Here is a 56375-nt window from a genome sequence, read left to right as displayed (position 1 = left end):
CGACCAGACGTTCTCGCCGCGACCCTCCGCCCTGCTGATCCGCGCCTGACGGGGCCGACCCGCGCCTCCTCGGGTCCCGACCCGCGCCTCCTGCGGTCGCGACCCGCGCCGCGCGGGGGCCCGACCCGCGCCTCCTCGGCTCGGGCGCCGTTACCGGACCGATGCGGGCGACGTCTTGACACGAGTTACTCCATACGATGTAGTAATCGAATCGCGGTCGGGCAGAGCAGCCCGGCGCCGACGCGACTGGAGCAAAGGAGCACCATGTCACGCACGTTCACCTCGGTCCGGGGGCGCAAGCGCGCACTGGCCGTCGCCGCCGCAGCGGTCGCCACGGCCCTGCTGGCCTCGGGTTGCTCGGGGGGCGCCGGCAGCGGCGACTCCGACACCATCAAGGTCGCGTACCAGAAGTTCGGGACGTTCACGCAGATGGACGCCCACATGAAGGAGACCGCGAAGACCTTCGAGGCGGCCAACCCCGGCATGAAGGTCGAGTTCGTGCCCATCGCGGCGCAGAACGACGACTACTTCACCAAGCTCGCGCTGATGAACCGGTCGGCGGCCACCGCGCCCGACGTCATGTACGAGGACACCTTCAAGGTCAAGAGCGACGCAGCCGCCGGCTACCTGCTGCCGCTCGACGAGTACACCGACGCGTGGGAGGACTGGGACGCGTTCTACGACAACGCCAAGGAGGCCGGCGTCGGCGAGGACGGCAAGACCTACGGCATCCCGATGGGCACCGACACCCGGGCGCTCTGGTACAACAAGGACCTCTTCGCGCAGGCCGGCCTGCCCGTGCCGTGGGAGCCGAAGACCTGGCAGGACGTGCTCGACGCGGCCGAGACGGTCAAGGCGAAGGTGCCCGACGTGGTCCCGCTCAACGTGTACTCGGGCAAGCCGCAGGGCGAGGGCGCGACCATGCAGGGCTTCGAGATGCTGCTGTACGGCACGCCGACCGGCACCCTGTACGACGACGAGACCGGCAAGTGGCTCACCGACTCGCAGGGCTTCGTCGACTCGCTCGGCTTCATCGAGGACGTCTACCAGGGCGGCATCGGACCGAAACCCGAGGAGGCGCTGGACACCAACATCGCCACCATCGTCGGTGGGGAATGGCTCCCGCAGGGCAAGCTCGCGATCGCCCTCGACGGATCGTGGATGAGCGGCACCTGGCTGGAGACCGGCACCAACCCGTGGCCCGAGTGGAACGACGTGATGGGCCAGGCGCCCATGCCCACCCAGGACGGTGCGAAGCCGGGTGCGACGAGCATGTCGGGCGGCTGGACGCTGGCCGTCGGCTCGAAGACCAAGAACCCCGACAAGGCGTTCGAGTTCATCGCCGACGCCCTCGACAAGGACGGTTCGCAGAGCTACGACATCGCCGCCAGCCAGATCGCGGTGCGCAGCGACGTCGCCGAGGACCCCGAGTACGTCGGCAGCAACCCGACCTTCGAGTTCTTCTCGTCGATCGTGCCGGTGACGCACTTCCGTCCGGCGACCACCGACTACAGCCGCATCTCGAACGAGATCACCGTCGCGATGGAGGCCGTCATGACGGGCCAGCAGAGCCCCGAGGAGGCGGCCGCCGCCTTCGACGACCAGCTGGTCGGCATCGTCGGTGAGGACCAGACGCAGAAGGCGGGGGACTAGCCACATGGCGACCATCGCCCCCACCCCGGTCGGCCGTGAGAGCGGCCGACCGGGGGCCTCCGGGCCCGGCCCCGGGCCCCACGGCGAGAAGCCGGGTCGCCGGGCGGGGGCGTCGAAGGCGCGCGCCCTGCGCACCGGCGCCCGCACCCTGCCGCTCGTCCCGGCCTTCGTCCTGCTGGCCCTGTTCCTGCTGGGGCCCGTCATCTCGAGCTTCTACGGCTCGTTCACCGACGCGTCGCTGACCGGCTACGCCGCCGGCGGCTCGGAGTTCATCGGGTTCCGCAACTACACCGAGCTGTTCGCCGACCCGGACTTCCCGAAGTCGGTGCTGCTGACGCTCGCCTTCGTCTTCTTCTCGGCCGTGGTGGGCCAGAACGTCGTCGGCCTGGGGCTCGCGCTACTGATGCGGAACGGCCACAAGGTCGTGCGCTCGATCGTCGGCACGTTCGTCATCGCCGCGTGGGTGCTGCCCGAGATCGTCGCGGCCTTCGCGGCGTACGCGTTCTTCAATGACGCGGGCACGCTCAACACGGTCCTGTCGTGGTTCGGCATCACGGGCGCCAACTGGCTCTACGCGATGCCGATGCTCTCGGTGATCCTCGCCAACATCTGGCGCGGCGCCGCGTTCTCGATGCTCGTCTACTCGGCGGCGGTGCAGGAGGTGCCCCCCGAGATCACCGAGTCGGCGGAGGTCGACGGCGCCACCGGTTGGCAACGCCTGGTCTTCATCACGCTGCCGGTCATCCGACGCAGCATCTCGACCAACCTCATGCTGACCACGTTGCAGACGCTCTCGGTCTTCACCCTGATCTACGTGATGACGGGCGGCGGACCCGGCGTGAACAGCACGACCCTGCCGATCCTGGCCTACCAGGAGGCCTTCCAGTTCTCGCAGCTCGGCTTCGGGACCGCCATCGCCACGATCATGCTGCTGGTCGGCGCGGTCTTCTCGATCATCTACATCAGGGCCCTCAAACCGGAGGTCGACTGACCATGGCCATGACCTCACCCAGCGGCCGCAGCATGAAGGCCGTCTCGAACGCCGTGCTGATCGTCATCGCGATCTGCTTCGCCGTCCCGCTCGCCTGGCTGCTGCTGGCATCGTTCGACCCGTCGGCCACGCTGTCGGCGAAGGTGCCGTCACAGTTCACGCTCGACAACTTCACCGCCGTGCTGACGCCCGAGATCTCGTTCGTCCCGCTCGCCAACAGCCTCATCGTGTCGGGCGGCTGCGCCCTGGTGACCGTCGTCGTGGCGATCCTCGCGGCGTACCCGCTCTCGCGGTACCGGATGCGCATCAACAAGCCGTTCCTCTACGGCATCCTCTTCGGCACCGGCCTGCCCATCACCGCGATGATGGTGCCCGTCTACAGCCTGTTCGTCTCGCTCAACCTGATCGACTCGATCGGCGGCACGGTGTTCTTCCTGGCCGCGACCAGCCTGCCGATGGCGATCTGGATGGCGAAGAACTTCATGGACTCGGTGCCGATCTCGCTCGAGGAGGCCGCGTGGACCGACGGGGCCTCGATGTTCTCGACCCTGACGCGCATCGTGGTGCCGCTCATGCGGCCGGGCATCGCCGTGGTGTTCATCTTCGTGTTCATCCAGGCGTGGGGGAACTTCTTCGTGCCGTTCGTGCTGCTGCTCAGCCCCGACAAGCAGCCGGCGGCCGTGAGCATCTTCAACTTCTTCGGGCAGTACGGCTCGGTGGCGTACGGCCAGCTGGCGGCGTTCTCGATCGTCTACTCGGTACCCGTCATCGCGTTGTACGTCCTCGTCTCGCGGACCCTCGGCGGCTCGAACGCGCTGGCCGGCGCCGTGAAGGGGTGAGGCGCCTCCCCACCAGTGCCCCCGCCGCCCTCCCGGTCCACAGAACGACCCGCCCCACCGTGCGCCCCGGCGCGCCCGTCAGGAGACTGATCCCATGCACGACAACACCGTCCTCGTCGAGGCCCGCATCGACCGCTTCGTCCGCGACCGCATCACCCCGGCGGTCTACCGTCGGGCCGTCCCGCTGACGATCACGGCCTGGGAGGCGCCGGGTGAGCCGGTCCCCTTCGCCGAGGCCGTCTCGCAGACGTTCGAGCCGTTCGCCGTCGGTTCGCCGTGGAGCAGGCCGTGGGGCACGACGTGGTTCCACGTCACGGGGACGGTCCCCGACGACCTCGGCACCGACCCGGCGACCGCCCTCGAACTCGTCGTCGACCTGGGCTTCAGCATCAGGCAGCCCGGGTTCCAGGCCGAGGGCCTCGTCTGGCGACCCGACGGCACGATCGTCAAGGCCATCGAGCCGTACAACGGCTACGTGCCCCTGACGGCGATCGGCGCGGGCGTCACCCCGGGCAGCACGATCGACGTCTACGTCGAGGCCGCGTCGAACCCCGACATCGGTGGCGACGACTTCCACGGCGAGACACCGCTCGGCGACCCCGAGACCGCGGGCGACGCCCCCATCTACGCCCTGCGCAGCATCGTGCTCGCCGAACGCGACGAGGTGGTCGCCGAACTCGACCGCGACGTCTGGACCCTCGTCGGGCTGATGCGCACCCTCGAGCTCACGTCACCTCGACGGCACGAGATCCTGCGGGCGCTCGACCGGATGTGCGACGTCGTCGACCACGCGGACGTCGCGGGGACCGCGGCAGCCGGGCGTGCCGCGCTCGCCGACGTGCTCGCGGCACCGGCGAACGCGAGCGCGCACCGGGTCGTCGCGACCGGCCACGCGCACATCGACTCGGCCTGGCTCTGGCCCGTCCGCGAGACCCAGCGCAAGGTCGCCCGCACCTTCTCGAACGTCGTCGCCCTGATGGACGACGACCCCGACTTCGTGTTCGCCGCCTCGAGCGCGCAGCAGTACGCCTGGTTGAAGGAGCGCTACCCCGAGCTGTTCGCACGGGTCGCGCAGAAGGTCGCCGAGGGCCGGTTCGTGCCGGTCGGCGGCATGTGGGTCGAGTCCGACACCAACATGCCCGGCGGCGAGGCACTGGCCCGGCAGTTCGTCGCGGGCAAGGGGTTCTTCCTCCGGGAGTTCGGCATCGACAACGACGAGGTGTGGCTGCCCGACTCGTTCGGCTACACCGGGGCGATGCCTCAGATCGCCCGAGCGGCCGGCGCCAGCTCGTTCTTCACGCAGAAGGAGTCCTGGAACGAGACGAACCGCATGCCGCACCACACCTTCCTGTGGGAGGGCATCGACGGCAGTCGCGTGTTCACGCACTTCCCGCCCGTCGACACGTACAACTCCGACCTCTCGCCGGCCGAGCTCGCCCACGCCGAGAGCGGCTACGCCGAGAAGGGGTTCTCGAACGTCTCGATCGTCCCGTTCGGCTGGGGTGACGGCGGTGGCGGCCCGACCCGCGAGATGATGGCGGCCGCGCGCCGGGCCGGCGACCTCGAGGGCTCGCCCCGCGTGACCGTCGGCACCCCCGCCTCCTTCTTCGCGCAGGCACGGGCCGAGCTGGCCGACCCGGCCGTGTGGTCGGGCGAGATGTACCTCGAGTTCCACCGCGGCACGTACACGTCGCAGGCCCGCACCAAGCAGGGCAACCGTCGCAGCGAACACCTGCTGCGCGAGGCCGAGCTGTGGAGCGCCACGGCGACCGTACGCGGACTGCTCGACTACCCCTACGACGAGCTCGAAGAGATCTGGCACGTCGTGCTGCTCCAGCAGTTCCACGACATCCTGCCCGGGTCGTCGATCGCGTGGGTGCACCACGAGGCCGAGCGGCACTACGCGCGGGTCGCCCAGCAGCTCGAGGCGATCATCGGCTCGGCCCAGCGGTCGCTGGCGGGGACGGGGTCGGCGACGACCACGTTCAACGCCGGGCCGGTCCCGTCGGCCGGGGTCGACGCCGCGGCCGGGTCGGCCGCGGGACGGGCCCAGGAGGCGGGGGTCGGGTCGGTGGCGCCGGTCGCCTCCGACGGCGGTTGGGTGCTCGACAACGGGTTCGTGCGTGCGGTGTTCGACGCTGACGGCCTGGTCGCCTCGCTCGTCGACGCCACGTCGGGACGCGACCTCGTCGCCCCGGGCGCACGGCTCGGGCTGCTGCAGCTCTTCCGCGACACCCCCAACCAGTGGGACGCCTGGGACGTCGACCAGGCGTACAAGAACGTCCGCACCGACCTGGTCGAGGCCGAGTCGGTCGTCGTCGACGGCGGCGCGCTCGTCGTCACCCGCCGCGTCGGCGACTCGACCATCGTGCAGCGCTGGTGGCTCGACGACGGCGAGGGCGAACTGCACGTGCAGACCGAGGTCGACTGGCACGAGCGGCAGAAGCTGCTCAAGCTGGCGTTCCCGCTCGACGTGCACGCCGACCGGGCGGCCTCCGAGGTGCAGTTCGGTCACGTGCAGCGCCCGACCCACCAGAACACGTCGTGGGACTTCGCCCGGTTCGAGACCGTCGCGCACCGCTGGGTGCACGTCGCCGAGCCCGGCTTCGGCGTGGCCGTGGCGAACGACGCCACCTACGGCCACGACATCACGCGGAGCACCCGCGACACGGCCGAGGGTGGCGACGGCGGCACGACGACGCTCGTGCGCCAGTCGCTGCTGCGGGCACCGACGTTCCCCGACCCGCACGCCGATCAGGGGCGGCACGTGCTGCGCTCGTCCGTGCGGGTCGCGCCCGACGTGCTCGACGCCGCGACCGCGGGCTACCGCATGAACCTGCCCGTCCGACGGGTCGAGGGGTCGTCGGGCGCCAGGGTCGCTCCGCTGGTGTCGTCGTCGTCGCCGGCCGTGCTGGTCGAGGCGGTCAAGCTGGCCGAGGACCGGTCGGGCGACCTGATCGTGCGGCTCTACGAGGCTCGCGGTGCTCGGGCGGCCACCGCCGTCACGGTCGACGCCGACAGCGGGTTCGGCGAGGCGTGGCGCACCGACCTCATCGAGCGCGAGTTGGCGTCGGGCACGGCCGGGGCCGGTCGGTGGGCGTCGGGCTCCGCGGTCGAGTTGACGCTGCGCCCGTTCGAGATCGTGACGCTGCGGGTGGCCCGGGCGTAGCGCAGCACCTGCGGGCACTGCACCGCGAGATGGTCACAGCGCCAGGTTTTCTCCTGGTGCTGTGACCATCTCGTGGCGGTGTGGCGGTGTGGCGGGCAGGGCCGTGGTGGCGGTCAGAGGGCGGCGGCGACGGCTGTGGCGGGTCCGCGGGCGCCGATCGTCGCGGCACCGACGGCCGCCACGGGGAACCCCGGCGGCAGCAGCTCGATGCGCGACGACAGCTCGAGCGAGGCGAGGAAGGGCGACCCCGCCGCCCACCGGTCGAGCACCCCGGCGACGTCGTCGAGCAGGGGTCGTCCCAGGTTGCTGAGGCCGCCGCCGATCACGACGGAGTCCACGTCGGTCGTCAGGACGAGGAGGCGCACCGCGGCCGCCACCCCCGCCGCGAGGTCGGCACGCACGCGGACGGCCTCGGGGTCGCCGGCGTCGGCCGCCGCGAACAGCGCCACGGCCGGGTACGCCCCCTCGGTCGGCCAGTGACGGGACACCGCGGCGCCGGCCGCGACGGTCTCGAGGCAACCGCGCTGCCCGCAGGGGCAGAGCTCGCCCCCGGGGTCGACGGGGACGTGACCGATCTCGCCCGAGACGCCCCGCGAGCCGCGCCAGAGTTCGCCGTCGACGACGAGGCCGGCAGCGAGGCCGGTGCCGAGGTTGAGGTAGCCGACGGACCCCGACAGCGACATGGCGAGGTACGCGCCGAGCGCGGCCGCGTTGACGTCGTTCTCGACCCGGACCGGGACCCCGAGCCGGGCGCTCAGCGTCGGCCCCACGGCGACGTCGTCGAAGCCGATGTTCACGGCGTGCCGCACGCGACCCGTCGTGCCGTCGACGAGGCCGGGGATGCCGACGCCGACCGACTCGAAGGCCTCGACGGCGACGCCGGAGCGGTCCGCCAACGAGGCGACCGCCGTGGCCGCGTTCGTCAGCACGGCATCGGGGCCGAACCCCGTGGGTAGGCGGAGGCGATGGACGGGGGCTCCGGACCCGTCGACGACGACCGCGTCGATCTTGGTACCGCCGATGTCGAGGCCGACCCTCACGGCCACTCCGTCGACCCGGCTGCGGACGGTCCCGCCGGCGCACCGCCGACGGCGCCGTGAGGCGCGGCGACGGACACGGTGGCGAGCGTGGACATGTTTGTTAGTAAAGCTTACGAACCTGGTCGCGGCAAGGGGGGCATGGCCCGTGGAACGCCGTGTTTCGGGTGTTGACCGCCGGTGTTTCGTGTGCGTAAACTCGCCGCCACGCACCTTGACACGTGTTTGTAAGGCCCATTTACTAACGGCACGCCACCATGGCGACGCCACCCGGCACCGCTGCCGACGGGCCCTCTCACCGGGTCCGAGGTCGGCGACGATGCCGAGACGAGAGGACGCGCCCGTGACCAGCACGACGATCACCCGGCAGCAGCAGCCGCCGGTCCGCGCCCACAACCGGTCCCTCCTCCTGCAGGCCCTGTACCGCGACGGCTCCATGAGTCGAGCCGACCTCGCGCGTCGCTCGGGTCTGACGCGCCCCACCGTCTCCGCCCTCGTCGCCGAACTCATCGACGACGGCATCGCCCGCGAGCTCGGCGTCCGCGACGACGCGCGCGTCGGAAAGCCGGCGACGCTCGTCGGCATCGAGTCGGACGCCTTCCACATCGTCACGGTCGACCTGTCGAGTGCCGAGCGTTTCGTCGGGGCCGTCGTCGACCTGCGGGGCGGGGTCGTCGAGCGCGCCGGGGTCGAACTCGACGGGGCCGTCGGCGAGGCCGCCGTGAGCCTGGTCGAGCGGCTCGTCGACGACCTCGCCTCGCGGACGACCCGCCGGCTGCTCGGGGTCGGCGTCGCGACTCCCGGCATCGTCGACCACGACGGCGTCGTGCGCACGGCCGTCCACCTCGGTTGGTACGACCTCCCGCTGCGGTCCCGACTGTCGGCCCGCACCGGTCTGCCCGTCCACGTGGGCAACGACTCCAACGCCGCGGCGATGGGCATCCGCACCTTCGGCGAGGAGGTCGGGAACGATGAGACCGGGCGGGGCGCGACCGGACCCGGCGCGACCGGACCGGCTGCAGCCGGGCAGAGCGGCGACGGGCGGTCTCCGGCGGGCCAGAGCCTCATCGTCGTCACGATCGACCACGGTGTCGGGGTCGGGCTGATCGTCGCCGGTGCGCTCGTCGAGGGCGACCAGTTCTCGGCCGGGGAGATCGGGCACGTGACGGTCGACGAGAACGGCGACGTGTGCGCGTGCGGTCGACGAGGCTGCCTCGAGGAGGCCATCGCCGCCCCGCAGCTGAGGGCGCGCCTCCGACAGCACGACGAGGGGTCGCGCGGCGCCGTCCTCCACGAGGCCGGTCGCGCGCTCGGCCTGGTGCTCGCCCCCATCGTCAGCGCGCTCAACATCGACGAGGTCGTGCTGTCGGGCCCGGCCGACCTGGTCGAGGGCGCGATGCTGCGCGCAGCCCGCGAGACCGTCCGGCAGCGCACGCTGTCCGCCGTCAGCAACGGCCTGACGATGCGGATCGCGGGCAGCGGCACCGACCTCGCCCTGCGAGGCGCCGCGTCGTTCGTGCTGCAGGCCGAACTGGGGCTGACGTGAGCCCGGCGTCGGCACGCCCGGCGTCGGCACGCCCGGTGCCCGGCTCGCCCGGTGCCCGGCTCGCCCGGGGCGACCGCCCCACCACAGACCTCGGGGGTCCACCCCCGGAGGCGGCGAGGGCCTCGGCCCGTGCCGCATTCCCGACCCGACGCTTGTGCGAGCGCGGGCCGGGACCACAGCGATGCGGCATCCCCGCTTCGAGAACGAGGAGATGAAATTGCGAATCCAACGCTACACGGCGGTCGGGGCCCTGGGCCTGGCCGCGGCACTCGCCCTGTCCGCCTGCTCGAGCTCGGGCACGGGCGGCAGCTCGTCCGACGAACCCCAGGCCGTGCCCACCACCAAGGGTGACGGCAAGACCCTGACGGTCTGGGTGATGACGGGCGACTACACGCCCGAGACCATCGATGCCGTCAACGAGGAGTTCACGAAGCAGACGGGCGCCGACGTCGACGTCCAGATCCAGCAGTGGGACGGCATCACCACCAAGATCAGCACGGCACTCGCCACGAGCACCCCACCCGACGTGCTCGACCTCGGCAACACGCAGGTCGCCAGCTACGCGGCCAACGGTGCACTCCTCGACCTGACGGCGTACCGCGACGACCTCGAGCAGGGTCAGACCTGGTTGACGGGCCTCGAGGAGCCCGCGACCGTCGACGACTCGCTCTACGCCGTGCCCGGCTTCGCCGGTGCCCGCGCCGTCATCTACAACAAGACGATGTGGGCCGAGGCCGGCGTGACCGAGGCGCCCACCACCTACGACGAGCTCACCGCCGACCTCGACAAGGTGAAGGCCGCGAACACGGCGTCCGACTTCTCGGCGTTCTACCTGCCCGGCCAGTACTGGTACGCGGGCATGCAGTTCGTCTGGGACGCCGGCGGAGAGATCGCCACGTCGAGCGACGGCACCTGGAAGGCGGGCCTGGCGAGCGACGAGGCGCAGCAGGGACTGGCCGACTTCACCGAGTTCCAGAACGCCTACTCGACGCCCGCCTCGCAGACCCTCGACACCGACGCGCCCGACCAGACGCAGGTCTTCGCGGACGGCAAGACGGCGACGATCCTGCACACCAACGGCTCGATCGACCTGATCCAGAAGGCCAACCCCGCCCTGACCGACGACGACTTCGGCACGTTCCCGATGCCGGGCAAGTCGGGCGAGACGCAGCCGGTCATGCTCGGCGGCTCGGACTGGGGAATCGCGGCCAAGAGCCAGAACTCCGACCTGGCCCTGCAGTGGACCAAGATCGCCACGAGCCCGGACATCCAGAGCGAGTGGGTCGTGGGCAACGACGGCTGGATCCCGAACAGCGAAGAGGGCATCGAGGCGGCCGGCAGCGTGGTGACGCCGATCCAGAAGGGCTTCTTCGACGCCGCGCTCAACTCGAAGGCCACCCCCGCCAGCGCGAACTGGGCGGCCCTCGAGGGCGACAAGAGCATCAACCAGCTCTTCTCCTCGGTGGTCTCGGGCTCGAAGTCGCCCGAGGCGGCCGCGAAGTCCTTCGACGAGGCCACCGACGAGGCGCTGAACGACTAGCACCGAGCCCTCGGCAGCACCCCGGGGGCGTCACGCGACCACCTGATCGCGTGACGCTCCCGCCCCCTCGACCCGCACCTCCTGGACTCGAACCGAAAGAGGAACCGTGGCCCTCTCGATCGCCCCCGGTCTCACCGAGACCCCGCCCGGCGCGGCACCCGACCAGATGGGCGGCCGGCGCCCGAAGGCCGAACGGAAGGCCCCGGTGCGCCCCGGCGGGAAGCGCCAGCTCGCCCCGCTCTGGCTGCTGTCGCCCGCGGGCATCGTGCTGCTCGCCGTGACCGTCGCGCCCATCGTGTTCCTGGTCTTCACGTCGTTCACCGACTACGACCAGCGCTCGCTCTTCACCGGCGCGTACGACTCGGTCGGCGTGCAGCAGTACGCGACCCTGCTGGCCGACACCGACTTCTGGTGGTCGCTCGTCCGCACGCTGGTCTTCACGGCCGCGATGGTCGGCGGCAGCGTCCTCATCGGCACGGGCGTCTCGCACCTGCTCACCCGGCTCGGCACGCCGATGCGCTACACGGTGACCGTCGTGCTGATCCTCGCCTGGGCGATGCCCAACGTGGCGTCGTCGATCGTCTGGAAGTGGCTGTTCCAGCCCGGCTACGGCGTCGTGAACTGGCTGTTGACCCGGACCGGCCTGGTGGGCGACATGACCAACGTCGACTGGTCGAACGACGCGGCCCTCGCCTACACGAGCATCTGGCTGCTGATCGTGTGGCAGGCGGTGCCCTTCATCGCGCTGACCATGTACGCCGCCGAGACGCAGATCCCGCTCGAGTACAAGGAGGCCGCGCGGCTCGACGGGGCGAGCGAGTGGCGCGTGTACCGGACCGTCACCCTGGTCTTCCTCAAGCCGACGCTGCTGCTGATCACGATCCTGTCGATCATCTGGGACTTCAACGTCTTCAACCAGATCTGGCTCGTCTCGGCCGGCGGCCCCGACGACGCCACCTCGACCCTCGGCGTCTTCACCTACGTCACCGCGTTCGTCGGCTTCGACATCGGGCAGGGCGCCGCCATCTCGGTGGTCACCACCCTGCTGCTCGTCGTGTTGACCGCGTTCTACGTCCGCAACCTCGTCCGATCCGGAGAAGACCTGTGACCACGACCGCACCCGCCGGCGTCGGCACCACGACGACCGAGACCGTCGCGCGCGACGAGAGAAGCAAGGAGGCGCGCTCGGGTCACGGCACCGGCCGCCCGTCGCCCGCCCGCCCGACCCGTCGCCGCCGGAAGCCCCGCGGGGTCAGCAACGCGATCGCGAACGTCTTCAGCCTCGTGTGGCTGTTCCCCGTCTACTGGATGGTCAACACGGCGTTCAAGCCGCGCCCCGAGGTGATGACGGCCACCCCGCTGTTCTGGCNGACCCGACCCGACCCGACCCGCCCCGACCCGACCCGGTCCGGCACCGACCGGATCAGCTGCCGCGCGGTGCCGACCCCCGGGCCCGACGTCCCTCGAGCACCCCGGCGAGCAGCACCACGGCCACGCCCACCACGGGCACGAGCAGCAGTCCGTACCGCAGCCCGGCCGAGTCCGCGACGAACCCGACGACGGGCGGCGACGCCAGGAACCCCAGCCGCAGCAGCCAGCTCACCAGCGTCAGCCCCGTGCCGGCCCGGAACCCGGGCAGGTTGTCCGCCGCGTGCATCGCCGCCGGGATCAGGGTCGCGACGCCGAACCCCGCCGCCGCGAAGCCGACGATCGTGCCGATCACCGACGGGAACGCCAGGGCGATGCCCATGCCCACCGCGACGAAGACGCCCCCGGCCCGGGCGACGGCCTTCTGGCCGAAGCGGTCGACCATGCCGTCGCCCAGCAGTCGTCCGACGAACTGGGCCCCCTGCAGCGAGACGAACCCGAGGGCGGCGACGGTCACGCCGGCCCCGAGCGACCCCAGGTAGAGCGCGGCCCACGTGCTGCCGGCGTCCTCGACGACGGCGCCCGACGACGCGATGACGACGAGGGCCAGCAGCACGCCCCACTTCGCGACGAACCCGGGCGAGACGCGGCGACCGTCACGAGCCGAGGAGGCGCGGGTCGCGTCGTCGACGGAGCCCGCCCCGGTGGTCGAGCCGGCCCGCGCTTCCTGCGCTCCGCCGTCGGGGGAGTCCGTCGCCACGGGTGCGGCCGCCGCCCCGGCGCCCGCGGTCACGTCGTCGCCGGGCAGGACCGCCGCGTCGGCCGTCTCGGACGGACCCTCGGCCGCCCCCTCGGCCGGTTCGGGCCCGGCGAGCAACAGCGGGTAGGCGACGAGCGCCACGACGGCGAAGATCAGCGCCGAGGCCCCGAGGTGCCAGACGATCGGGATGCCGAGTCCCGCCGCCGCCCCGCCCATCAGCCCGCCGAGGACGGCTCCGATGCTCCACACGGCGTGGAACGAGTTGAGGATCGACCGGCGGTAGCGGTACTGCACGCGCAGTCCGTGCGAGTTCTGCGAGACGTCCACGATGGCGTCGAGGGCACCGGCGAGCAGGAAGCCCGCGGCGAGCAGCCCACCGACCGGGGCGATGCCGGCCAGCAGGACGGCGACCCCGGTGACGACCGTGCCGACCACGGCCACCCGTGACGACCGAAGGCGGCGGATCAGCCACCCGGCGCCGAGCCCCGCGACGAGCGCGCCGACCGGCATCGCCGCGACCGCCAGGCCGAAGTCGGCGTTGGACAGCTCGAGGCCGTCCTTGATGGCGGGGTAGCGCGGGAGGAGGTTCGCGATCAGGGCGCCGTTGGTGAAGAAGAGCAGGGCGACGCCGAGTCGGGCGCGGCGGTCCTCGCGCGTCGGCACGGTGCGGGCCGGCGCCGCGGGAGAGGTCGTCGATGACGTCATGGTGTACGAACGTACACTAGGGCCGGGCGGCGGCGGACCGCTCGCGGGGACGCGCCGCCGAGGTGATCAGCGAGGCGCCCGCGACCACCACCAGCACGACGATCATCGCGCTGCGCAGGCCCACGTGCTCGCCGACGAAGCCGAGCAGCGGCGGCCCGACCAGGAACGCCACGTAGGCCATCGTCGCGACGGCTCCGACCGCCGTGGTCGGGTCGTCGCCGTCGGCCGCGGCCGAGACGGTCACCGGGAAGCCCAGGGCGGCACCCAGACCCCACAGCACGACGGCGACGCCCGCGACGACCACCGAGTCCGCGAAGACGACGAGGGCGATGCCGACCGCCGAGACCAGTGCGCTGGCGCGCAGCACCGTGGCGTGCCCGAAGCGGGCGAGCAGCGGTTCGCCGAGGAAGCGGCCGACCGTCATCGCCGCCGCGAACGCCGTGAAGACGACCGTGCCGGCGGTCGCCGAGACCCCGTGCCCGTCGACGAAGAGCAGCGGCAGCCAGTCGTTGGCCGACCCCTCGGCCAGGGCGAGCGCGAGCACGATCAGGCCGAGCAGCACGAGCCGGCGGTCGCGCCAGACCGCGAGCGACCCGGCGAGCCGGGCCCGCACCCCGGAGGCGCGCTCGGCCCGCTCGTCGGAGCGTCCGGTCGAGCGCGGCACGATCGGCACCGCCCAGGCCAGTGCGGCGCCACCCGCGAGCGCGACCCCGAGCAGGTGCCACTGGACGGGGACGTGCGTCGCCGTCAGCAGGATGCCGAGGCCGGCCCCCGCGACCGTGCCGAGGCTGAAGCAGCCGTGCAGCACGGGCAGCACCGAGCGGCCCGAGGCGGTCTCGATGGCGGCGCCCTCGATGTTGACGGCGATCTCGGCCAGGCCGACTCCCGCACCGACCAGGGCGAGGCCGACGAAGACGCCGGGGGTGATCGAGAGCGAGGCGGCCACGCCGACCAGGGCCACGCCGGCGACCAACGCGCTGCCGCCGATCGCCACGGCGCGGTGGGCTCCGTGCCGTCGCACGATCGGGGCGGACGACACGATGCCGCCCATCGACCCGATCGACAGGCCGAAGATGACGAGGCCCATCTCGCCCGTCGACGCCTGCAGCAGGTCGCGGATGGCCGGGGTCCGCACGACCCACGAGGCGAGCGAGACGCCGACGACCGCCATGAAGACGAACACCGCCGCCCGGCGTCGGGCGAGCTCGGGGCTGAACGGCGGTCGGTTGGTCATGGGTCCAGTGTGTACGTTCGTACGCTCGTCGTCTAGGGTGTCGTGCATGACCACCACCGACCACTTCGCCGGCGACCCGCGCACGAACCACGAGCGGATGCTCGCGGGCGACCTCTACATCGCGGACGACCCCGAGATCGCGGCGCAGCAGCAGCGGGCGATCACCTTGCAGGCGCGCTTCGCCGCGGTCTTCGCCGACGACGTCGACGCCGCGCAGGCCGTCGCGCGCGAGCTGTTCGGCAGCCTGCACGAGACGGCCCACGTCCGGCCGCCGGTGTACGTCGACTACGGCAGCTCCATCACCATCGGGGCCGGCACGTTCGTCAACTACGGCCTGACCGCGCTCGACGTGGCCCCGATCACGATCGGGGCGGACTGCCAGATCGGCCCGAACGTCCAGCTGCTGACCCCGACGCACCCGGTCGAGCCGCAGCCGCGTCGGGACAAGCTCGAGGCCGCGAAGCCGATCACGATCGGCGACAACGTCTGGCTCGGCGGCGGCGCGATCGTGCTGCCCGGGGTGACGATCGGCGAGAACAGCGTGATCGGCGCCGGGGCGGTGGTGACGAAGGACGTCCCGGCGAACGTGGTCGCGGTCGGCAATCCGGCCCGCGTGCTGAGGAGCATCTGATCGTGGGCGCCGTGCGACGTACCGAGCCCGACCGTCGTGACCGCCTCATCGACGTGGCGCTCGACGTCGTGGCCGAGGTCGGCGTCGCCGGCGCCTCGCACCGCAAGATCGCGGCGCGCGCCGACGTGCCCCTCGGTTCGATGACGTACCACTTCGACGGCATGGACGAACTGCTGCACGAGGCGTTCTCGCGCTTCGCCGAGACGATCATCGTGCGGTTCGAGCGCCGGCTCGGTGCCGCGACCACCCGCGACGACGCCAAGGAGGCGGTGGTCGCGTTGGTCCACGACGACCTGACCGGCCCTGCCGCGGTCCGCGACCAGGTGCTCAGCTACGAGCTCTACACGCTGGCCGCGCGGGAGCCGAGGTTCCGCGAGATCACCCGCGAGTGGATGCGCCGCAGCCGGGTCGAGCTCGAGCGCCACTTCGACCCGGACACCGCCCGCCAGGTCGACGCCCTGATCGAGGGGCTCTCGATCCACCGTGCCCTCGACCCGTCCCCGCCGAGTCGTGCGCTGACCCGCGAGGCCGTGGACCGCATCACGCGCGCCTCCTGACCGTCGCCGGCTGCGCCTCCTGCGGTTCCGCTCGACATGGCCACAAACCGAACTGTGGTCGCCCCCGGATGCGACGCACAGTAGCTAGGCGCTCTAATGGAACAGGTGCAGAAGATGCACGGCGGTGAGAAGGTACGCACCGGATCGGGACGAGAGTCGAGAAACCAGTGGACGCAGAGAGCGACATGTCGCGCCGCGCCCCCGAGGTCGACGCTCCCGGGGCCACCGGTTCGGACGCCCCCGACACGGCGTTCGGCGACTTCAACGTCTCCAGCGACTTCGGCGAGGTCGGCGACGTGACCCGCACGGCGGCGGCCGACCTCTTCTTTGGCGACTTCGCGCCCCCGCTCGACCCCGACCTGGTCTTCGAGTGCTCGGCGTCCATGAACGGCGAACACGGTGCGGTGGCCCTCTACGAGGACCGCGTCATCGTCGAGAGCCCCGACGAGCCCGACGGCGAGGCCGTGTTCTCGACCGAGACGGTGCGGGCCTGGTGGCTGGTCGAGGGCGAGACGTTCTTCGCGCTGGTCGTCGAGGCCGACGTGCTGCACCGCACGCGGCTGCCGACGGGCTTCAAGGCCGTGCTCAAGGCGGCGTTCACGAAGGCCTTCGGCCCGGCGACGAGCCCCGCCGGCGCGTGAGCCCCACGCACCTCCGCCCCCGCTTCGGGGCTTCGGCCCGGTCAGGGCGTTCTTTCAGGGGCCCGGTCATGGCAGGATCACTGTGATGGAACCCGAACAGACCCTGCCCCCGGTGCGTTCCGAGATGGGCGGCCGCGACATGGACCAGGCGCGCGCCCTGTTCGAGGACACCTACAACGGCGCCGGGTTCCGCACCGACACCCGGCAAGAGACGTTCGCCTACCGCTACACGACGGCGGGCGACGAGGACATGACCCTGCGGTCGGCGATGTTCCTCGGGGACATCCGCGGGGCCATCCAGCCCGAGCGCGAGTACGTCGTCGCCTGGATCACCGCGGGCGAGGGCCGGGTCGACGTGGGCGCCGAAGAGGCCGCGTTCGAGATCGGCCGTCCGCTGATGTTCCCGACCGGCAAGGCCTTCGAGTTCGAGGTGCGCGAGTACCGCCAGAACCTGGTGCACTTCGACGCCGCCTACCTCGAGCGCATGGCCGCCGAGCACGAAGGGGCCCTCGCCGGGCCGTTGCAGTTCGACCACACGGCCGTGCCCGACCTGGCGAACCTGCGTCGTTGGCAGTCCACCATCACCAACGCCGCGAAGACCATCCTCGGCGGCGAGTCGACCGAGCTGCTGCGCTCCGAGCTCAAGCGCGAGTCGGCGTTCGCCCTGCTCGACACGTTCTCGCACCGGTCGATCGACCTGCCGCCCGCCCTGCTCGTGCCGCGCAACGCCCGGCTGCGCGAGGCGGTCGAGTACCTGCACACGCACTCGCACCTGCCGGTCAACATGACCCAGCTGGCCGAGTCCGTGCACCTGACGCCGCGAGGGCTGCAGCAGGCCTTCAGCCGACAGCTCGGCGTGACGCCCACCGAGTACCTGCGCACCATCCGCCTCGACCACGTGCGGGCCGAATTGATCGAGCTCGCCCCGGGCGAGGCCACCGTCGGCGCCGTCGCCCAGCGCTGGGGCTTCACCCACCTGAGCCGCTTCACGGCGTCGTACGTCGGACGCTTCGGCGAGTACCCCAGCGCGACGCTGCAGCGCTGAGCCCGCGCGGTCAGCCGCGCTGGCGCGAGCAGGCCGCGCCGCGCCTCCTCGGCCGTCCCGCCAGCCGGGCACGCCGCCACGATGTAAACAGTCCGCCACGTCTTTGTGTGGCGGACTGTTTACTTCATGGCGGGATGGGGCGTGGCGCGACCAGCCCACCAGCCACCACGCCAGGAGGTGGACACCGCGCCACGGGAAAACCTGGCGCCGTGACCACGTCCTGGCGCCTTGACCACCTCCTGGCGCGGTGCCCGTCACCCGGCGGCGTGCGCGCGACGCGGGGCAGCCCCCTGGAGGCGCGGGTCGCCACCCGACGCGGGTCGCGCCCGATGGTGCGCGAGGCGGGTCGCGTCAGCCGCGCAGCGCGGCGGCGACCCGGTCCCACCAGGCGGCCGACGCCGCGCGGGTCCCGTCGAGGCGGTCGGCCCACGCCGAGCGAACCGCATCGCGCCCGGCCCAGGCCGCCAGCGCGACCACGTCGGCCTCGCCCGCGAGCAGCTGCGCGGCCGAGACGACGCTCGTCTGCCCGAAGTTGCCGAGCGCCCCGGTCAGCTTGATCGTCGTGTAGTCGTCGACCGCGAGCCCGACCGTCGGCACGCCGCCCGCGACGGCGAACACGGCCGGGTGGTAGCGGCTCGTCAAGTGGAGGGCCGCCCCGCGGGCGAAGCGGGCCGCCGCGGGAGAGTCGGTCGTCGGTTCGACCCGCGCCGGCACGGTCAGCTGGTCGAGCACGGCCCGGTGCAGCAGCGAGTCGCCGCGCTCCTCGGTCGGGTCGAGCGAGCCCCAGTGCGCGAGGAACACGACCTCGAGCCCCGCCTCACCGGCCACCCGGTCGAGCAGTCGGGCGACGGCCGTGGCGAAGGCTCCCCGGTCGGCGTCGCCCACGTGCGCGGACAGGCTGACGGCGAGGTACGGCGCCGCCGCACCCGCCGCACCCCCGGCAGGAGGCGCGGCCTCGAACCCGAGGAAGCTCGCGTCGTCCACCGTCCCCACGGTCGTCGTCGGGTCGACGCCGAGCGACCGCACGAGCTCGAGAGACGCGCCCTCGCGCAGGCCCACGAGTGCGGCGGCGTCGAGCAGTTCGGTGACGAGCTCGCGGTCCTCGCCCTCGAGCACCGGCCCGATGGTCTGCCCGCTGACGACCAGCGGCTTGTCGAAGCGTCGGGCGATGAGTCCGAGCGTGTTCCGCTCGTAGACGTGCATCGGCCAGAGCGAGGCCATGTTGCCGCCGCCGGCGACGAGCACGCCGTCGGCTTCGCGGACGGCCTCGACCACCTGCCAGGCCGGGTCGTCCTGCGGGAGGTGACCCGCGCCTCCGTCGATCGCCGACAGCACGCGGGCGCGTCGCTCGCGCTGGCCGAGCCGGCCGCCGGTCGTCGCGGGGTGGAAGCCGATCGCGGGCACGGCGTCGATGCCGTACCGCTCGGCGGTCTCGGCCGGGTTCGACGAGACGCCGGTGATCGTGGCGCCGCGGGCGCGCAGCTGCACGGTCGCCTCGTGGAACATCGCCTCGTCGCCGATGTGGACCATGCCGTCGAGCACGCCGACGTCTCCGATGGTGACGATTCGCACGGGTGGCACCTCTCGCTGCGGGACTCGGCAGCGGGATCGATGCCGCCCACGACGGTACCGGACCCCCGCGGCGCCGAGCACACCGTGCGGCCACCGTGCGGCCACCGGGCGGCGATAGGCTCCACCAGGCCCCGGGCTCCGCGGGCCGGGCACCGCACCACCACCCCGCCGCACCCGAGAGGCACCGCCATGGGCATCCAGACCTCGCTCGACGCGATCCACGAGGCCGACCGCCTGGTCGACTCGATGCGCCTCGCCGACGACCTCGCGCTCGACGCCGCGCGCACCGGCGGGGCCCGGACGATCCGCGTGCTGCGCGGCGCCCTCGGCAGCCCCGACCAGCTCGTCGCCATCGCGGCGACGAACGCCCTCGCGCAGGTCTTCGACGAGCAGGCCGACGTCGTGCTGAGCGATCTGCTGTCGAGCGACCGCACCTTCCTCCGCGAGCACGCCGCGTCGGCGCTCAGCCAGCGGCTGCCCCGCTACGACACGGTCGGTCGGCTGATCGGGCTCGTCGTGGCCGGGGGCTTCACCGGCATGGTCGCCCAGCGCACGCTCGAGCAGTGGTCGTCGGCCGCCCCTGCCGTGGTCGGCGTCGCCCTCGAGGGCGCCCTGATCGGCGTGCACGAGCCCGACGCCCGGTACCGCCTGGTCGAGACGCTGGGCCTCGTGCGCGCCCGCATCACCTCCCGCCCGCTGCTGACGATCGCCCGCGACCGGGGCGAGGACGAGCACGTCCGCGTCGCCGCCGTCTCGGCCCTCGGCCAGCGTCGTGGCGACCAGGCGGTCGCCGCCGTCGTCCACGAGCTCGCCCGCCACGACGGCTACCTCGGCGACGTCGCGCGCCTGTCCGCGATCGACCTCTCCGCCCCGGACGAGGTGCCCGACGGCCACCGGGTGCACGACCGCGGAGTCGAGGACGGACCCGACGGCGACCACCCCGCCGGGCGCGACGGCCTCACCATCGCGCAGCTCTTCCTGCACGCCGACATCGACGCCGGCCTCACCCACGCCGGCAGCGGCGACAACGGCGGCATCGCGACGCTGCTCGTCCGGCTCGGCGACGCGCTCGCCGCGGGCGGCGTGCTCCCCGCCGGAGCCGTGCTCCCCGCAGGAGGCGCGGTGCAGGCCCTCGGCGACTGTCGCGTCGAGCGGGTGGTCACCCTCTCGCGCGGGTCGGCGGACGCGGCGGTCGAGAGCGTCCACGATCTGGCGACCCGCGCCTCCGGACACGTCTACGGACGCGTGCCGCTGCTCAGCGACCCCGTCTCGTCGGCGACCGCGTGGCCGCTGCGGGTGGCGGCCCGGCGCGGCATCCGGCGGGTGCTGCGCGCCGCGGGCGGCGTCGACCTGCTGCACCTGCGGATGGCCGACGTGGGCAGCCTCGCGGCGGCCGACGTCGCCCGCGAGCTCGACATCCCCGTCGTCTTCACGGTGGCACCGGACCCGCACGCCGTCATCCAGTCGCTCGACCTGTCGGGCGCGCTGACCCGCGAGACCTTCGGCGACGTCGACGAGGTCGAGCACTTCTGGTTCCGCACCCGGCTCGTCCAGCAGCTCGCGTCGAACGCGTCGCACACCGTGCTGTTCCCCCGGCCCGAGCTCGAGCGCGACATGCGCGAGCTCGTCGGCATCGACGTCACGTCGCACCCCGAGCGCCACACGATCGTGCCCGAGGGCATCGACCTCGGCGTGGTCGACCGCTCGGTCGCCGAGGCCGCCGAGCACGCCGCGGGCCTGCCCGCGACCCCGCCGCTCGCCGAGCTGGGCGCGCTGCTCGAGACCCTGCCGCCCGAGCGTCGCGGTCTGCCGCTGCTGGTCAGCGTCGGACGACTGCACCGGGTCAAGGGCATGGCGACGATCGTCGAGGCCTGGGCCGACGGACCCCTGCGGGATCGCGCGAACCTCCTGCTGATCGGCGGCGACCTCGAGCACCCGAGCGCCGACGAGCGCGAACAGCTCGACCTCATCGACGCGATCGTCCCCGCGAGCCGGCACCGCGCCTCCGGACTCCTGTTGCCCGGCCACCGGCCGAACGACACGGTCGCCCGGTGGGTCGCCGCGGCCCGCTTCGGCCTGCCCGGGCTCGCGGCGCCCCGCGGCGTCTACGTCTGCGGCAGCCTGAAAGAGGAGTTCGGCATCGCCCTGCTCGAGGCGATGGGCTCCGGTCTGCTCGTCGTCGCGCCGCAGGGCGGCGGGCCCTCGACCTACGTGCGTCAGGGCGACACCGGCTGGCTCACCCGCACCTGGGACGTCGACGCCCTGCGCCTCGCGATGGGCGAGGCGCTCACCGCGGCCTCGGTCGAGACGACGGAGGCGCGCGCGGCCCGGTCACGCGACACCGTCGAGCGGTCCTTCACGATCCAGGCCATGGCGCGGTCGCTGTCGGGCGTCTACGACACGGTGCACCACGACGAGCTCGAACAGCGCGAGTGGAGCGTGAGCGCACGATGACCCTGCTCGTCGTCAGCCCCGACTACGCGTCGCACCTGCTGCCGCTCGCGACCCTGGCCACCGAGTGGCGCGACCGGGGCGAGCGCGTCGTCGTCGCGACCGGCCCGGCCACCGCCGCCATCGTCGAGTCGTTCGGCTTCGAGCGCGTGCACCTGCAGCTCGGGCGCGGCTCGAACCCCGGGGTGATCCGCGCCGAGGAGCAGGTGGCCGAGGAGGACGCGTCGCTGCGCGGCTTCTTCGACGCCACCCGGCTCGGCATGGTCGAGACGCTCTCGTACCAGGCGCGCGAACGCCTCACCGACCTCATGTGGCAGCCGGTCGCCACGGCCCGGGCGGTGCTCGACGTGGTCGCCGCCGTCCGGCCCGACCAGATCGTCGTGGACCACCTCGCGTTCAGCGCCCGGCTCGCGCTCGTGGCCGGCGGCGTGCCGTTCGCCGACGTCGTGCTGGGGCACCCGACCGCGCTGCCCGTGGGCGACGAGGTGTACGGCTGCCCGCCCGAGTGGCCCGCGGCGTTCGGCGGTGCCGGCGCCGGTGCTGGTGCGGGTGCCGGTGCCGGTGCCGACCCGGCGCTGGCCGGAGGCCGCACCACCGTCGAGGCGTCGAACCGCCCCGGAACGTGGTTCGACGACGCGAGCGTGGTGCGAGCCGCCGGAGATGCGTCGGTGGCGCGGGCCGACGCCGGCGCCGCGCCCGAGGGCGTCGCCGGGCTGCGCGAGTTGTGCGAGCGGGTCGACGCCTCGTTCACCGCCGAGTGGAACGCCGCGCTGGCCGAGCTCGCTCCGCACCTGCCGCCGTCGACGAGCGCCTTCGGCGAGCACGGCGACCTGCTGCTCTACAACTACCCGGGCGAGCTGGCCGACCCCGAGCGCGAGGCCCTGCTGCCCCCGCACGTCTGGCTCGGATCGGCCGTGCGTGCCGAGCCGGTGGACGCCGAGGTCGCCGCCTGGCTGGCCGGCGGCGCCGACCGCGCGCCCGCGCCAGCGCCCGACCTCGACCCCACCCCCGATCGCGACCTCACGTCCGATCCCGACCCCAACCCCACGCCCGCCCCGTTCGTCTACGTCAGCTTCGGCAGCTTCCTCTCGGTGCGGTCGGACGTGCTCGGGCGCGTGGCCGAGGCCCTGCGTCGGGTCGGGGTGCGGGCCGCGATCGCGCTCGGCTCGGGCGACCGGGCCGACCTCGGCGAGGTGCCGAGCGACTGGCTCGTCCGCGAGTTCCTGCCGCAGGTGACGCTGCTCGACGCGGCGACCGCGGCCGTCACGCACGGCGGCAACAACAGCGTGACCGAGGCGATGACCGCGGGCGTGCCCGTCGTCGTCCTGCCGTTCTCGACCGACCAGTTCGCCGGGGCCGCCGCCCTCGAGCGCACCGGGGTGGGCGTGGCGCTCGCCCCGAACACGGCGACGGTCGACGAACTGGCGGAGGCGCTGCGGCACGTGCTCGACCTGCCGACGCGCGACCCCGGTGCGGCCGGGCGCCTGGCCGGGCTGGCGGCGTCCCTGCGCGAGACGCCCGGACGGGCACGAGCCCACGCGGCGCTGACCGGGCGCGGCTGACCGAGACGCCCGGACGGGCACGAGCCCACGCGGCGCTGACCGGGCGCGGCTGACCGAGCCGGCCCGGGCCTCCTCGGCTCGCCCCGCCTCTCGGGATGTCACGACGTGCCGCTCGCCTTCGCAGGCGAGCGGCACGTCGTGGTGTCTGGTCCGTCCGGCCGAGGGCCGACCGGCAGGAGGCGCGGGTCGGCCTACACCGTCCGGGTGTGGAGGATGCCGCCGTCGACGTCGAGCAGGGCCCCGTGCACGAAGGCCGCCTCGTCCGACGCCAGGTAGCGCACCGCGTGGGCGATGTCGACGGGACGCACGGGTCGACCGGCCGGGGTGGCCGCGGTCAGGGTGTCGAGGACGGCCGCCGACCCGGCGTTGCCCGGAGTCGACGTCGCACCGGGTGCGACGCTGTTGACGCGGACGCCGCGGGGGCCGAACTCGGCCGCCCAGGTGCGGGTCATCTGCTCGACGGCGGCCTTCGACGCGGTGTACATGGCGCCGAACGGCACCCCGACCCGGGTCATCCACGAGCCGATGTTGACGATCGAGCCGTCTCCACGGTCGGCTATCGCCGGCGCGAGGGCACCGACGAGCACGTGCGGCGCCCGGACGTTCGTCGCCAGGATGGCGTCGAGGTCGGCGTCGTCGAGGGCGTCGGTCGGCATGGTCGGGTACACGCCGGCGTTGTTGACCAGGATGTCGACGCGGCCGCCGAGCACCTCGGTGGCCCGGGCGGCGAAGGCGCGGAGGTCGGCGTACGGGCCGGCGAGGTCGGCGGGCACGGCGTGGGCCGAGCCGCCTCGGGTGGTGATCGCGTCGACCACCCGCCGGGCCCGGGCGTCGTCGCGGCCGCTGACGACGACGGTGGCACCGGAGGCGGCGAGCACGCGGGCGATCGCCTCGCCGATGCCGCTGGTCGAGCCGGTCACGAGGGCGGTGCGACCGGCCAGGCGGTCGTCGGTGGGCAGGGACTCGAGGACTTCTTCATTGGACTGCATGGTCCATTGCTAGCACGGACTGGACCGTCGAGTCCAGTGTTCGTGGACCGAATGGTCCAATCGACGTAGGATCCCACCGTGGACGAGACGAAGATCACCGAGCGCGGGCGGCTCACCCGCCAGAGGATCATCGACGAGACCGGTCGGCAGATCCTCGCCGCGGGCATCGGCGGGACGACGCTCGACACGGTGCGGGCCGCGACGCTGACCAGCAAGAGCCAGCTGTTCCACTACTTCCCCGGCGGCAAGACCGAGCTGATCCACGAGGTCGCCCGGTGGGAGGGGCGTCAGCTGCTCGAGGCGCAGGAGCCCGAGATCCACGACCTCGGCACCTGGGAGTCCTGGGAGCGCTGGCGCGCCGCCCTGGTCGAGTACTACATCAGCCTCGGCCGCTGGGCCTGCCCGATCGGCACGCTCGCCGCCCAGGTCGCGGCCACGGACGCCGAGGTCGAGCGCAGCGTCAAGGCGAGCTGGGACGCCTGGCGCGAGCAGCTGGCCGCGGGCATCCGGCGGCTGCAGGCCTCGGGCTCGGTCGACGCCTCGGCCGATCCGGTGCGCGTCGCGACCGCGATCATCGCGGCGATCCAGGGGGGACTGCTGCTCAGCCAGTCGGAGCGGGCGGGCTGGCCGCTCGAGGCCGCACTGGACCACGCGCTCGGCCCGTTGCACACCGTCCGCCGCGACTGACGCGGGTCGTCCGCCGGACGTGCCCCGCGCCTCCTGCGCTGTCGCCCTCCTGCGCTGTCGCCCTTCGGCTCTGTCGCCCTAGCTCTAGGCGCCGAAGACGACCGCGCGCATCGCGTCCTCGCCGACCGCCGCGTCGCGGTACCGCTGCATCAGCGCGGCGTTGGCGTCGTACTGCGGCCCCTCGCGCACCTCGGCCTGGTGGTGCAGGGCGAAGACCATGCCCTCGTGCCGTCGCGGGGCCTCGCCGAGCAGGGTGGTGTGGGCGAGGTACCAGGCGGCGTCCTCGAAGCCCCAGCCCCGGAAGCGTTCGTCCTGCCCGCCGTGGCTGCGCCACGAGGAGGCGCGGGTCACGTAGACCCCCGAGCAGGCCCCGCGCACGAGCTCGAAGTCGCACCGCTCGAGGGGGGTGCCCGCGGCCGCCTGCGCGGTGCCGTCGCGTCCCAGCCAGTGGTACTCGGTGTAGGGCAGGTGCACCCGGCCGCTCGTGCGGGCCGCCTCGATCGCCGCGAGCAGGGGCTCGCGTTGCGGCAGGGTGTCGGCGTCGCCGATCACGGCGACCTCGTCGTCGGCCAGGCCGGCGACCCCCAGGTTGCGGCACTGGGCCAGGTTGAACACCGGGTCGGGGGAGTCGATCGTGCGGATCTCGGCCTCGGGCAGGGCGTCGGCGTACCAGTCGCGGACGACCTCGAACGCCGCGACGCGACTGGGTTGCGGACGCCAGGGGAGCACGACGGTGACCATCCCGCGAGCCTAGCGGCGTGCGCCGGGCCGCCCCGCGCCTCCCGCCCCGCCCCGCACCGCGTCTCCCGCGCCGCGCCGTCCCGCCCCGCGCTGTACCTCCCGCCGCGACGAACGATGCACCCGGTTTCGAACGATGCACCCGGAAGCAACCGGGTGCATCGTTCGAAACCGGGTGCATCGCCGTCCGATCGCACGCCGAGCAGGCCTCAGGAGGCGCGGGTCGCGTCCGCCGCACCCGGCAGCGTCAGCTCGAGTGCGTGGCCGCGCACGTGTGCCAGGGCCCGCTCGACGGCGCCCGTGGTCACGACCGCGTCGCCCAACGTCGAGGCGACGACCTCGGGCGCGGCCCGGTGCGTGAACCGGCTGAGCCACGGTGTCGTCCGGTCGAGCAGCAGTCCGAGGGAGGGCGCCACGGCCCCGGCGACGACGATGCGGTCGACGTCGAGCATGCCGCTGAGCATGGCGCAGACGCGTCCGAACCGTTCGGCGGCCTTCTCGACCAGGCGCAGGGCGGTCGCGTCGCCGGCGTCCGCCGCGGCCAGCACGGCGGGGGCCTCGAGCTCGTCGAGCGGGATCGCCCGCAGCGGCGACGAGGCCGGCACGGTGCCGAGCTCGCGCGCGGCCCGGGCCCAGTCGCGCAGCAGGGCTCCGAGGCCGTCGGCCGATCCGACGCCCTCGACCAGGTCGAGGAGGCGCATCTCGCCCGCGGCACCGCGGCTGCCCCGCACGAGGGCTCCGTCGAGCACGAACCCGGCGCCGAACCGCTCGCCCGCCAGCAGGGTCACGAACGACGTGGCGGCACCGGCACCGGCACCGCCATCGACCTCGCGGTCGGCACGGGACGCGGCCGCCGCCTCGGCCACGGCGGCCAGGTTGGCGTCGTTCTCGACGACGACGGCCCAGCCGCGCTCGGCGAAGAGCCCGGTGTAGTCGGGGTTCATCAGCACCCAGAAGTCGGCGCCGACCTCGATCGGCGACCGGCCCTCGGAGTCGGTCGGCGCGGGCACTCCGAGTGCCACGGCGAGCACGTCGGCGTCGCCCAGCGAGGCCTCGCCGAGGACGTCGTCGACCAGCCGTGAGACCGTCCGGCGGCGGTCGTCCGCCGTCCCGTCGGGGTCGATGCGCCGTGCGACGCGGGCCACGACGTCACCGCGCAGGTCGGCCACGACGGCGGTCAGGTGGTGGCGGCCGGCGTCGACGCCGACGACGTGCCCGGCGGAACGGGCCAGGGCGTAGCGACGAGCGGGGCGGCCCTTGCGGTACTCGCCGGTCGAGCGGGCGTCGGCGAGCGACACCATCCAGCCGTGGTCGATGAGGTCGTCGCAGACCCCGAGCACGGTGGACCGGGTGAGTCCGGTGAGGGCGATCAGGTCGCTCGCCGTGACGGCGTCCGCGGACCACGCGTGCCGCAGCACCTCGGCCGCGTTCATGCGGCGGAGCAGGCTCGGCGACGACACCCCGGTGCTCAGCGCCACCCGCGCCTCCTCGTGCTGTGGCCGGTGCCTCGCGACACGGCGGATCTTTTCGACGACGACCCATGGTGCCACGCCGCGAATTGATCTAGGGTCTAAATCTACACACCAGATCAACTCGGTCCCGACGCTGTCGTCGGGGTCGCGACCCGGGAGACGACGACGTGCCCACACCCCCACTGCCCTCCGGTGCCGGCCTCAGCCGACGCACCCTCCTCGGCGGGATCGGTGCCGCCGGGGCGGCGCTCCTCCTCGCCGGCTGCGCCCCGTCCGGCTCCGGCCGCGGGCGCACCGAGATCACCTTCTACGCGACCAAGCCCGAGGCGATCCCGTACTTCTCCGACCTGGTCTCGCGCTTCAACGAGTCGCAGTCGGCGGTCCGGGTGATCCACGACTCGACCTCGGGCATCTCGGCCGGTTTCGTCCGGGGCAACCCGCCCGACGTCGCGGCCTTCACGTACAACCTCGAGATGGCCCGCTTCATGGAGCGCGGGGCGCTGAGCGACCTGGGCGACCTGCCCGAGGCGCGCACGATCCGCCCCGAGGTGCAGGAGCTGGTCGACCAGTACGCGACGTACCCCGGCCGGACGAGCGTGCTGCCGTACTCGATCACCGCCGCGTCGGTGATCTACAACCAGCAGGTCTTCGCCGACCTGGGCGTCGAGGTGCCGACCACCTGGGACGAGTTCCTCGCGGCGTGCGACACCTTCACGGCGGCCGGCGTCACGCCGATCTACAGCACCTTCCGCGAACCGTGGACCGTCGCGCAGGGCCTGTTCGACTACACGACCGGCGGGTCGCTCGACGTCGCGGCCTTCTACGAGAAGATGAACGCCGAGGGCACGAGCGTCGGCCAGGGCGGCTCGGTCTCGTTCGAGAAGGACTTCCGCGAACCCGTCGAGCGCATGGTGCAGCTCGGACGGCTGTCGAACGCCAACCGCAACAGCCGCGGTTACGGCGACGGCAACCTCGCCATGGCGCAGGGCGAGGCGGCGATGCTCATGCAGGGGCCGTGGGCACTCGGTGAGATCACCAAGGCGAACCCCGAGGCGAGGGTCGGCACGTTCCCCTTGCCGATGACCGACGACCCCGCCGACCGCAAGGTGCGGGTCAACCTCGACCTGGCCCTGTGGGTGCCCGAGCAGTCGCGCAAGCAGGACGCCGCCCGCGAGTTCCTGACCTACCTGATGCAGCCCGAGATCCAGGACGCCTACAACCGCGACTTCCTGGCGTTCGGCACCACGAGGTCGGCCCCCGCCGTGACCGACGAGCGCATCGTCGGCATGCAGGGCTACTACGACGACGCGCGGTTCTACCAGGGGGCGTCCAAGGCGATCCCGCTGACGATCCCCGCCGAGAACTACGTGCAGGGCATCGTCACCGGCGCCAGCGTCGAGGGCACCCTGCGCACCATGGACGCCGACTGGCGCCGCCTGGCACTCCGCGCATGAGCGCGATCGACGGCGCGGGCCGCGCCACGGCCCCGGCCACCCCGACCACCGCCCGAGTCGAAGGAGACCCGATGGCCACCACCACCCCCACGGCCGTGCGAGGCGCCCGCACCTCGCTGAGCGGCAGCACGACCGGCAACCCGCGGCGCCGCGGCAGGCGCGTCGACCCGGTCTTCTACTTCTTCCTCGTGCCGACGCTCGTCCTCTTCTCGCTGGCGATCACCCTGCCGGCCGTGATGGGCGTGTTCTACAGCTTCACGAACTCGATCGGCTTCGGCGAGTTCGACATGGTCGGCGTCACCAACTACCTCGCGATGGCGACCGACCCGGCGATCCTCGGCTCGTACGGCTTCACGATGGGCTTCGCGCTGGTCACGGTGATCGCCGTCAACGTCATCGCCCTGCTGTTGGCGATCGGCCTGACCTCGCAGATCAAGGCGAAGACCGCGCTGCGGGCCGTCTTCGTGATCCCGATGGTCATCTCGGGCATCATCATCGCCTTCGTCTTCCAGTTCCTCTTCTCGAACTCGTTGCCGGCCCTCGGCGCCTCGCTCGGCATCCCCGGGCTGCAGGACAGCATCCTCGCGAACGCCGACACCGCCTGGATCGGCATCGTCGTCGTGACCGCGTGGCAGGCGATCCCGAGCACGCTGCTGATCTACATCGCGGGCCTGCTCGCGATCCCCGGCGAGGTGTACGAGGCGAGCAGCCTCGACGGCGCCTCGGGCTGGAAGCAGCTGCGGTCGATCACGCTGCCGCTCGTCGCGGGCTACGTCCTGATCAACACGATCATCGGCTTCAAGAACTTCCTGAACTCGTACGACATCATCGTCGGCCTGACGAACGGCGGCCCCGGCACGTCGACCCGCAGCATCGCGATGACGATCTTCACGGGCTTCACCGGCGGCGACTACGCCTACCAGATGGCCAACGCGACCATCTTCTTCGTGATCGCCGTCGCGATCGCGCTCGTCCAACTCCGGATCACCCGCGGAAAGGCGGCCGTCTGATGGCGAACACCGCACTCGTCACCCCGGCCGCCTCGGCGGCCCCCACCCCAGGAGGCACGGGTCGCGACGCCGACGCCGTCACCCGTCGTCGACGCGGTCGCGTCGGTCGGGAGCGCCCGAACCGCCTCGTCACCGTGCTGCTGGTGCTCGGCACGATCACCGTGCTGATCCCGATCTACGTCACCGTCACGATGTCGCTCAAGACGTCGGCGCAGGCCGTCGACGGCAACGCGTTCGGCCTGCCGGCACCGATCGACTTCTCGAACTTCGCGACCGCCTGGCAGCTGACCGACTTCCCGCGGGCGTTCGGCATCTCGACCCTCGTCACGGCCGCGACCGTGATCGGCACGGTCGTGCTCGCCTCGATGGCGTCGTACGCGATCTCGCGCAACTGGGACCGCAAGCTGTTCCGCTTCTCGTTCTTCTACCTGCTGGCCGCGATGTTCCTGCCGTTCCCGGTCGTCGCGCTGTCGCAGATCAAGTTGACCGGCATCGTCGGCCTCGACAACCCCGGCGGCGTCGCGCTGCTGCACGTCATGTTCCAGCTGTCGTTCTCGATCCTGCTGTTCACGGCGTTCCTGCGGTCGTTGCCCGAAGAGCTGGAGGAGAGCGCGCGGCTCGACGGCGCCACCACCTGGCAGGTCTTCTGGCGCCTGGTCTTCCCGCTGCTCGCCCCGATGAGCGCCACGGTCGGCATCTTCGCCTTCCTGGCCTCGTGGAACGACTTCGCGATGCCGTCGCTGATCACCGCCGACCCGTCGCTGCAGACCCTGCCCGTGCTGCAACAGATCTTCCAGACGCAGTTCAGCAACGACTACAACGTCGCCTTCGCCTCGTACCTCATGGCGATGGCCCCGGCGATCGTCGTCTACCTCTTCACCCAGCGCTGGGTGATGGCGGGCGTGACGCAGGGCGCGATCAAGTAGGCGTCCGTCGGGGGGCGCGGCCCGCGCCTCCTGACCTCCAGGCAACCCACCACCACCGAGAGGACCTTGCTCCACGATGACCGACACGCTCCGCACCGCACCCTCGACCGAGCTGCTGACCGACGACCCGACCTGGTGGCGCCAGGCGGCGGTCTACCAGATCTACCCCCGCAGCTTCGCCGACTCGAACGGCGACGGCATCGGCGACCTGCCCGGCATCACGGCGGCGGTGCCCTACCTGCAGCGGCTGGGCGTCGACGCGGTCTGGCTCAGCCCGTTCTATCCGTCGGCCCTCGCCGACGGTGGGTACGACGTCGACGACTACCGCGACGTCGACCCCAAGATCGGCACGCTCGCGCAGTTCGACGAGATGATCGACGCGCTGCACGCGGTCGGCATCCGGGTGATCGCCGACCTCGTGCCGAACCACTCGTCCGACCGGCACGTCTGGTTCCGGGAGGCGCTGGCCGCTCCCGCCGGATCGCCCGCCCGGGCGCGCTACATCTTCCGCGACGGTCTCGGCGAGACCGGCGAGCTGCCGCCCTCGGACTGGACGTCGATCTTCGGCGGCCCGGCCTGGACCCGCGTCGCCGACGGCCAGTGGTACCTGCACTCGTTCGCGAGCGAGCAGCCCGACTGGGACTGGGACAACCCGGAGGTGCGCGAGGACTTCCTGACCACGCTGCGGTTCTGGTCGGACCGCGGGGTCGACGGCTTCCGGGTCGACGTGGCGCACGGGCTGGCGAAGAGCCTGCCCGAGGTGCTGCCGTCCACGGCCGAGCTCGAGGCGCTGCCCAAGGCCGACGGCGACCACCCGCTGTGGGACCGCGACGAGGTGCACGAGATCTACGCCACGTGGCGTGAGGTGTTCGACGAGTACGACCCGCCGCGCATCGCCGTGGCCGAGGCCTGGGTCGAGCCGTCGCGTCGTGCCCGCTACGCCAGCGCCGAGGGGCTGGGCCAGGCGTTCAACTTCGACCTGCTCGAGGCCGACTTCGACGCCACGCAGTTCCACGACATCATCACCTACAACCTCGACGCGGCCGAGGCCTCGGGATCGTCGACGACGTGGGTGTTCTCGAACCACGACGTCGTCCGCCACGCGACCCGGTACGGCCTGCCCGCCCTGAACGGTCGCGACGTCAAGCAGGGCGCCGAGTGGCTGCTGTCGGGCGGCACCTCGCCCGAGGTCGACGTCGAGACCGGCCTGCGTCGGGCTCGTGCGGCGTCGCTGTTCATGCTCGGCCTGCCCGGGTCGGCCTACGTCTACCAGGGTGAGGAGCTCGGGTTGCCCGAGGTCGCCGACATCCCCGCCGACGAGCGCCAGGACCCGTCGTTCTTCCGCAACCCCGGCGTCGACATCGGTCGGGACGGCTGCCGCGTGCCGCTGCCCTGGACCCGGACGGGGCCGTCGTTCGGCTTCGGCGCGGGCGAGGCGCACCTGCCGCAGCCCTCGTGGTTCGGCGAGTACTCGGTCGAGGCCGAGGAAGCCGACGCGACGTCGACGCTCGCGCTCTACCGGGCGGCCCTCGCGGCGCGGCGCGACCTGCAGACCGACGAGACGCTCGACTGGCTGCCCGTCGACGGCCGCGACGACGTGTTGCACCTCGTCCGCCCCGGCGGATGGCACGTGGTGTGCGTGTTCGGCACCGAGCCCGTCGACCTGGCAGCGCTCGGGCTGGGCTCGGGCGAGGTGCTCGTCGCGAGCGGGCCGCTGACGGATGCCGGGCAGCTGCCGGGCGAGACGGCGGCCTGGCTGCGCGGCTGACGGCGGCCTGGCTGCGCGGCTGACGTCGGCCGTCCCCGGCCGGGAGGCGCGGGGCCGGTCAGGCGGGGACGTCGTCGCCGGCCGTGGAGCGGCGCTGCTCGACCTCGGCCTCGAGCTTCGCCAGACGGGCGAGCCGCTCGTAGTGCTCGGCCTCGCGGTCGAGGTCGGCGAGCTGCTGCTCGGTGCTGCGGACGCGGTGGTCGAGCGTGCGGGCCGCGGCCTCGTGGTACCGGCTCTGGTCGCGGGGCCCGATCTGCTCGACTCGGCTGCCGTACTCGCGGCCCGCGGCGAACCAGACGATGCTGCCGATCAGCGGCAGGAACAGCACGATCATGATCCACAGGCCCTTGGGCAGGTGTCGCACGTCGCCTTCTGGACGCGTGACGATGTCGACGAGCGCCCCCACGATCAGCAGGAGGGGCAGGGCAGCCAGCACGAAGGTCACGGCCCGAGGGTAGGGGGTGCCGCCTGCCCGGCGGAAGCCCCGCGAGGAGGGGTGACCGCGCCCCCGCCTGTGCCGCGTTCTGGGTGTGACGGGCCCTCCGGACGGTCGGTAGCGTCACCCGCATCACGGCGAGCGACCCCGGTCAGGAGGTGCGGTGCCGGTCGACCACGAAGGGTGCAGCTCCTGAAAATTCGCCTCCACCCCTGGTCAGCGGGCGGCTCTGATCGTAAGGTGGGTCGGTCCGCCCCATCGAGGAGAACCGTGAGTCGACGCGCCGTCCGTCCCAGGAAGCGCTCATGACCGACCCCTCGAACACCCGCGAGACCGTGGCGCCGGCCGAGCCGGCCTCGCCCGCCGCGCCGACCGCTGCGGCCGTCGAGCAGGCGCCGGGTGCCGCCGTGCCGCTGACCCGCCGTGAGGCCCGCGCCCTCGAGCGCGCCGCTGCCGCCGCTGCCGACGCTGGTTCTGCTGCTCCCGCCTCCACGACGTCGTCCGCTGCGCCCGTCTCCGCACCGTCGTCCGTCGCTCCTGCGGCCAGCCCGGCGATGAACCCGGTGTCGAACGATGCACCCACGAGCAACCGGGTGCATGGTTCGGAAGTGGGTGCGACGGCCACCGAGGCGGCACCCACGACCCGCGTCGCGCGCCGCCGGCGCCCCTCCGTGCCGGCCGTGCTCCGTCGGACCCGAGATGCCGGCCGCCCGAACCCGAGCCCCCGGGCGACCACCGGCCGTTCGCGGCTGCGGGCCGTCTCGTCGCGCGTCCGTGCGGCGACCTTGCCCGTGCTCGGCGTCTGCGCCGTCATGCTCTTCTTCACGTCGAACCTCACCCCGGCCTCGGCCAGCGACCTGGGCGGGTCGAACATCCCGACCGCCGGTGCCGCTCCGATGCCGACCCAGACCCTCGCGGCGTCGCTCGTCGTGCTGACCGTGTCCGACCGCGACGCCTTCGGGGTGACCGACGCGCCGCCGCCGCCTCCTCCGCCGCCCGAGCCCGAGCCCGTCGTCACCTCGAAGAACGTCGCGGGGTCGACGAATTCGTACCGCGCCTCCTCAGGGGCCGGCACCATCGTGAACTCGGGGATCGGTGACATCCGCTGGCCGTTCCCGGGTTCGGTCGTCCTCAGCTCGGGCTTCGGTCCCCGTGCGGCTCCGTGCGCGGCGTGCTCGAGCATGCACATGGGCCTCGACATGACGCCCGGCGGCGGCACCCCCATCGGTGCCGCGGCCGCGGGCGTGGTGCGCACGTCTGGCATGCACGGTCAGTTCGGTCAGTACGCCGTGATCGACCACGTGATCGACGGTCAGCGCGTCAGCACCCTGTACGCGCACATGCAGATCGGTTCGAGCCCGCTGGTCGCCGGGCAGACGGTCCAGGTGGGCGAGCTGGTCGGCAAGGTCGGCCGCAGTGGTGTCGCGACCGGCGAGCACTTGCACTTCGAGGTGCTGCTCGGCGGCACGACGCAGGTCGACCCGAAGGCCTGGCTCGAGGCCAACGCCGGCCGCACGCTCTAGCCAACGCGGCCGCACGCTCTAGCCGTCGGAACGGGCCGTCCTGTACGAACTCGCCCGCCCTCGCGTGCGTCGGCGCCCACCCCCGCGCCTCAGGCCCCGCGCTTCACGCAGCGAGCCTCAGGCCGCGCGACGCGCCTCGCGCCAGGCCTGCACCTCGGCGGTCAGCTCGGCCTTGCGGCCGGCGTCGGCGAACGACGCCTCGACCGAGTTCGTCGCCAGCAGGGCGAGCATGTCGTCGTCCAGCCCGAGCACGTCGCGCAGCGCCTCGTAGTTGTCGCCCACGTAGCCGCCGAAGTAGGCGGGGTCGTCGCTGTTGACCGTGACGAGCAGCCCGGCCTCGAGCATGCGGGGCAGCGGGTGCTCGGCCAGGTCGGACACCACCGCGAGCCGCAGGTTCGACAGTGGGCAGACGGTGAGCGGCACCCGGTCGGCGACGAGGCGGGCGACGAGGGCGTCGTCCTCGAGGCTGCGCACCCCGTGGTCGACGCGTTCGACGTGCAGCAGGTCGAGGGCGTCCGTGACGTACGACGGCGGGCCTTCTTCACCGGCGTGGGCGACGACGTGCAGCCCGAGCGCGCGGGCACGGTCGAAGACGCGGGCGAACGCGGCGGGCGGGAACCCCACCTCGGAGGAGTCGAGCCCCACCCCGATCAGGTCGGAGGCGCGGTGCGCGACGGACTCGAGGGTCGCGGCCGCGTCGCCCACCGGCAGGTGCCGCAGGAAGCAGAGGATGAGCCCGCCCGTGATGCCGAACCGCTCGCGCGCCTCGCCGAGCGCCTGGGTCAGCCCGTCGATGACCTCGTCGACGTCGACGTCGCGAGAGGTGTGCGCCTGGGGGTCGAAGAACATCTCGACGTGACGCAGCCCCTGGGCGTGGGCGCGTTCGAGGTAGGCCCAGGCGAGGTCGTGGAAGTCCTGTGCGGTCTGCAGCACGGCCGTGCACGCGTAGTAGAGGTCGAGGAACTCCTGCAGCGAGCCGAAGGAGTACGCCGCGCGCAGCTCGTCGACCGAGGCGAAGGGCAGGTCGACGTCGTTGCGGTCGGCGAGGGCGAAGACGAGCTCGGGTTCGAGCGTGCCCTCGACGTGCAGGTGCAGCTCGGCCGTGGGCGGCGTCGCGAGCACGGTGCCCGAGAGGGGCGAACCCGAGAAATCCGTACCCGAGGAGCTGGTGCCCGACAGGGGCGACCGAAGGTGGTCGCTGCTCGTCGGGGTCGTGCCCGTGAGGGGCGTGCCGGGCGCGGGGGCCGCGGTCGTCGGGGAGGTGTCGATCGCCGTCATCGGGCCACCGTAGCGGCAGCGTGCCTCCCGACGAAGCCCCGTGCACGATCGTTCACCGTCCCGTCACCCGGCGACCGTCTGGGGACGAGACGAGGAGGCGCGGGGCGGTTCGTCGAGGACGCCACCCGCGCCTCCTGCCCGGACGTCGAGGAGGCGCGGTGCGCGACGACCGCACACCGCGCCTCCTGCAGGTGGCTAGGCCGTCAGCACGACGGCGAGCGTCTCGGGCTGGTCGTGCCCGGTCCACGTGCCGGTGAGGACCTCGACCCCGTGGTCGCCGCTGTGGCCGCCGGTCGAGGCGAGGGCCCCGGCGTCGTGTCGACCGAGGGCGCGGGCGACGACGATGCGGACCGCCGCGCCGGTGACGACCGTGCGGCCCTCGACCTGGTCGACGGTGAGGCGGTCGACGTCGGGCACGGGGGTGCCCGGGGTGCCGCTGCCGACGACGGTCGAGTTCGGCTCGCGGACCTGTCGTTCGCCGTCGACCTCGAACCAGGCCTCGGCCTGCGTGCCGCCGGTCAGCACGGCCGTCGCGAGGGCCGCGGCCCAGACCGGGTCGGCCGTGCCGTCGTAGACCCACCGCGTGCCGAGCACCGAGTGCTCGGTCGTCCCGACGAGGTGCGCGTCCGCGCCGGCCAGGGGAGCGTCGCGGTACGTGAGGGGCACCTGCAGCTGCACGCCGTCGGCGGTGGCGACGATGATCGTCTCGACGCCGACCTCGCCCGCCGGGTCGTCGAAGCGGAAGGCGGCGACGCTGCGCAGGCCCTCGTCGTCGGCGCCCTCGGACCGGGGCGGGCCCTCGAACCACGGCTGGGTCGGCACCCAGGCGTCGAGCAGGTCGATCTTGGAGGGGCTCATGCCGGCCCGGTGCAGGTGTGCCATGCCGTCGATCGTAGGGCCGACCACCGTCACCGTCGGTCACCGCCACCACCACGCCCCGACCCCGCCGGCGGCACGGCCCGACCGCGCCCCGACGCCTCCAGTAACGCGACACCTGTCGTGCGTTCTCCAGCAGTCGGGCGTAGCCTGCGGCCCATGAAGGCACTCCAGTACACCCAGGTCGGTCAACCCCCCGAAGTCGTCGAGATCGAGAAGCCGTCGCCCGGCCCCGGGCAGGTGCTGCTCAAGGTCACGGCCGCCGGCGTCTGCCACTCCGACGAGTACGTCATGAGCCTTGGTGAAGAGGACTACACGGCGCAGGGCTATCCGCTGCCGCTCACGCTCGGGCACGAGGGCGCCGGCGTCGTGGCCGAGCTCGGCGAGGGCGTCGAGCACCTGCAGGTCGGTGACGCGGTCGCCGTCTACGGCCCGTGGGGTTGTGGGCGCTGCCACCAGTGCGCCCAGGGCAAGGAGAACTACTGCGTCAACGCCGCCGCCGAGGGCATCAAGCCTCCCGGGCTCGGCGCTCCCGGGTCGATGGCCGAGTACATGATCGTCGACGACCCGCGCCACCTGGTGCCGCTCGGCGACCTCGACCCGGTCGAGAACGTGTCGCTCACCGACGCCGGCCTCACGCCGTACCACGCGATCAAGACCTCGCTGCCGAAGCTCGGCGCCGGCACCTACGCCGTCGTCATCGGCACCGGAGGCCTCGGGCACGTCGGAATCCAGATCCTGCGGGCGCTCTCGGGTGCGCAGATCATCGCGCTCGACGTGAGCGACGAGAAGCTCGAGCTGGCGAAGCACGTCGGTGCGCACCACACGGTGATCAGCGACGAGCACGCCGCGGACGCCATCCGCGAGATCACCGGGGGCCTCGGCGTCCAGGCCGTCTTCGACTTCGTCGGGGCGGGGCCGACGATGGCCACGGCCGTCGCGGTCGCCGCGGCGGACGCCGACGTGACCATCGTCGGCATCGGTGGCGGCACCGTCGAGCTCGGCTTCGGCGCGATCGCCTACGACGTCGCCGTGCGCATCCCCTACTGGGGCAGCCGCAGCGAACTGATCGAGGTCCTCGACCTCGCCCGGGCCGGCCAGGTCGAGGTCGCCACGCAGCGCTACTCGCTCGACGACGGCCCGAAGGCCTACGAGGCCCTCGCCGCCGGCACCGTCCGCGGCCGGGCCGTCATCGTCCCCTGACGCGACCACCCCGAGGAGGCGCGGTGCCGGATTCCGCGCACCGCGCCTCCTGCAGGTCGCAGCGGCCGATCGGCCGCACCTGACCCCGTCGTCGCGACGGGGAACGGGGTCCTGGCGCCGGCGAGCACCGCAGGAGTGAGCGTCGACACGTTGTGGCTGGGAACGCTGTGTGGCGTGATTCCGACGATGCTGTGTGGCCTAGCTCGCCCTGTCGGCGTGGCCGGTCGGGTCAGGGCTTGCCGTGCTCGGCGTGTGCCTGGTCGTGGGCATCGGGGTGGTCACCCATCATGCGGAGCATGGGCCATGAGCCGCTGCGGGTGAAGACGACGAGCAGGAACGCCGCGACGAGCAGGAACACGATGTTGAGCCAGGTGGTGTAGTTCCAGCTGATCGAGGTCGTCACGATGGTGAGGTGCCGGTTCGTGGGGACGAGGTGCAGCGGGGTGAAGAGCAGTTCGACGGCGTAGCCGGCGAGGACCATGGCGCCGTAGAAGATCCCGGTGATGCGGAGGGCTGCTCTCCAGCCGTAGTACTTCCGGTAGATGATGATGATCGGGATGATGATCAGGTCGGCGAAGATGAAGCTGATCACACCGCCGAAGCTGATCCCACCGTTCCAGAGGACCGCTGCGAGGGGGACGTTGCCGACGGAGCAGACGAAGCTCACCATCGCCAGGATCGGCCCGATGAGCGGGTCGATCAGGAACGCGAGCGTCGGGTGTCCATCGAGGAACAGTGCTTGCAGCCACGCCTTCGGGACCCAGGCGTCGAAGGCGCCGGCGATGAGTAGCCCGATGACGATGTCGCGGATGACGGATGCCCAGTCCATGACGAAGTACTGCGACACGCTCGTGAGCCCGGGCCTCGAGAACAGTCGCCGCCAGAAGCCCTGGTCGCCCTGCACGGACATGTCCATGGCTGCATGGCCCTCCATCGCGCCGGCGAGTCCCTTGTCGGCCTGTTCGCGGGCGGCGTCGACGATCTTCCCGCGCATCCAGAGCCGGAACCCGAGGGCGATGAGGATGATCATCAGTGGTCCACCGACGAACTCCGCTGCGGTGAACTGCCAGCCCATGACGAACGCGAGGATCAAGCCGAGCTCGACGACGAGGTTCGTGGAGGCGACCTCGAACGCCATGGCCGACGACAGGCTCGCGCCCTTGCGGAAGAGCGTCCGTGCGAGGGCGACGGCGGCGTAGGAGCAGGACGAGGACAGTGCGCCCAGGCCGGTTGCGACGCTGATCGCTCGGGGGGAGTCGTCGCGCATGAGCTTGGTGATCTGGTCGGTGCGGACGACGGCTTGGATGACGCCGGAGAGAGTGAAGCCGAGGATGAGGGGCCAGAGGATCTCCCACCCCATCGAGCCGGCTGCTACCAGGGCGTCACCGACTGCGTTGATCACGAACACGTACACCTGCTTCTTCACGTCGCGGGCATGTTCTGCAGCGACAGGGTGGTCACAAAGGGGGGAAGAACCGGTCTCGGGCCGAGGCGGACTGCGTTGCCCGCCTCGACCCTCGACTGGTGTCACGTGGACGCGAGCATGTCCTTCATCTGCGTGATCTGCTCGGTCTGGCTCGACACGATCGACTTCGCCATCGCGACCGCGTCGGTGTTCATGCCCTTGTCGACTTCGCTCCTGGCCATGTCGACGGCGCCCTCGTGGTGCTGGACCATCTGCTGCAGGAACAGCTTTCCGGCGTCCTTTGCGGATGCCTGGTCGAGGTCGGTCATGTCGGAATCGGACATCATCCCGGACATGGAGTGCCCCGACTCCGTGGGCTCACCCCAGCCCTGCAGCCAGCTGGCGAGCTGAATGATCTCCGGACCCTGCTCGGCCTTGATCTGCTCCGCCAGGGTGGCGACGTCGGGGTCGACACCGTCGCCCTTGGCGAGGAGCGCGTCGCTCATCTCGACGGCCTGCTCGTGGTGCGGCAGCATCATCTGCGCGAACATCACGTCCTGGTCGTCGTGCGCCGACGCGGCCGAGCTCGACGAGGCGGACGAGCCCGCGTCGGAGCTGCTGTCGTTCGTGGAGCAGCTCGCGAGGGTCAGGCCGAGGGTGAGCGAGGCGGCGATCGCGAGGGTGCGCGTGGTCGTGGTGGTGTGCATGGAAGGTCCATTCCCGTGGATGCGTCAGCTGGTCCGGGCAGGCGGATGCCTCCCGGTTCTGGGCATGCGGGAGCCGCCCTGCGGCGGTGTGGTCCCGCAGGGGGCGGATCAGATGCGGATGATCTGCAGTGCCGTCAGTGACGGTGGTTTCGGTGCTGCGATGTGGCGCGGCAGCCGGTCAGCCAGCGCAAGCAGTCGCGACAGCAGCGCGATGACACCGCCGGTCCGTGCGCGCAGTAGCGCCCATGCGAACAGGGCGATCGTCAGCGCGCACGCCATCCCCATCAGCGAGCACATCAGCGCGCACAGGCCGCTGTCGCAGCCGGCGTCGGTGAGGACCGTCAGCACCGCGGCCGCGGGAGCGGCATGCTCCCCGTGGCGGTTTCCGACGGCATGGACGTGCTCGGTGGTGGCGGCGGGAGCTGCCATCGGGTGCTCGTGGCCGTCGGTGTGGCCGGCCATCGTGTGCATCAGGACCGTGAACCCGACCAGCAGCAGCAACGCCAGCGTCGCCGTGACCTGCAACAGCAGCCGGCGACGCGGGGAGGCGGTGGTGGCGAGCATCGATTCTTCGATCAGGACGAGGGGTGGGGGATCGTCGGGCTGCAGCGGAAGCACGTTCCGTTGCGAGGTCGACCGAATCGAACTGTACCCCCTGGGGGTATGCGCTGTCTCGGGCGGCCAGCCGATCGATCAGCACAGGGTAGGCATCGCGCGACCGTGCCGTGCCAGAGGGACATTCACTAGCCGATCCCAAGAACGACGGATGTGTGACAGCGGTGCCCTTGGTACAGGGTCGTCACCCGCGTCTGCCACCCGTTTCGCCGGGAGTGAGGACGGCTGCCTGCGACCGCCGATCTTTTTCGGCCTTTTTCGGCCGCGGATGAACTCCTGGATGAGCTGCGTCGTGTTCGTAGTAAGCGGGCTACCTGGGCCGGCGTACCAGCAGGAGGAAATATGCACAAGCGAATGACCATCACGCTCACGACGGCCGTCTTGGCCGCGGCCGCTCTCTCCGGGTGCGCCACATCTGCCGAATCATCCACGACGACCGACTCCACCGAGCCGGCCCCCGCCGAGACCACCGCGGCAGCGGCAGTCCTCGGCACCGCAACGTCTCCCTTGGGCGAAATCATCACCGACGACGCCGGGTACACGATCTACACGTTCAAGATGGACGAGCAGGACTCGGGCACCAGCAACTGCTACGACGAATGCGCCATGACCTGGCCGGCAGTCGAAGCCTCCGGCACGTCCTCCCCAGACGGCATCACGGGCAAGATCGGTTCCCTCACCCGCACGGACGGGACAACCCAGCTGACCGTCGACGGCTGGCCGGTGTACCGGTTCGCGAAGGACACCGAACCGGGACAGGTCAACGGACAGGGCGTGAAGGATGCCTGGTACGTCCTCCAGCCGGACGGCACGATCAACATGGAAGCAGGCACTGAGGGCTCAGCAACCCCAGCGTCCTGATCGCGCGCGTGCCTGCCGGACAGAACTCTCCGGGTTGCAGGCCCTCGCAGCTCCACGACCCCACCCGAGCAAAGGAGCCACAAGGCAGTGCTCATCGACATGAAAGCAGAGACAGTGGGTGCGAATGCGTCGACTCCTTCCGCTCAGACGGTGAACCCATGTCCTGGCCATGTCGATGGCATGAGGTTCGACCGCTGGTGCGCATCGGCGTTTCCCGTTGCGCTCGCTACAGGCACGATGAAAGGCGGTCCTGGATCAGGCACTGGCCGGACTTCACCGGCGCGAGGCGGTGAAGGTCATGACCCGAGCCAGTGACGAGCTCTTGTCGGCATTGTTCGAGTGCCACGGCGGGGCGCTTCGCCGTTACACACACAGCCTCACTCGGAACGCGGCGCTGACCGAGGACATCGTTCAGGAGACGATGCTGAGAGCATGGCAGCGTCCCAAGGTGCTGGAGCTCGACAAGGATGCTGCTCAAGCGTGGCTGTTCACCGTCGCTCGGCGCCTCGTCATCGACGACGCACGATCTGCCCGGAGTCGACGAGAAGTGGCAGCCCCTGGCGAGGGAGAAGGCGCTGCTCTCGATCGCACTGATGCGGTCCTGGACAGCATCATGGTTGCGGACGCGCTGGCGTCGCTCTCCGACCAGCACCGTCAAGTCGTCGTCTGTGCGTACTTCGCTGGTCAGAGCATTCCTGAAATTTCGAGACGGCTTGGCATCCCAGAAGGAACCGCGAAATCGCGGCTCCACTACGGGTTGCGCGGGCTGAGGCTAGCCCTCCAAGAAAGGGGCGTCACACGATGACTGAGCATCCCGATCTCCAAGCTCACGAGGACCGTTACCAGGACTGGGACGCGTCCTACGTCCTCGGAGCGCTCCCCACCGATGAACGTCGCGAATACGAGCAGCACCTCAGTACCTGCGCCAACTGCCGTGAAGCGGTGACGGAACTTGCGGGTCTCCCAGGCATCCTGAGCCAGATCTCGCCGGAAGAGGCCCTTGCCATCCATTCACCTCTGGGTTCGGACGACACTCCGGCGCCATCAGAAACGTTGTCGCTGATGGCCCACCGCGTCCGCAAGAGTCAACGCCGCCGCCGAGGAGTCATGGCTCTCGCAGTTGCCGCTGCTGTTGCTGCCGCCGTCTTCGGGGGGCTCGCCGTAGGCGCAAGAAACGACGTCGGCCCAGCGACGGCCCAGATGACGTTCCAGCCAATGGACCCCGGAACCGACTCCACCACCCTTACTGCGGGTCTGCAGATCGAGGAGAAATCTTGGGGCACGAGGCTCGATTGGAACTGCGACTACGGCGCGGACGCGCCAGACAACTCCGGATACGAGCTCGTGGTCACACAAACGGACAACACCACGCTCACCGTCGCGACGTGGGACGCAGCCGGCTCGCGTGCCGCAGATCTGTCTGCGTCGACAGCCATTCCCAGCCTGAAGATCGCGAGTGTAGAAATCCGCTTGAAGGGATCCACGGTCGCGTTGGCTCGGCTAGACACCTGAGTTCCTCGCGAACGAGACGCCCGTTAGACGGTCGTCATCCGGTCGCGTAGAAAGTCAAGGGCGCAGCTACGGCAGCCGTGAAGTATGGATACTCTCTGGCCGAAACGGCCGGAGCAATCATTTCGGAGGGATAAGCCCGTGTATGCAGCTGGTGCAAATGGTTGGTGGCCCATCGCCGTCGCCATCGTCACGATTGTCTTCATCGCCGTGTTGGTCATCCAGCATCGCAAGAAGAAGTAGCTAGACAGGAAAGGTCGGGCCTAGCTTCGGCTAGGCCCGCTTTACAGTTCCGTCAATCCACGAGTCGATGCGTCGCGCGACTTCGTGCCCTCTGCCCGCAGGGCGACGAGACGTTGGCTGCAAAAAGCTCAGCATGAGGGCCAGCACGGGTGTGGAGTGTCCGAAGCCCAGCTCATCCGTCCACTCGAGATATGCGTGCTCTCGCAACAACCTGACGTGCTCCCGATTGATGCGAGTCGTTCGGAACAGGCCACGGATGACAGCTTCGTCGTCAGAAAGAGTGAGGGATAAACGCAGGAGGCGAACAAGTAAGACGATGCACGCGCCTGCCAGAACACCGAACGCGATTTGCCCGGGAAGCCCAGAAATGAAGATGGTCGTGCCCCCGAAAACAACGACCATCCCAGCCGCCAGAAGACCGTAAAACGCTCTTGCCGCTGGGTCTAGGGAGATGATCTCGGGTGCCGGCACGTCCCCAACTATGCGGTACGGCCGCGACTGGCAGACCGACAATGCGCCACATGCGTCGGAATACCCGCACCTCGAATGTGCACCGGGGTCTCTACGTTTCGATTTCAGTGTCCGATAGACGGTCGTTCATCGGAACACTCTCTCGGGGCTGTCTCGGCCGGCTCGAGTCAAGTGGCGCCTGGCCTGCGGATTCGCGTATGCCTGTCCCGCAAAAATGCGCGGTGACGGGGGTCTGAACGCTACAGTCATCGGATGCTCATCGGCTACGCCCGCGTCTCGACATCGGGACAGGATCTCGCAGCACAACGTGACGGTCTGGCAGCGCTCGGTGTTGACGCTCAACACGTGCATGTTGACCACGGGCTCTCGGGGACGACTCGAGCTCGACCGGGGCTTCGCGAGGCCCTGGCCGCGTGCCGTGCCGGCGACGTCCTGGTCGTCACGAAGCTCGATCGTCTCGCCCGCTCACTGCGGGACGCGACCGACATCGCCGATGAGTTGACGAAGAAGGGCGTCTCGCTCAACCTCGGGGGAGCGGTCTACGACCCCACCGACCCGGTTGGCCGGCTCCTGTTCAACGTCCTCGGCATGGTCGCTGAGTTCGAAGCCGACCTCATCCGGGCCCGAACACGTGAGGGTATGGCGATCGCGAAGGCCGCCGGCAAGCTACGCGGCCGCAAGCCCAAACTGACTGCCTCGCAGGAGAAGCACCTCGTGCAGCTGCACCGGACCGGCGAGCACACCACGAGCGAGATCGCAGAGCTGTTCGGCGTTGCTCGTTCTACGGTCTACCGAGCTATCCAACGTGGGGAGCAGGCGTGATCGCCGTGGGGTCGCGCCTCGTGTTCAGGCCGTTGGTTGGCCGATGAAGCTCGCTGAGCCTCGTCGCCGAGGCTGACTTTCGTCGACAAAAAGGCATGATTGGCCCATGTCGAAGCGAGCGAGCCGGACGTCTCCGGATATTCCGACGTCTGGCGTCATGAGGAGAGCTGTGACGAAGGGTCGTTTTGCGGTGCGGCCTGGGACGTTCAACCTCGCTGGACAGTTTTTCACCCCGGACGGTGGTCGACTCGAGAAAGCGGCCGCCGACGTCGATGCGACGGAGGTTCGAGCTCTCGTTCGGCATGGTGCCACCCTGGCGTTCGAGGGGTGTGGATGCGGTGGCGGTGGATGCACGCCCGCCTGGCCGAGTCCAATCGACGTCCGTGCGGCGGCCGCCGCAGCTGAGCCCGTCTTCGAGGGGAGGCAGGGGACTCCGACATGGGCAGATGTCTGGGCCATGGGGGAAACGCGCGTCGTCCTTCTCCACGGCGACGTCACCTGGGGCTCCCTGCTCGAGTGAGATGGGTGGCAGAGCGGCGCGTTCGTGCCAAGAAGCATGCCCACAAACGAAGCGACCGCACGCGTCCCGATAGCCGATCCGCCAGCGGGCCTTGTGAAGCTGACGTGTGTGCTCTAGCTCGACTTCTCGGAATGCCCCACCTACGGTGGGCCTGTGAACCGACGTCTCTCCCTGGGTATCGCTCTTGCGACGGAGGGGGAGGCCGTTTTCTTTCCGGCTGGCTACGACATGTTCTGGGTTGCGGTCATCGCGGGGTCGATCTTGGCGGTGGTGTGGACGCTGGTGACTGTGCTCCGATCGTCTCTTTCTGATCGCGCCAAGGCCTTGTGGGTTGTTTGTGCTTTTGTTGTGCCGGCCGTTACTGCCCTCGCATGGCTCGTGCTCGGTGGGGATGCACGGAAGTCATCCCCGCGAGGGCTTTGACCGCCCATTGTTAGGCCCGGTGCACGATCGGCTATTGACTCGGCTGGCCCCGCAATCTGCTGCTCTGTCTTGTGCCTCGTTCCCCTCAGGGGCTCGTTCTGCCAAGCTCAGCTGTATCGAAGGGGGCTTCATGGATGAGGGATTGATGTACGACTTGTGTAGTCGTGCGCGCCGAGTTCAGTTCAGATCAGGCGGATCAGAGGCGAGCCTCCAAGGCCTGACTGATCTCATTCGTGCTGTTACCGATCCACGGGGCCGCCGATCCGATCTCGAGCTTCAGCAGATGATCGAATCTGCTCCCCAGCCCGTTGGCTATAAGTACAGCCTCAAGCAGCTGGAGTCGCTGAGCGCGAGTAAAAGTGTTGCCCCTGGTCATTTGACTGAGGAGGAGGCCGAGGAATATGCCGACGCGCAGGCGGCGTTGCTGCGGGCCGTTGGCAAGGACAGTGGCGAACCGGTCAGCGGGCCAGTTGGCGTAGCGAAAAACGTTCTCGAGCAGCTGCTGTTCCGCTGGTTCTGAAGCGATTTTTCCTCCTGGCCCACGTAGCTTCAGGTGCCCGCTAGGGGATCGTCTGTCGAACAGGTCGCATCTATGCTGACGACGTGTCTGCTGCCGAGGTCGTCGAGCTCCTTCGAGAACGACGTGTCGCCCTCGAGGCAGGGCTTTCCGAGGCTGAGTTGCGTCGTGCTGAACGCCGATACGGCGTCCGTTTTGCCCCCGATCACCGCGAGCTCCTCGCCCTCGCGCTGCCCGTGGCTGATGGCTGGTACGACTGGCGGGCGAGGGCAGACAAGCGTGTCCGCGATGCGATCCGAGCGCCTTTCGAGGGCGTCTTGTTCGATGTCGAGAACAACGTCTTCTGGCCGGCGTCGTGGGGTGAACGCCCCGAGTCCGTCGAAGCGCGCTTCGAGGTCGTGAAGCAACAGGTCACCACATGGCCGCAGCTCGTACCTCTGTACGGCCCCCGTTATCTGCCGGCCGCGCCGTTCGGCCCAGGGGCCCCGGTCTTCTCCGTCGTCCAGACGGATGTCATCGTCTTCGGCACGAACCTGCTGGACTACGCAGCCCGCGAGTTTGGCACGCCCCGGGCGCTCCCTGAAGCGGTCATGGAGACCCGCGGCCTGGAGCCCTGGTCCCTCCTGGCATTTGAAGAAGACGTTCCATAGGGCCGAACACGATCTGGGGGTAGCGTCCCGATAGACGATCGACCATAGGGCGTGATGCTCGTGCCGTCATGACGGAGACTGGTGGGATGAAGCTCTTGCCCCAGGACGAACGTAGATGGTTTGTTGCCGCTGTCGTCTTTGTCCTGATCGGGTGCGCTCTCCTGCTTCAGCCATTCGAGACGATCCCTGTTCTAGGCGATGCATCGTTTGCCGGCCGCATCATCGGTGCGATTGGGCTTGGAATCATCCTCCGCACCCTCGTGCTTGTCTTCCGCGCGCGGAGGGACTTGCGCCGTCAACAAGGCCCGAAGCCCTAGACCCCAAGGCTCTACTGAGGACTGCCCGATAGACGATCGCGATACAGACAGGCGTGGTCAGGTCGTCTCGTGAAGCTCGCGCTGTTTTGCTGACCGAAGTTTGAACTGGGCGTAGATGAAGAGGGCTACGTTCACGGCCGTGAAGATAGTCCCGAGCCCCATACCTGTGAAGCCGTTGAGGTCAGTCTGAGCATCGAGTACCGCGAACGCGACGAAGATGGCCAGCCATGCCGCCGCGCTGATCAGGGCTAGGCGTGCTCGCCCTTTGTACTTCTTGACACCGGGACTCATGACGGCAGCGTAGGGGCGACGCTGGCGTCTCGATAGACGATCGACCATCGGGCGGTCCCCGTAGTGGCGTCAGTCGACCGGCACAAGTCCTCGGTCGTCCTCGTGGTTGAAGCCTGTCTCGTACAGGTCGACGTCCACTTCGACGATGTCGATGCGGAACTGGTCGAGGAACCGGCGGAAGCCGGGATCGAGGCGGAGGCTCCTGATTGCGCGTCGTGCCTCATTCTTGGAGGTGAAGTAGCCGATCTGTTTGAGGTTGACCAATGGCCACTCGGTGTTCTGCCCTCGGGGGCGGAGGTGTGTCACGGAGTAGACCTTCATTCCTCTCGGCCCTCAGCGTCATAAGAGAAGAAGCCTCCACGCCATGCGACGTCGTCGAGGCCGTACAGGTACACCGTGAGCTTCTCCTGGGAGTCCACCGGCCCGAGGCGGCCGTCGAAGCCGAGCTGGAGCCGGGCCCTCTCGCGGACCTCGTTCGCTCGTTCTTCTGTCGAGTAGACACCGAACACGCGAGGGAATTCGACCTCTTCATAGCTACAGACGGTCGCCGTTTAGAGATGTTGCACTGTCCAGACAGACCGGCGTTCCGTGTCCGGTGCGCTGTGGTTGGTCATTCGACCAGGCTAGGACATCGCCGGAGATGCCCGATAGCCGCTCGGTTGACGGTCGGCGGGCAGGTCTTTAGTTCTCGTTTGCGACGAGGATGACGAATCCGACGCCGAAGACTAGCCAAGAAGTGACGATCCACGGGAAGACAATGGCTTTGCGTCCCTCGAAGGGTCTTCCGCCCGTCTTGCGGTGCTGAACCTGTTCGTAGATGACAGCCGACCCGAATCCGGCGAAGCCAATTGCAACTAGGACGAAAACCACAGGCGTCATAGCAGAACGCTAATGCCCGATAGGGGATCCCCCACTGGATCACTTGCTGTGGGGCGAGCGCACTCGGAGAGGACGCCGTCGTGGTCGTTCCGTGTCGTCGGTGAGCGTGGGCGGAAACGGTCCCTAACGTCGTAGCGTCTAGGGATGCAGCAGCCCAGGGGCCTCGATCAGCTCGTATCGGAATGGCGGAGCTCCGGACCAGGACGTGCGCGCTTCGTGCCGGGCTTCGACCCATCAGGTGGAGGAGCAGCGGCGACAGTTCTCGTGCTGATGGAATCACCCGGTCCTGCCACGATCAAGCAGGGCGAGGACGCGATCAGCAGTGAGGACAACCCGGGGCCGACGGCGTCTGCGTTCAGGCGAGCACGGATCGAGTCGGGTCTGGGCAGGAACGTCTACCTGCGATGGAACATCGTCCCGTGGGCCCTTGGTCGGGCGCCGACCGTCACCGATCTCGACGAGGCACGCCCTGCCCTGGCTCAGCTGCTCGTTTCTCTGCCGCAGCTGCGGGCGATCGTGACCTTCGGCACTCCGGCCCTGACGGGCGTGATGAGGTACTTCACCCTGGAACCGCGTGCGAGGGTCGTGCCCGTGCTCGCGGCACCCCATCTGTCGCCGGCGAACGCCACCCGCGCCGGCGAGAAGCACCTGCGGGCCGTCACGGCCCTACGGCACGCTTCGCTTCTCTGATCATCTCGGCGAGGAGTCGGGGCTGTGCTGCGACGCGGCGATCACGGCCAGGAGATCCTGCGCCCCGGCGCTCAGACCGGCCGACCACACGGCGCGGAACGGGCGCCTCAGGTCGACGGCTGCCGGGACGGTGACGAGGCGCCCGGCACGGAGGTCGTCCTCGACCAGCAACGAGCTGATGACTCCCGGACCCACACCGCCGGCGATGGCCGCCCGGATGGCGCCCGTCGACGACAACTGCGCAGCGGGTTCTGCCATCAGGGCAGGGTCGATCCCCAGGGCGAGCTCGAGGGTCCGGCGGGTGCCCGAGCCCGACTCCCGAGACACGAGCGGTGTGGATGCGAGATCCGCTGCCGTCACGGGTTCGGACTTCGATGCCCATGCGTGCCTCGGCGAGACGACGACGAGCAGTTCGTCGACACCCAGGACGGTCGTGGCGAGCCCGTCGGCCTCATCAGGGGTCTCCGTGAACCCGAGGTGCGCGCGCCCCGAACGGACCTCGTCGACGACCCAGTCGCTGTTGCCCGATTCCAGGCGTACCCGGACACGATCCGCTGCCGCTGTCATCCAGCGTGGCATCAGCGCCTCTGACACCGTCTGACTCGCCGCGACGAGGAGAGCGTCGGAGGCGCCGGTCATCAGGGTGTGCAGCGATCGTTCGAAGGTGGTCGCCGCCTCGAGCAGGGGTCGGCCCCACTCGCACACCAGGAGTCCGTGCTCGGTCAGCGCCGAGCCCGCCCGAGAGCGGACGAGCAACGTACGACCCAGCCGCCGCTCGGCGCCCGTGATGCGAGACGACGCCGCCTGCTGGCTGATGCCCACCGATGTCGCGGCCCGGCCCAGACTGCCCGATCTCGAGATCGCCTCCAGCAGTCGGAGCGTCTCGAGATCAACAGGGAGTCCGGTCACAAGGATCGATTGTGACACCACAAGCATCCGCCCGTATCGGCAGCCGGACGCACGTACGAAGATCGAGGCATGCCTGCCACGATCACACCGGATGTCGCCCCACCCCGCACACGCGGTCTGTTCCGCCAGCTCGAGCACCGCGGGCAGATCGTGTCGAACCTGACCCCGAACTGGTTCGCGTCGATCATGGGGACCGGCATCGTCGCCAACGCCGCGGCGACCCTGCCGTTGCAGTTCCCGGGGCTGCGCCCTGCCGCGACCATCGTCTGGGCACTGGCCAGCGTGTTGTTGGTCGCTCTCAGCACGGCGACCGTCATGCACTGGGTGCGTTACCGAGCCACCGCGCGGGGGCATCGACTCAATCCGGTGATGGCGCACTTCTACGGGGCACCGCCCATGGCGCTTCTGACCGTCGGCGCGGGCACCCTGCTCTTGGGCAGAGACGTCCTCGGTACGCCCCTGGCGGTCGGCATCGACTGGGTGTTGTGGACCATCGGTACGGTGCTCGGCCTCGTCAGCGCGATCGCGGTCCCGTACCTGACGTTCACCCGGCACGACACGGCCCCCGACAGTGCGTTCGGCGGCTGGCTCATGCCCGTGGTTCCCCCGATGGTGTCTGCCTCGACCGGTGCGCTGCTGCTGCCCTTCCTGCCCGCGGGGCAGGCCAGGCAGAACATGCTCTGGGGGTGCTACGCGATGTTCGGGTTGTCGTTGCTGGCGTCGATCGTGATCATCACGCTGATCTGGTCACGCCTGGCCCAGCACAAGATCGGCCCGGCCGGCATGGTCCCGACCCTCTGGATCGTCCTCGGCCCCCTGGGGCAGTCGATCACCGCGGCCAACCTGCTCGGTGGCAACGCCCACCTCGCCGTCGACCAGGGAACCTCGCACGCCCTGTTCGTCTTCGGGCTCGTCTACGGTGTGCCCACTCTGGGATTCGCCCTGATGTGGGCGGCACTGGCATCGGCCATCACCCGCCGCACCATCCGCCAGGGGCTCCCGTTCTCACTCACCTGGTGGTCGTTCACCTTCCCCGTCGGCACCTGCGTGACAGGCCTGAACGGTCTGGCCCTGCACACGGGACTCGTCGCGCTGCAGGTACTGGCGGTCGTGTTCTACATCGGGCTCGTCGGGGCCTGGGTCACGGTCGCCGTGCGCACCTTCCACGGCAGCGTCATACGCGGAACGCTCCTCGCGCCTCCCCGTCCCCTGCCCTGACCGCGGACGACGAGGGTGCGTGGGGGAGTGGCTCAGATCGAACAGGCGTCGTTCCAGTCACGGCGATAGGCCTCGGGGTCACTGACGTCGACGATGGCCGAGGCGGCGCCCTTGGGCTCGTCACGCGACCGGTAGCTCTCGAACGCCACCGCACTGCGGTCGTTGCTCGCCTGATCACGCACCCCGGAGGCTTCGACCCACAGAGTCCAGTTCCACCGCGTCCGGACGCCAGGCTGCAACGCGCCTTCGCCGACGACCAACAGCACGTCCGTGCCGGCGGGTGAAGACTCGAAGTCTGCGCCCGTGAATGATCGGACCGACGACGTGAGGCCTCTCGCGCTGATCTCCCGAGCCAACTGACTGCCCATGTCCGAGAGTTGCTCGCCAGCATCGCCATCCACAGCCACGATGCCTCCACCGGACGGAAGCCGACCCAGCATCTCGGAAACCAAGTCATGGATGACGGTGTTGCTCATGATGCTTTCTCCTGCGCACTTGTATGTCGAAACGGAAAGGGGAGTCGGCGGCCGCCGACTGGTGCGGCTGCACGAAGCGGCCGCGAACCTGATGCAACCACGAGCATGCCCCGACGGCAGCCCCCACGAGCATTCGCGACTCGTCAGCAGAAGGGTGTCATGACGTGCCAATGGTGAGGCCGACGAGCCCGGCAGCGACGGCGAGCAGCAGCATGCCCGCGCCGTTGGCGATTCCCGCGACCCATTTCTTCTCGGCTACGAGGCGCACGGTCTCGACGCTTGCGGTGCTGAACGTGGTGTAGCCGCCCATGAGCCCGCCGCCCGCGACGAGCAGCCACTCTCGGGGCATCCCCGCGTGGTCGGCGAGACCGGTGAGCAAGCCGAGCACGAACGACCCGCTGACGTTGATGACCAGGGTCGCCAGCGGGATGGGGGCCGACCACGTGCTGCGGACGACGCCGTCGACGACGAGGCGCAGGGCCGCACCCACGCCACCGGCGACCGCGATCGCGACGAAGAGCCACGGGGCGATCACGACGCCGCCTCAGAACGGCGATGGAGGGCGGCACCGCCGGTGATGCCGGCCCAGGAACCCACGGCGCCGAGCACGACCGATCCCACACCGTAGGCGATCGCGATCGGCAGCGCGTCACCGAGCAGGGTCGCGGTGTCGACCGCGAGGGCGCTGTAGGTGGTGAACCCGCCGAGAACGCCTGTTCCGACGAGGAGGCGCAGGTCGCGTCGGCGACCCGCGTCCGGCCCTCGTCGCACCAGCGACTCAAGGAGCAGCCCGAGCGCGAACGCACCGACGACATTGATCAGCAGGATCGTGACGGGGATGCTGCCCGGGGCCGCGGGGAAGCTCAACGCCAGGGCTTCGCGCAATCCCGTGCCGATCGTGCCGCCGAGGGTGACGAATCCGATGAACCGCCACCGCAGGTGCACCGGCCTTTCGGTGCCCGTGGAGTCGTCGACATCGAGGTCCGGGTTCTGGCCCAGCCCGTCGAACTCGTCGCCTCTCCTCGAGGGCAGCGGCGGAAACGGTGAGTCGGGTGAGGGGGTGGTCATGCATCGTCCTTCGTGCTGAGGCCGTAGGGGAGTCCGGGCTGATCGGCTTCGATGTCGGTGAGGCGGTTGTACTTGCAGACCCGCTCCCCGCGTGCGGGGGCACCGGATTTGATCTGGCCGACCCCGGTGCCGACGACGAGGTCGGCGATGAACGTGTCGGTGGTCTCCCCGGAGCGGTGCGACACCATGCAGGCCATGCCGTGCGACCGAGCGGTGGCGATCGCGTCGAGGGTCTGGCTGACGGAGCCGATCTGGTTCGGCTTGATGAGGACGGCGTCCGACCAGCCCTTCTCGGCACCTTCGGCGATCCTTTCGGGGTCGGTCACGTAGAGGTCGTCGCCGACGAGCTGCACGCGGCCGCCGAACCTCGACGCCATCAGCGCCCACCCGTCGTGGTCGTCCTCGTGGAACGCGTCCTCGATGCTCCTGATCGGGTACGCGTCGAGCAGTGCACCGTACCGGTCCGCGAGGGCCGCACGGTCGAGGTCCTGCCCGGCGACCCGGTACCGGCCGTCTCCATCGCCGAACCCGTTCGCGGCAGGGTCGAGGGCGATCGCGACGTCGTCGAGCGCCGCCCGGTGGCCGGCGTCGGTGATCGCCTGGACGATGAGGTCGAGGGCGTCCTCGGGGCTGCTGATCGCCGGGGCGAAGCCGCCCTCGTCGCCGAGGCCCGCGGTGCCGTAGCGGGTCTGTACGAGCGCTTTCAGGGCATGGTAGACCTCTGCGCCGGTCTGCACCGCTTCCTCCTCACTGGTCGCCCCGACGGGAGCGATCATGAACTCCTGGAAATCGAGGTCGTTGGCTGCATGGGCGCCTCCGTTCAGGACGTTGAAGTGCGGGACGGGGAGCGATTCGTTCGCCCCCGACAGCAGGGCGATCCACCGGTGCAGGGACAGGCCGGCTTCGCGGGCCAGCGCTCGGGACGCCGCGATCGACGTGGCGACGACGGCGTTGGCGCCGAGCCGCGACCAGTTCGGGGTGCCGTCGAGGTCGGCGAGGGCACGGTCGATCTCGCTGATCCCGGCCCACGGGCGTGAGGTCAGGAGGTCGCTGATCTCGGTGGTGACCATCTCTGCCGCTTTCCGGACGCCCTTGCCACCGAACGCTGCACCTCCGTCTCGGAGTTCCACGGCCTCGTGGGCACCGGTCGAGGCTCCCGCAGGGGCGGCGCCCGAGACGAGGGTGCCGTCGGCGAGTTCGAGGTCGACCTGGACGGTGGGGAATCCGCGTGAGTCCAAGATCGACCGCCCGAGGGCGGACACGATCTGGACGGGGTGTGCACCGCCGTGGGTGACGTAGGTGCCGACGTCATGGGTGTGGATGGTGCGGTTGCTGATGTAGTCGTTCATGTCAGGTTCCTCCTTCGTGGGTGATGACCGCGGCGGCGAGGGCCGCTGCGGCCGGGTCGAGATACGTGCCGCCCCGCGTCAGCGGATGCCCGTCGGAGGCGAGGTCGTAGATCAGGGGGTGGCCGGTCGGGATGTTGAGCGCGGCGACCTCGAGTGGGGTGAGCGCGTCGAGCAACAGGCAGAGTGCGCGGAGGCTGTTGCCGTGGCCCACCACGAGCACGGTGCCGCCGGGGGCACCGGCCTTGACCGCCTCGGCGACGGGGCGGACCCGGACGATGACGTCGAGCAGGCTCTCGGCCCGGGTGCGGTTCGAGGGATCCACCTGACGAAGGGCGTCCTGAGCCCACAGCTTCGCGAACTGCGCGTCGGAGGACGGCGGGGGCGGGATGTCCAGTGAGCGCCGCCACAGGGTGAAGTCCTCCTCGCCGGCTGAGCGGCGAACATCCGCCTTCGTCCGTCCGGTCAGGTCGCCGTGGTCGCGTTCCCGGAGTCGCACGTCGACGGTGGCGGGCACGGTCCACTGGTTCTCGGACACCATGATGCAGGCAGTCTCGGTCGCACGGGCCAGCGGTGAGCACAGGATCGATGCCGGGCGGAAACCCGTCTCGTCGAGCAGGTGTGCAGCACGGCGGGCTTCTTCACGGCCTCCGGTCGTGAGGGGTGAGTCGGTGATGCCTGTGAACAGCCCGTCGGCATTGGCCTGGCTCTGGCCGTGTCGCACGAGGGCGATCCGGGTCGTCACGGCCGGGCCTTCGAGACCGGCACCACGAGCACCGGCACGGGTTGATGGTGCATGAGGAACGATGCCGTGGACCCGTGCAGTGCAGCCTTCAGGCCCGCGGCGAGACCGTTCGAGGATCCGACGACGATCATCACGGCGTGCGTGTCGGCGGCGACGCGGGCCAACGCCTTCGCGGGGTCACCGGCGAGGACACGGACGTCGACCGTGATCTGCGCGTCGGTGCGGAGCCGGGCTGCCGTCGCCTCGAGGGCAGATCTGTCGGCGGCGACGTCGTCGTACTCGTCTGGGTCGAGGGGAACGGTCGCCCCTCGGCCGCTGGCGTCGTCGGGGTCAGCGGGGACGCGGGAGTCGTCGACCTGCACGACGACGAGTTGTGCCGACAGCCGGGCCGCGAACCGGGCGGCGTTCGAGAGAACGGTGTCGGCCGTCCGGGTATGAGCTCCGACGACGATGGTGTCGGTGGTCATCTGGTCTCCTATCTCGGTTCCTGGGCACGCCAGTGGATGAGATAGGGACTGTTGTCGACCTGAGTCGAGGTTGGTGACGGCGAGCCCCACCGCCGTGGCGTCTCCGCCAGGCTCAGTCAAGCACTGATCCGACCAAGCTGCACCTGCTGATACAACATTCTTTTCGACCAAGAAAAGGGTGTGGTGGCCTGTCCTGATAGGGGATCGTTCACCGGGAGCTGAGCAGACGTAGGGTCTTGCTCTCTACTTGGAGTTTCGGTCAAGCGCCCTCGCCGTCTCTATCGGGAATCGGCATACTGAGGTCGTGCCGATCCCGCCCCATCACGAAGCCACATTCGGGCGGCTGACCGACGCAGCCAGGAGGACGTTCGGGACGGACCACGTCTCCGCGACCCTGCTCGATCCCGACACGGATCGCCTGCCGTTTCTGGAAGTCCCCGGACTGTCATTCATCGGTGAGCAATGGATCGTCGTCGAATTCGCCGGCGGCCGAAGACTAGAGCTCGAGTGGAACGTAGCCGGTGTCGGCCGGGCATTCAGTCTGCTCGAACGACGGCAGCTGAGGATGACCATCGACAAGACCGCCCCAGAGGGCCTGCCAGGCTGGATCGAGGCACTCGTCGGCACTCACGGCCGGGTGACGGTCCACGCTCCCGTCGCTGAGTTCGACCTGGAGGTGCGGGTGGTTCCTGACCGGGGTTCCGCTTTGCCCTTCTCCGTTCACGTGCGGCATGACGGCAATGTTGTGGTCGAGGGCTCGCAGCTTCACTGGTGGACCTTCGGTGCCGGACGCACTGACGATGACGGCATGGCGGCAGCGAAGGACCTGATGGAACAGGTCGTGCTCTACGCCGGCAGCATCAGACGCACGTGGCGAGGCGTCACCTTGCTCGACGAACACGGTGACTACTTCTCAGGGCCGATTCCGGGGCCGAGGCTGCCATTCCGGCCCCAACGTCTCTACTTCCGCGCCTACAGCTAGCCTCATCCTGCCCGCACAGAACGCAATTACGTTCAATTCAGATGTTCTGCATTTTCGACGGCCGCCCGATAGGGGATCGTTCACCGGCGCAAGCCTGAATGCTCGTCTGGCACGAGTCGGACATTCATGCCTTTGATTTGCTGGCCCCGTTGATTGCCTCGTTCGCGCCGTTCGGTTCTTCTTGCCGTTCGAGTCGGGGTATCGCCGGGGCGTCGTGGTTCGGGCCACGACACCCCAGCGGGGCGAAGCAGCGTTGCTTCGCGGGGTCTTCACCTCGGCCGCAGCTAGGGACTGCGGGTGCGTCGTGCACGGGTGAAGACGACTAGAGGCGCCAATCCTCGATTCAAAAAGGGTTAAGCAGCAGGCGCGGCGGCAGCGCCCGGTATGTCGAGATGCGCGGCCCCCGCGGTGGCTCACGAGCTTGCGACGGTGCCTTCTACATTGCCTGTGACCCCTGGAATCGTGGTCGGCGAGTCGCAGGTCTCGCCGGGGAGCGGGACGGCGAGTTGCCGTTTGAGGTAGGAGACGAGTTCGTGGTGGGGGAGGCGTTGCAGCGAGATCGGGGCCGGGCGTGCTCCGGGCG

55 protein-coding genes (1 of these 55 cut by a window edge) are annotated in these 56375 nt (G+C 70.5%); 32 read left to right on the top strand and 23 right to left on the bottom strand.

All coding sequences use genetic code 11. The features are described 5' to 3' along the window. The 5 genes from ARTHRO9V_RS01330 to ARTHRO9V_RS01310 all read left to right on the top strand — a co-directional run. On the top strand, positions 1 to 49 hold the final stretch of the coding sequence (locus ARTHRO9V_RS01330) for an ROK family transcriptional regulator (RefSeq protein WP_159825069.1). Its footprint begins 1226 nt before the window's first position; only the last 49 of its 1275 coding nucleotides appear in the window; its start codon lies beyond the left edge, outside the window; it ends in the stop codon at positions 47 to 49. 215 nt (positions 50 to 264) lie between these two features. After that, positions 265 to 1653, top strand: a complete 1389-nt coding sequence (locus ARTHRO9V_RS01325) for an extracellular solute-binding protein (protein ID WP_056043385.1) — start codon at positions 265 to 267, stop codon at positions 1651 to 1653. A gap of 4 nt (positions 1654 to 1657) precedes the next feature. Further along, positions 1658 to 2644, top strand: coding sequence for a carbohydrate ABC transporter permease (locus ARTHRO9V_RS01320; protein ID WP_056043381.1), 987 nt, complete (start codon positions 1658 to 1660; stop codon positions 2642 to 2644). A gap of 2 nt (positions 2645 to 2646) precedes the next feature. After that, the gene (locus ARTHRO9V_RS01315) at positions 2647 to 3483 is read left to right on the top strand and encodes a carbohydrate ABC transporter permease (RefSeq protein WP_043594260.1); all 837 of its coding nucleotides are present in this window, start codon (positions 2647 to 2649) and stop codon (positions 3481 to 3483) included. A gap of 94 nt (positions 3484 to 3577) precedes the next feature. Beyond that, complete coding sequence (locus tag ARTHRO9V_RS01310; protein ID WP_159825067.1) at positions 3578 to 6652, top strand: glycoside hydrolase family 38 C-terminal domain-containing protein; 3075 nt, start codon at positions 3578 to 3580, stop codon at positions 6650 to 6652. Between the two features lie 113 nt (positions 6653 to 6765). Here the strand turns inward: ARTHRO9V_RS01310 and ARTHRO9V_RS01305 are convergent, their stop codons facing one another. Continuing rightward, on the bottom strand, positions 6766 to 7692 hold the full coding sequence (locus ARTHRO9V_RS01305; protein WP_159825065.1) for an ROK family protein: 927 nt from the start codon (positions 7690 to 7692) through the stop codon (positions 6766 to 6768). Positions 7693 to 8032: 340 nt separating this feature from the next. Between ARTHRO9V_RS01305 and ARTHRO9V_RS01300 the strand changes: the two genes are divergently transcribed. From ARTHRO9V_RS01300 to ARTHRO9V_RS01290, 3 genes are all read left to right on the top strand, one after another. Continuing rightward, positions 8033 to 9235 (top strand): ROK family transcriptional regulator, encoded by a 1203-nt coding sequence (locus ARTHRO9V_RS01300; protein WP_201298899.1) that lies wholly within the window; start codon positions 8033 to 8035, stop codon positions 9233 to 9235. Between the two features lie 217 nt (positions 9236 to 9452). Beyond that, the gene (locus ARTHRO9V_RS01295) at positions 9453 to 10775 is read left to right on the top strand and encodes an extracellular solute-binding protein (RefSeq protein WP_123571471.1); all 1323 of its coding nucleotides are present in this window, start codon (positions 9453 to 9455) and stop codon (positions 10773 to 10775) included. 106 nt (positions 10776 to 10881) lie between these two features. After that, positions 10882 to 11883, top strand: coding sequence for a carbohydrate ABC transporter permease (locus ARTHRO9V_RS01290; RefSeq protein WP_201298898.1), 1002 nt, complete (start codon positions 10882 to 10884; stop codon positions 11881 to 11883). 315 nt (positions 11884 to 12198) lie between these two features. Here the strand turns inward: ARTHRO9V_RS01290 and ARTHRO9V_RS01285 are convergent, their stop codons facing one another. Beyond that, the gene (locus ARTHRO9V_RS01285) at positions 12199 to 13608 is read right to left on the bottom strand and encodes an MFS transporter (protein ID WP_159825061.1); all 1410 of its coding nucleotides are present in this window, start codon (positions 13606 to 13608) and stop codon (positions 12199 to 12201) included. A gap of 16 nt (positions 13609 to 13624) precedes the next feature. Beyond that, on the bottom strand, positions 13625 to 14842 hold the full coding sequence (locus ARTHRO9V_RS01280) for an MFS transporter (protein WP_159825059.1): 1218 nt from the start codon (positions 14840 to 14842) through the stop codon (positions 13625 to 13627). A 46-nt stretch (positions 14843 to 14888) separates the two neighbouring features. Between ARTHRO9V_RS01280 and ARTHRO9V_RS01275 the strand changes: the two genes are divergently transcribed. The 4 genes from ARTHRO9V_RS01275 (at position 14889) to ARTHRO9V_RS01260 (ending at position 17716) form a co-directional block, all read left to right on the top strand. Further along, positions 14889 to 15473, top strand: coding sequence for a sugar O-acetyltransferase (locus tag ARTHRO9V_RS01275; protein ID WP_159825057.1), 585 nt, complete (start codon positions 14889 to 14891; stop codon positions 15471 to 15473). A gap of 11 nt (positions 15474 to 15484) precedes the next feature. Beyond that, positions 15485 to 16030 carry a TetR/AcrR family transcriptional regulator gene (locus tag ARTHRO9V_RS01270; protein ID WP_159825055.1) on the top strand — a complete coding sequence of 182 codons (546 nt, stop codon included), beginning with the start codon at positions 15485 to 15487 and terminating at the stop codon, positions 16028 to 16030. A 167-nt stretch (positions 16031 to 16197) separates the two neighbouring features. After that, on the top strand, positions 16198 to 16671 hold the full coding sequence (locus tag ARTHRO9V_RS01265; protein ID WP_159825053.1) for a hypothetical protein: 474 nt from the start codon (positions 16198 to 16200) through the stop codon (positions 16669 to 16671). An 85-nt stretch (positions 16672 to 16756) separates the two neighbouring features. Beyond that, a complete protein-coding gene (locus ARTHRO9V_RS01260; RefSeq protein ID WP_056044714.1) occupies positions 16757 to 17716 on the top strand; it encodes a helix-turn-helix domain-containing protein in 960 nt (319 codons plus the stop codon). A 351-nt stretch (positions 17717 to 18067) separates the two neighbouring features. Here ARTHRO9V_RS01260 and ARTHRO9V_RS01255 read toward each other — a convergent pair whose 3' ends face one another. Further along, positions 18068 to 19288: a polysaccharide pyruvyl transferase family protein gene (locus tag ARTHRO9V_RS01255; RefSeq protein ID WP_159825051.1), complete on the bottom strand. Its 1221-nt coding sequence runs from the start codon at positions 19286 to 19288 to the stop codon at positions 18068 to 18070. A 189-nt stretch (positions 19289 to 19477) separates the two neighbouring features. On the opposite strand from ARTHRO9V_RS01255, the gene ARTHRO9V_RS01250 reads away from it, so the two are divergent. After that, positions 19478 to 21742, top strand: coding sequence for a glycosyltransferase (locus ARTHRO9V_RS01250; protein WP_159825049.1), 2265 nt, complete (start codon positions 19478 to 19480; stop codon positions 21740 to 21742). Then, entirely contained in the window at positions 21739 to 23301 is a 1563-nt protein-coding gene (locus ARTHRO9V_RS01245) for a glycosyltransferase (RefSeq protein ID WP_236556829.1), read from the top strand. The genes ARTHRO9V_RS01250 and ARTHRO9V_RS01245 overlap by 4 nt, the downstream gene beginning before the upstream one ends. 191 nt (positions 23302 to 23492) lie before the next feature. Here the strand turns inward: ARTHRO9V_RS01245 and ARTHRO9V_RS01240 are convergent, their stop codons facing one another. After that, entirely contained in the window at positions 23493 to 24290 is a 798-nt protein-coding gene (locus tag ARTHRO9V_RS01240; protein ID WP_159825047.1) for an SDR family NAD(P)-dependent oxidoreductase, read from the bottom strand. 78 nt (positions 24291 to 24368) lie between these two features. Here ARTHRO9V_RS01240 and ARTHRO9V_RS01235 point away from each other — a divergent pair, with 78 nt between their 5' ends. Continuing rightward, a complete protein-coding gene (locus ARTHRO9V_RS01235; protein WP_056044705.1) occupies positions 24369 to 24977 on the top strand; it encodes a TetR/AcrR family transcriptional regulator in 609 nt (202 codons plus the stop codon). A gap of 84 nt (positions 24978 to 25061) precedes the next feature. Here ARTHRO9V_RS01235 and ARTHRO9V_RS01230 read toward each other — a convergent pair whose 3' ends face one another. Next, entirely contained in the window at positions 25062 to 25718 is a 657-nt protein-coding gene (locus tag ARTHRO9V_RS01230) for a hypothetical protein (RefSeq protein ID WP_157489780.1), read from the bottom strand. Positions 25719 to 25924: 206 nt separating this feature from the next. Continuing rightward, on the bottom strand, positions 25925 to 27193 hold the full coding sequence (locus ARTHRO9V_RS01225; RefSeq protein WP_159825045.1) for an ROK family protein: 1269 nt from the start codon (positions 27191 to 27193) through the stop codon (positions 25925 to 25927). 161 nt (positions 27194 to 27354) lie between these two features. Here ARTHRO9V_RS01225 and ARTHRO9V_RS01220 point away from each other — a divergent pair, with 161 nt between their 5' ends. From ARTHRO9V_RS01220 to ARTHRO9V_RS01205, 4 genes are all read left to right on the top strand, one after another. Further along, positions 27355 to 28641: an ABC transporter substrate-binding protein gene (locus tag ARTHRO9V_RS01220; RefSeq protein WP_123570963.1), complete on the top strand. Its 1287-nt coding sequence runs from the start codon at positions 27355 to 27357 to the stop codon at positions 28639 to 28641. Positions 28642 to 28712: 71 nt separating this feature from the next. Further along, the gene (locus ARTHRO9V_RS01215; RefSeq protein WP_159825043.1) at positions 28713 to 29651 is read left to right on the top strand and encodes a carbohydrate ABC transporter permease; all 939 of its coding nucleotides are present in this window, start codon (positions 28713 to 28715) and stop codon (positions 29649 to 29651) included. Continuing rightward, positions 29651 to 30577 carry a carbohydrate ABC transporter permease gene (locus tag ARTHRO9V_RS01210; protein WP_159825041.1) on the top strand — a complete coding sequence of 309 codons (927 nt, stop codon included), beginning with the start codon at positions 29651 to 29653 and terminating at the stop codon, positions 30575 to 30577. Before ARTHRO9V_RS01215 ends, ARTHRO9V_RS01210 begins: the two co-directional genes overlap by 1 nt. 76 nt (positions 30578 to 30653) lie before the next feature. After that, entirely contained in the window at positions 30654 to 32345 is a 1692-nt protein-coding gene (locus ARTHRO9V_RS01205) for a glycoside hydrolase family 13 protein (protein ID WP_159825039.1), read from the top strand. Between the two features lie 58 nt (positions 32346 to 32403). Here the strand turns inward: ARTHRO9V_RS01205 and ARTHRO9V_RS01200 are convergent, their stop codons facing one another. Beyond that, positions 32404 to 32790 carry a PLD nuclease N-terminal domain-containing protein gene (locus tag ARTHRO9V_RS01200; RefSeq protein ID WP_233568421.1) on the bottom strand — a complete coding sequence of 129 codons (387 nt, stop codon included), beginning with the start codon at positions 32788 to 32790 and terminating at the stop codon, positions 32404 to 32406. Between the two features lie 296 nt (positions 32791 to 33086). Here ARTHRO9V_RS01200 and ARTHRO9V_RS01195 point away from each other — a divergent pair, with 296 nt between their 5' ends. Continuing rightward, positions 33087 to 34304 carry a M23 family metallopeptidase gene (locus tag ARTHRO9V_RS01195; protein ID WP_159825037.1) on the top strand — a complete coding sequence of 406 codons (1218 nt, stop codon included), beginning with the start codon at positions 33087 to 33089 and terminating at the stop codon, positions 34302 to 34304. Between the two features lie 117 nt (positions 34305 to 34421). Here the strand turns inward: ARTHRO9V_RS01195 and ARTHRO9V_RS01190 are convergent, their stop codons facing one another. Beyond that, positions 34422 to 35582, bottom strand: a complete 1161-nt coding sequence (locus ARTHRO9V_RS01190; protein ID WP_159825035.1) for an adenosine deaminase — start codon at positions 35580 to 35582, stop codon at positions 34422 to 34424. 195 nt (positions 35583 to 35777) lie between these two features. Further along, positions 35778 to 36464 (bottom strand): CG0192-related protein, encoded by a 687-nt coding sequence (locus ARTHRO9V_RS01185; RefSeq protein WP_159825033.1) that lies wholly within the window; start codon positions 36462 to 36464, stop codon positions 35778 to 35780. Between the two features lie 153 nt (positions 36465 to 36617). On the opposite strand from ARTHRO9V_RS01185, the gene ARTHRO9V_RS01180 reads away from it, so the two are divergent. Then, complete coding sequence (locus ARTHRO9V_RS01180) at positions 36618 to 37661, top strand: NAD(P)-dependent alcohol dehydrogenase (protein ID WP_159825031.1); 1044 nt, start codon at positions 36618 to 36620, stop codon at positions 37659 to 37661. 229 nt (positions 37662 to 37890) lie between these two features. Here ARTHRO9V_RS01180 and ARTHRO9V_RS01175 read toward each other — a convergent pair whose 3' ends face one another. The 3 genes from ARTHRO9V_RS01175 to ARTHRO9V_RS01165 all read right to left on the bottom strand — a co-directional run bounded on the left by ARTHRO9V_RS01175 (position 37891) and on the right by ARTHRO9V_RS01165 (position 40391). Then, the gene (locus ARTHRO9V_RS01175; protein WP_199736295.1) at positions 37891 to 39087 is read right to left on the bottom strand and encodes a permease; all 1197 of its coding nucleotides are present in this window, start codon (positions 39085 to 39087) and stop codon (positions 37891 to 37893) included. A 101-nt stretch (positions 39088 to 39188) separates the two neighbouring features. Next, positions 39189 to 39773, bottom strand: coding sequence for a DUF305 domain-containing protein (locus tag ARTHRO9V_RS01170; protein WP_056044689.1), 585 nt, complete (start codon positions 39771 to 39773; stop codon positions 39189 to 39191). Positions 39774 to 39881: 108 nt separating this feature from the next. Continuing rightward, entirely contained in the window at positions 39882 to 40391 is a 510-nt protein-coding gene (locus ARTHRO9V_RS01165) for a hypothetical protein (RefSeq protein WP_056044687.1), read from the bottom strand. A gap of 351 nt (positions 40392 to 40742) precedes the next feature. Here ARTHRO9V_RS01165 and ARTHRO9V_RS01160 point away from each other — a divergent pair, with 351 nt between their 5' ends. From ARTHRO9V_RS01160 to ARTHRO9V_RS01125, 8 genes are all read left to right on the top strand, one after another. Continuing rightward, entirely contained in the window at positions 40743 to 41249 is a 507-nt protein-coding gene (locus ARTHRO9V_RS01160) for a hypothetical protein (RefSeq protein WP_159825029.1), read from the top strand. Positions 41250 to 41547: 298 nt separating this feature from the next. Next, a complete protein-coding gene (locus tag ARTHRO9V_RS01155) occupies positions 41548 to 42054 on the top strand; it encodes a sigma-70 family RNA polymerase sigma factor (protein WP_082460175.1) in 507 nt (168 codons plus the stop codon). Beyond that, on the top strand, positions 42051 to 42761 hold the full coding sequence (locus ARTHRO9V_RS01150) for a zf-HC2 domain-containing protein (RefSeq protein WP_123570957.1): 711 nt from the start codon (positions 42051 to 42053) through the stop codon (positions 42759 to 42761). The genes ARTHRO9V_RS01155 and ARTHRO9V_RS01150 overlap by 4 nt, the downstream gene beginning before the upstream one ends. A 963-nt stretch (positions 42762 to 43724) precedes the next feature. After that, on the top strand, positions 43725 to 44294 hold the full coding sequence (locus ARTHRO9V_RS01145; protein ID WP_159825027.1) for a recombinase family protein: 570 nt from the start codon (positions 43725 to 43727) through the stop codon (positions 44292 to 44294). Between the two features lie 748 nt (positions 44295 to 45042). Next, positions 45043 to 45237 carry a PLDc N-terminal domain-containing protein gene (locus ARTHRO9V_RS15950; RefSeq protein ID WP_370516163.1) on the top strand — a complete coding sequence of 65 codons (195 nt, stop codon included), beginning with the start codon at positions 45043 to 45045 and terminating at the stop codon, positions 45235 to 45237. A 130-nt stretch (positions 45238 to 45367) separates the two neighbouring features. Then, the gene (locus ARTHRO9V_RS01135) at positions 45368 to 45757 is read left to right on the top strand and encodes a hypothetical protein (protein WP_159825023.1); all 390 of its coding nucleotides are present in this window, start codon (positions 45368 to 45370) and stop codon (positions 45755 to 45757) included. 83 nt (positions 45758 to 45840) lie between these two features. Beyond that, positions 45841 to 46404, top strand: coding sequence for an SMI1/KNR4 family protein (locus tag ARTHRO9V_RS01130; protein ID WP_159825021.1), 564 nt, complete (start codon positions 45841 to 45843; stop codon positions 46402 to 46404). An 86-nt stretch (positions 46405 to 46490) separates the two neighbouring features. After that, complete coding sequence (locus ARTHRO9V_RS01125) at positions 46491 to 46721, top strand: hypothetical protein (protein ID WP_159825019.1); 231 nt, start codon at positions 46491 to 46493, stop codon at positions 46719 to 46721. Between the two features lie 57 nt (positions 46722 to 46778). Here ARTHRO9V_RS01125 and ARTHRO9V_RS01120 read toward each other — a convergent pair whose 3' ends face one another. The 3 genes from ARTHRO9V_RS01120 to ARTHRO9V_RS01110 all read right to left on the bottom strand — a co-directional run bounded on the left by ARTHRO9V_RS01120 (position 46779) and on the right by ARTHRO9V_RS01110 (position 47521). Further along, a complete protein-coding gene (locus ARTHRO9V_RS01120; RefSeq protein ID WP_159825018.1) occupies positions 46779 to 47012 on the bottom strand; it encodes a hypothetical protein in 234 nt (77 codons plus the stop codon). A gap of 69 nt (positions 47013 to 47081) precedes the next feature. Then, the gene (locus ARTHRO9V_RS01115; protein WP_159825016.1) at positions 47082 to 47318 is read right to left on the bottom strand and encodes a hypothetical protein; all 237 of its coding nucleotides are present in this window, start codon (positions 47316 to 47318) and stop codon (positions 47082 to 47084) included. Positions 47319 to 47329: 11 nt separating this feature from the next. Then, the gene (locus ARTHRO9V_RS01110) at positions 47330 to 47521 is read right to left on the bottom strand and encodes a hypothetical protein (RefSeq protein ID WP_159825014.1); all 192 of its coding nucleotides are present in this window, start codon (positions 47519 to 47521) and stop codon (positions 47330 to 47332) included. A 514-nt stretch (positions 47522 to 48035) separates the two neighbouring features. Here ARTHRO9V_RS01110 and ARTHRO9V_RS01105 point away from each other — a divergent pair. Further along, a complete protein-coding gene (locus ARTHRO9V_RS01105) occupies positions 48036 to 48581 on the top strand; it encodes a uracil-DNA glycosylase (RefSeq protein WP_043594580.1) in 546 nt (181 codons plus the stop codon). Here the strand turns inward: ARTHRO9V_RS01105 and ARTHRO9V_RS01100 are convergent, their stop codons facing one another. Next, entirely contained in the window at positions 48582 to 49490 is a 909-nt protein-coding gene (locus tag ARTHRO9V_RS01100) for a LysR family transcriptional regulator (RefSeq protein ID WP_159825012.1), read from the bottom strand. A 69-nt stretch (positions 49491 to 49559) separates the two neighbouring features. Here ARTHRO9V_RS01100 and ARTHRO9V_RS01095 point away from each other — a divergent pair, with 69 nt between their 5' ends. Continuing rightward, on the top strand, positions 49560 to 50708 hold the full coding sequence (locus tag ARTHRO9V_RS01095; protein ID WP_159825010.1) for a TDT family transporter: 1149 nt from the start codon (positions 49560 to 49562) through the stop codon (positions 50706 to 50708). A gap of 32 nt (positions 50709 to 50740) precedes the next feature. On the opposite strand, the gene ARTHRO9V_RS01090 is transcribed toward ARTHRO9V_RS01095, so the two are convergent. The 6 genes from ARTHRO9V_RS01090 to ARTHRO9V_RS01065 form a co-directional block, all read right to left on the bottom strand. Beyond that, positions 50741 to 51184 carry a hypothetical protein gene (locus tag ARTHRO9V_RS01090; protein WP_159825008.1) on the bottom strand — a complete coding sequence of 148 codons (444 nt, stop codon included), beginning with the start codon at positions 51182 to 51184 and terminating at the stop codon, positions 50741 to 50743. Between the two features lie 157 nt (positions 51185 to 51341). Beyond that, complete coding sequence (locus ARTHRO9V_RS01085; RefSeq protein ID WP_307785063.1) at positions 51342 to 51719, bottom strand: CrcB family protein; 378 nt, start codon at positions 51717 to 51719, stop codon at positions 51342 to 51344. Beyond that, a complete protein-coding gene (locus tag ARTHRO9V_RS01080; RefSeq protein WP_082460666.1) occupies positions 51716 to 52252 on the bottom strand; it encodes a CrcB family protein in 537 nt (178 codons plus the stop codon). The genes ARTHRO9V_RS01085 and ARTHRO9V_RS01080 overlap by 4 nt, the downstream gene beginning before the upstream one ends. Continuing rightward, a complete protein-coding gene (eno, locus tag ARTHRO9V_RS01075) occupies positions 52249 to 53601 on the bottom strand; it encodes a phosphopyruvate hydratase (protein WP_159825006.1) in 1353 nt (450 codons plus the stop codon). Before eno ends, ARTHRO9V_RS01080 begins: the two co-directional genes overlap by 4 nt. 1 nt (position 53602) lies before the next feature. Continuing rightward, positions 53603 to 54343, bottom strand: coding sequence for a 2,3-bisphosphoglycerate-dependent phosphoglycerate mutase (locus tag ARTHRO9V_RS01070; RefSeq protein ID WP_159825004.1), 741 nt, complete (start codon positions 54341 to 54343; stop codon positions 53603 to 53605). Beyond that, positions 54340 to 54810, bottom strand: coding sequence for a universal stress protein (locus tag ARTHRO9V_RS01065; protein WP_056049983.1), 471 nt, complete (start codon positions 54808 to 54810; stop codon positions 54340 to 54342). The genes ARTHRO9V_RS01070 and ARTHRO9V_RS01065 overlap by 4 nt, the downstream gene beginning before the upstream one ends. Before the next feature lie 304 nt (positions 54811 to 55114). Here ARTHRO9V_RS01065 and ARTHRO9V_RS01060 point away from each other — a divergent pair, with 304 nt between their 5' ends. Continuing rightward, the gene (locus ARTHRO9V_RS01060) at positions 55115 to 55792 is read left to right on the top strand and encodes a hypothetical protein (protein WP_056049987.1); all 678 of its coding nucleotides are present in this window, start codon (positions 55115 to 55117) and stop codon (positions 55790 to 55792) included. Positions 55793 to 56375 lie beyond the last annotated feature (583 nt).

Source organism: Frigoribacterium sp. 9N (assembly GCF_902506305.1).
GTDB lineage: Bacteria > Actinomycetota > Actinomycetes > Actinomycetales > Microbacteriaceae > Frigoribacterium.
The sequence above is the reverse complement of the archived record's forward strand: the minus strand, read 5'-3'. Positions and strand labels throughout refer to the sequence as shown.

Bases quoted from the DNA above. Each gene is read 5' to 3' on its own strand.
- ARTHRO9V_RS01325 (WP_056043385.1), top strand. From the start codon at position 265: ATGTCACGCACGTTCACCTCGGTCCGGGGGCGCAAGCGCGCACTGGCC.
- ARTHRO9V_RS01320 (WP_056043381.1), top strand. From the start codon at position 1,658: ATGGCGACCATCGCCCCCACCCCGGTCGGCCGTGAGAGCGGCCGACCG.
- ARTHRO9V_RS01315 (WP_043594260.1), top strand. From the start codon at position 2,647: ATGGCCATGACCTCACCCAGCGGCCGCAGCATGAAGGCCGTCTCGAAC.
- ARTHRO9V_RS01310 (WP_159825067.1), top strand. From the start codon at position 3,578: ATGCACGACAACACCGTCCTCGTCGAGGCCCGCATCGACCGCTTCGTC.
- ARTHRO9V_RS01285 (WP_159825061.1), bottom strand. From the start codon at position 13,608: ATGACGTCATCGACGACCTCTCCCGCGGCGCCGGCCCGCACCGTGCCG.
- ARTHRO9V_RS01280 (WP_159825059.1), bottom strand. From the start codon at position 14,842: ATGACCAACCGACCGCCGTTCAGCCCCGAGCTCGCCCGACGCCGGGCG.
- ARTHRO9V_RS01275 (WP_159825057.1), top strand. From the start codon at position 14,889: ATGACCACCACCGACCACTTCGCCGGCGACCCGCGCACGAACCACGAG.
- ARTHRO9V_RS01260 (WP_056044714.1), top strand. From the start codon at position 16,757: ATGGAACCCGAACAGACCCTGCCCCCGGTGCGTTCCGAGATGGGCGGC.
- ARTHRO9V_RS01250 (WP_159825049.1), top strand. From the start codon at position 19,478: ATGGGCATCCAGACCTCGCTCGACGCGATCCACGAGGCCGACCGCCTG.
- ARTHRO9V_RS01245 (WP_236556829.1), top strand. From the start codon at position 21,739: ATGACCCTGCTCGTCGTCAGCCCCGACTACGCGTCGCACCTGCTGCCG.
- ARTHRO9V_RS01240 (WP_159825047.1), bottom strand. From the start codon at position 24,290: ATGCAGTCCAATGAAGAAGTCCTCGAGTCCCTGCCCACCGACGACCGC.
- ARTHRO9V_RS01230 (WP_157489780.1), bottom strand. From the start codon at position 25,718: ATGGTCACCGTCGTGCTCCCCTGGCGTCCGCAACCCAGTCGCGTCGCG.
- ARTHRO9V_RS01215 (WP_159825043.1), top strand. From the start codon at position 28,713: ATGGCCACCACCACCCCCACGGCCGTGCGAGGCGCCCGCACCTCGCTG.
- ARTHRO9V_RS01210 (WP_159825041.1), top strand. From the start codon at position 29,651: ATGGCGAACACCGCACTCGTCACCCCGGCCGCCTCGGCGGCCCCCACC.
- ARTHRO9V_RS01205 (WP_159825039.1), top strand. From the start codon at position 30,654: ATGACCGACACGCTCCGCACCGCACCCTCGACCGAGCTGCTGACCGAC.
- ARTHRO9V_RS01195 (WP_159825037.1), top strand. From the start codon at position 33,087: ATGACCGACCCCTCGAACACCCGCGAGACCGTGGCGCCGGCCGAGCCG.
- ARTHRO9V_RS01190 (WP_159825035.1), bottom strand. From the start codon at position 35,582: ATGACGGCGATCGACACCTCCCCGACGACCGCGGCCCCCGCGCCCGGC.
- ARTHRO9V_RS01185 (WP_159825033.1), bottom strand. From the start codon at position 36,464: ATGGCACACCTGCACCGGGCCGGCATGAGCCCCTCCAAGATCGACCTG.
- ARTHRO9V_RS01180 (WP_159825031.1), top strand. From the start codon at position 36,618: ATGAAGGCACTCCAGTACACCCAGGTCGGTCAACCCCCCGAAGTCGTC.
- ARTHRO9V_RS01170 (WP_056044689.1), bottom strand. From the start codon at position 39,773: ATGCACACCACCACGACCACGCGCACCCTCGCGATCGCCGCCTCGCTC.
- ARTHRO9V_RS01160 (WP_159825029.1), top strand. From the start codon at position 40,743: ATGACCATCACGCTCACGACGGCCGTCTTGGCCGCGGCCGCTCTCTCC.
- ARTHRO9V_RS01155 (WP_082460175.1), top strand. From the start codon at position 41,548: ATGACCCGAGCCAGTGACGAGCTCTTGTCGGCATTGTTCGAGTGCCAC.
- ARTHRO9V_RS01150 (WP_123570957.1), top strand. From the start codon at position 42,051: ATGACTGAGCATCCCGATCTCCAAGCTCACGAGGACCGTTACCAGGAC.
- ARTHRO9V_RS01145 (WP_159825027.1), top strand. From the start codon at position 43,725: ATGCTCATCGGCTACGCCCGCGTCTCGACATCGGGACAGGATCTCGCA.
- ARTHRO9V_RS15950 (WP_370516163.1), top strand. From the start codon at position 45,043: ATGTTCTGGGTTGCGGTCATCGCGGGGTCGATCTTGGCGGTGGTGTGG.
- ARTHRO9V_RS01135 (WP_159825023.1), top strand. From the start codon at position 45,368: ATGGATGAGGGATTGATGTACGACTTGTGTAGTCGTGCGCGCCGAGTT.
- ARTHRO9V_RS01125 (WP_159825019.1), top strand. From the start codon at position 46,491: ATGAAGCTCTTGCCCCAGGACGAACGTAGATGGTTTGTTGCCGCTGTC.
- ARTHRO9V_RS01120 (WP_159825018.1), bottom strand. From the start codon at position 47,012: ATGAGTCCCGGTGTCAAGAAGTACAAAGGGCGAGCACGCCTAGCCCTG.
- ARTHRO9V_RS01105 (WP_043594580.1), top strand. From the start codon at position 48,036: ATGCAGCAGCCCAGGGGCCTCGATCAGCTCGTATCGGAATGGCGGAGC.
- ARTHRO9V_RS01095 (WP_159825010.1), top strand. From the start codon at position 49,560: ATGCCTGCCACGATCACACCGGATGTCGCCCCACCCCGCACACGCGGT.
- ARTHRO9V_RS01090 (WP_159825008.1), bottom strand. From the start codon at position 51,184: ATGAGCAACACCGTCATCCATGACTTGGTTTCCGAGATGCTGGGTCGG.
- ARTHRO9V_RS01080 (WP_082460666.1), bottom strand. From the start codon at position 52,252: ATGACCACCCCCTCACCCGACTCACCGTTTCCGCCGCTGCCCTCGAGG.
- eno (WP_159825006.1), bottom strand. From the start codon at position 53,601: ATGAACGACTACATCAGCAACCGCACCATCCACACCCATGACGTCGGC.
- ARTHRO9V_RS01065 (WP_056049983.1), bottom strand. From the start codon at position 54,810: ATGACCACCGACACCATCGTCGTCGGAGCTCATACCCGGACGGCCGAC.